Consider the following 57671-nt stretch of genomic DNA (forward strand, 5'->3'; position numbering starts at 1 on the left):
AAAGCTTGACTGATTGGTTAAACCAACGGAACGCTTGGCGCAGAAAAGTTGATATTACCGAAAATGTAGTCCTGGCATACGGCTATGAAGGTTATTATTGGTCACAAGAAAAAGATTGGGAATTTATTCGGTATGATTTTGAAGCGGAAGAGCAAGAAGATGTCGCTACGATGGAAGAAGAGTCAAATGCGATTCGTCAATCGCTTCAACGGCTGTTACCTAGTTACTTTCAAGCAATGATAAGTGCTAAAACTGGTTTGGAAGCAGCGACCGTCTTCTATCACTTTTTACTGCAAAGTGGTGTGGCAACACAATTAAAAATGTGGCGCTTACAAGCTATCGAAGCAGGTCAACTAGAAACAGCTCGTAACCATGAACAGACTTGGGATGCATTGATGTCATTACTAGATGAATACGTCACTGTTTACGGAGAAAGTTCGTTTGATTTTACAACGTTTCAAGAAATATTTGTTAGTGGCTTGGAAGGTTTGCACTATAGTAAAGTGCCGACAGCGATTGACCAAGTACAAGTTCGCGCAATGGATTTAACTCGACCTGGGGCTGCCAAGGTTACTTTTGCTATTGGGATGACGGAAGAAATTTTTCCACAAAAGATTGAAAATAAAACACTATTGTCTGATGAAGAACGTCAGACAATCAATGATACTTTAACGGAAAACCAATATTTACGTGGGACAACCGGACGCAAAATTGCGCAAGAACCTTATGTTGCGTATCTTGTCTTTTCTTCAGCGCGAGAACGGTTATATTTAACCTATCCAAGTGTTAAAGATACCGCTCAAGAAGTCAAACCGTCTCCTTATTTTAAAAATATCCAAAAAGATTTAAACTTGCCCGTTTTTGAAAAAAATGAAACAACCATTTTCGATGATGAAACGACTAGTTTAGCCCATATTAGTACGTATCGGACGTTAATTGGTGAATTAACGCGTTTGAAAAGACAACGGAAAGAAACACAAGAAGGATTGTTGCCTTTCTGGTTAAATATGGAAAAAGCGCTAATGAACCAATCAATTGCGCCGCTAGCCAAGCAAGTTTTCGAAAGTTTAACGCATCAAAATATTCCTGAAAAGATTGATGAGGTCTTAGCAGAACCTTTATATGGTAAAGATATTTATACATCCGTTTCTCGGATGGAGAGTTTTTATCGGTGTCAATATCAATACTTTTCTCGCTATGGCTTACGTTTGAAAGAAAGAGATGTCTTTGGGCTTTCGCCAGCAGCTACAGGGGAATTTTTCCATGAAGCATTGGATCAGTTCTTTAAATTATTGATTATGAATCAACGGAACTTATCTGAATTAACCGATCAGGAAGTCAATTTATTGGCGGAGGAAGTACTAAATAGCATCTTAGGGGATGCGCGTTTTTCTGTATTAACGACCTCTAGTCGCATGAACTATATTCGCTATCAATTGAGTCAAACAATTAAAAAAGTCAGTTGGGCGCTGAAACGCCAAAGCCAACGAAGTGGCATGACGACTGTTCAAACGGAAGTGTTATTTGGCCAAATTGCCGCTAAAAAAGGAATTTCTGGTTTGGAATTACCATTAAAAAATCAAGGGAAGATTCATGTTCGGGGAAAAATCGACCGGATTGATCAATTGGTTACACCCGAATCAACCTATTTAGGTGTGATTGATTATAAATCGAGTCACCGTAAATTTAATATGACAGAAGCGTATTACGGCTTAGCCATGCAAATGCTGACGTACTTGGATGTGGCTTTAATGGATGCTGTACAATTAGTTGGTCAAGAAGCTAAACCTGCTGGCTCACTTTATCTGCATGTACACAATCCTACATTATCTTATGAAGGCAAAGACGACATTGAACAACAAATGCTTAAAAAATATCAGTTTGATGGTCTTTTGATGAAAGACCCAGATTTATTGGATCATTTAGATACGAGTCTGCAAGCTAAACAAAGTTCGTTGCTGTTTCCGATTGAAGAATCAGCCAAAGAACAAATTAAACCTGGTCGTCGCCAAGAAGATAAATTTGTGACAGAACCAGAACTAGGCGCGTTGCTTTCCCATAACCGAAATAAATTTATTGAAGCGGGGAATCAAATTATTGGCGGCGAAGTTCAACTTAATCCCGCTTATCAAGGCAAGGAACGGATTGCTTGTCGCTATTGTCCGTTTCGAAGTGTCTGTGATTTTGATGTGATGTTAAAAGAAAATAATTATCATCGTATTGAGAATTTATCCAAAGAGGAAATCATGGCGCGCTTGTTAAACAAAGATGAGGAAGGAGCAACCGAAGATGAGTAAAACAATTCCACTACGTCCAGCCAATGAGCAATTCACCGACAGTCAATGGCAAGCGGTGTTTGATGGCGATGAAAATATCTTAGTTTCTGCTTCGGCTGGCTCAGGAAAAACCACTGTTTTAGTCCGCCGTGTCATTGAAAAAGTCAAAAGCGGCGTCGATATCGATCGTCTCTTGATTGTGACGTACACTGAAGCCGCCGCCCGTGAGATGAAAGAACGTATCCAAGTGGCTTTACAAAAGGCAATGAATGAAGAACAAGATCCAGAAAGAAGACGGCATTTTTCTCGTCAAATTGCTCTTTTGCCAACAGCCAATATCAGCACGTTACATGCCTTTTGTTTAACTGTTATTCGTCGTTTTTATTATTTAATTGACATAGATCCAGTTTTTCGGATGTTAACAGATGAAACAGAAACATTGTTATTAAAAGAAGATGTTTGGGATGCATTACGTGAACAATTTTATGCGGAAAATCAAGAAGAATTTTACCAATTAACAGCGAATTTTTCCAATGACCGTAGTGATGACGGACTCACTAACTTAATTTTTTCTTTTTATGAATTTGCCAAAGCCAATCCTGATCCAGAGGCGTGGATTAATGGCTTAACACAAGCCTACGAAGTAGGTGATCAGCTAGGCGAATCAACGTTATTTCAGACGTATTTAAAACCGCTAGCTGTTGAGACGTTACAACGAACTCTTCAGCGTTACGAAGAAATGGTGACCTTAACAGAGGGCGAAGAGAAACTTCAAAAGATTTGGTATTTAGCTCAAAATGAAAAGGAACAAACAAAACAATTTTTACAATTTTTAGAGAGAAATGATTTAGAGAGCGCCTATAATTTGACTGAATTGTTGAGCTTTGACCGCTACCCAACGGTTCGTGCCGAAGAGTTGAAACCAACCGCGGAACAAGCCAAACAGTTACGAGAACAAAATAAAAAAGCGTTAAATGATTTGAAAAAGCAACTGTTTACACTTTCTCCAGATGCCATGAAACAAGTCTTGAAAGAGGCCACGCCCATTGTTCAAGAAATGGCTCACGTGGGGAAACAATTTATGGAGGCCTATGGCGCAGAAAAACGGCTTAAAAATTTAGTGGATTTTAACGATTTAGAACATTATACGTTAGCTATTTTAGCGAAAAATCAGGCAGATGGCTGGCATGCATCAGAAGCCTCGGTTTACTATCGCGAAAAATTTGATGAAGTGTTAGTCGATGAATACCAAGATATCAATCAATTACAAGAATCTATTTTGTATTGGTTGCGCCGTCCGCTTAGCACAGAAGGAAACCTTTTTATGGTAGGAGATGTGAAACAGTCTATTTATTCTTTCCGCTTGGCAGATCCTACATTGTTTATTGAAAAATACAATCAGTATGGGCAAGGCAAAGAGGGCAAACGAATTATTCTAGCTGAAAATTTTCGTTCCCGCAAAGACGTTTTAGACTTTACGAATTTAGTATTTAGTCAATTAATGGATGAGCGAGTGGGTCAAATTGCTTACGATGAGTCAGCCGCTTTGGTTCATGGTTTTGATCAATTTTCGGAGGCGGCTGATTATTCAACTGAATTGCTAATTTATGAAAAAAAAGCAACAGAATCAGTTGAATTTCCAGAATTACAATCCCCTGAGTTGTTGATTGAAGATAAGACAGAAGGGGAACTTTACGTTACTGCTTTGAAAATTCGTGAATTAATTGACCAAAATTTCTTAATTTATGATAAAAAGCTGAAAACGGATCGACCGATTACTTATCAAGATATTGTCTTATTAACGCCTACAAAGAAAAATAATTTAACTATTTTAGATGTTTTTAAATCATTAGAAATTCCAGTTCAAGTCAATGATGCTCAAAATTATTTCCAAGCAACGGAAATTCGTACAATGATTGCCTTGCTTCAATTGATTGATAATCCCTATCAAGACATTCCTTTGGCAGCTGTGTTACGTTCACCAATTGTTGAATTAAAAGAAAACGAATTAGTGCTTATTCGTTTGGCTAATAAGGAAGCCAGTTACTACGAAGCATTTTTAACGTTTAATCAAAAGATGGAACCAACCATGGAGGAAGCAGTTGTTCAGGAAAAAACTATACGTTTTGCTGAATCATTAGAAAAATGGCGGGAACAGGCTCGACGCAACCAGATTAGCAACTTGCTGTGGACGATTTATCGGGAAACGGCCTACCTTGATTATGTTGGCGGGTTGCCTGTTGGCAAACAACGCCAAGCCAATTTATATGCGTTGGTTGATCGGGCCGCGGCGTATGAAAAAACAACCTTCCGCGGATTATTTCAATTTGTTCGCTTCATCGAAAAAATGCAAGAAAAAGACAAAGATTTAGCGGAACCAGTCGTTTTAAGTGAAGAGAATGCCGTACGCGTCATGACGATTCACGCTAGTAAAGGGTTAGAATTTCCGGTGGTATTCGTTTTAGATATGACCAAAGAATTTAATGTCAGTGATTTGAATGAACGCTATATCTTTGAAGAAAATTTAGGCGTAGGCATTCGTTATTTACAACCTGAAGAACGAGTTATGTACGACACTTTACCATTTTTGGCGATTAAACAAGTACGATTGAGAAAATTACTATCCGAAGAAATGCGGAAGTTATATGTGGCGTTGACACGTGCAGAACAGAAACTTTTTCTGGTGGGCTCCTATAAAGACCAAGCGGCGATGTGGAAAGAGTGGCTGAAAGTTGGCGATGTAGAAACACTGGTTCTACCAGCTGAAAATCGCTTGCAAAGTAAAAGTAGTTTAATGAATTGGGTTGGGATGACATTGGTACGCCATCAAAAAGCCGATGAATATCAGCAAGAAGTAGTGGTAAGTAACGTTCCGCAAGTCAAAAAGCACCCAGCTAACTTTCATATTCAGTGGTTCAACGAAGAACAACTACGAGCAGCCATTCAGCAATTACAATTGCCAGAAAGACAAGCAGAGGATTTAGCCGAAAAAGCGCAATTATCTGCTGACAAAATCAATCGTGGTCTTGCACGGTTAAGTTTCAATTATCCGTTTGAAGTGGCTACTCGGACCACCAGTTATCAGTCTGTTTCTGAAATCAAGCGAGTATTTGATGACCCCGATAACAAAGAAATTGGTAAAATTGAGGTTCGGGAAGACAATACTATTCAAGCGCAACCGTTGATTGTCAATCGAATGATTGAAGGAGATTTAAGTAAGCCTAAATTTTTAGATACGGTTCAAGCGCCCTCAGCAGCTGAGATTGGGACAGCAACCCATTATTTATTACAACTAATTGATTTAAGTAAGCAACCTTCTTACGAGGAAGTGCGAGCTGTTCAAGAACGCTTAGTGGAAAATAAATTGATTTTACCAGCAATTGCTGAAAAAATGAATCTGGAACAAATCGCGGCCTTCTTTGACACCGCCTTAGGAAAACAATTGATTCAACACCATCAAACCGTTAGAAGGGAACAACCTTTTTCTATGCTGATTGAAGCAGAAGAGCTCATTCAAAATTATCCAGAAACGACACAAGATGATTTATTAATTCATGGGATTATTGATGGCTATATCGAATTAGACAATCAATGCATTTTGTATGACTATAAAACCGATCATGTAAAAAGCACCTCTCCCCAAGCGATTTCTGAAATTGTCGAACGGTATCGCGGACAGATGAATCTTTATCGTAGAGCGCTACAAGAGGCAACGCATAAAGAGGTGTCGCACGTCTATTTAATTTTATTAAATGGAGGAGTAATTATTGACATGCAGACAGGAAATGTTGTAGATTTTATAAAGTAGAAAAAATTAGAAGCAGAAACACTTACATTTTGTAAGGAATGTGCTATACTCATTGAAGAGGTGAGGAAGATGGAAAAAGTAAAAACAGAATCGTTTGTACTTTGTCCCAAATTTGAAAAATCATTTTCAATACTTGGTAAAAAATGGAATGGTTTAATTATTGATGTTTTATTAGAACGAGGTCCTCAACGTTTTGGCGAATTAAAAGAAAAAATTCCAATGTTAAGTGATCGTGTCTTAGTAGAGCGATTGAAGGAACTAGAAGCTGAAGGAATTATCACCAAAGCTGTTCGTTGCGGTGAAGGAAATCGCTTAGAATATTTCCTGACCGAAAAAGGCGAAGACTTGCAATTAGCAATGGAACAAATTCAACATTGGGCAGAAAAATGGGTAAAAGACGAAGAATGCAGTTGACCGCAAGCAAAACTTCTTGTAAACTAAACGTAATTCAATAACTAAAAAAACAGTGATGGAAACAAGTAGTTTGAATTGACGTGTTTTAGGGAGAGTCAGCCAGAGACTGGAAGCTGATTTACACAGTCACCAAGCGAAATTCACTTCCTGAGTTTGTTTGTTTTCAAGAAGAAAGCAAACCGGTAATTGCCGTTAAATGAAATGAGTGCATGACAACAATTTGTTATGAATTAGGATGGTAACACGATAGCTCGTTCCTTTGAAAGGAATGGGTTATCGTTTTTTTTAGTTTAAATAAAAGATAGAGGGGAACGCATAATGACATTACAAGCGCAATTAGAAGCTCTTAGAGACAATACGCTCAAAGAAATCGCACAAGTTGCTACTTTAAAAGAATTAAACCAAATTCGCGTAGAAACATTAGGAAAAAAAGGGCCAATCACCGAAGTATTAAGAGGCATGAAAAACCTTTCGCCAGAAGAACGACCAGTGGTGGGGGGCTTTGCAAATGAAATTCGTGATTTATTAACAGAAGCAATTGAAGCGCGCAAAGTTGTTTTAGAAAACGAAGCGTTAAATGCGGCACTAAAAGAAGAAAGTTTAGATGTAACTTTACCTGGAAAACAAATGCCTCAAGGCACACGTCATATTTTGACACAAGTTATGGAAGAGATTGAAGATATTTTCTTAGGCATGGGTTATCAAGTAGTGGAAGGATACGAAGTAGAATCCGATCATTATAATTTCGAACGCATGAATCTACCAAAAGATCATCCGGCACGCGACATGCAAGATACGTTTTATATTTCAGATGAGATGTTAATTCGTACGCATACTTCACCAGTTCAAGCTCGAACAATGGAAAAACACGATTTTTCAAAAGGTGCATTACGAATGATTTCTCCTGGGAAAGTATTCCGTCGTGATACAGATGATGCGACACATAGTCACCAATTCCATCAGATTGAAGGCCTTGTTGTCGATAAAAATGTCACAATGGGTGATTTAAAAGGGACGTTAGAAGTCATGATGAAAAAAATGTTTGGTGAAGATCGTAAAATTCGTTTACGTCCTAGCTATTTCCCTTTTACAGAACCTTCAGTCGAAGTAGATGTTAGCTGTTTTAAATGTGGCGGTGCAGGTTGTAACGTCTGCAAACATACAGGTTGGATTGAAATTTTAGGTGCGGGGATGGTTCATCCAGATGTGTTACAAATGTCAGGGATTGATCCAACAGAGTACTCAGGCTTTGCCTTTGGCTTAGGACCAGATCGCGTTGCTATGTTACGTTATGGTGTAAATGATATCCGTAATTTTTATCAAAATGATTTACGTTTCTTAAATCAATTCAAGGTAAAGGAGTAGTTGAAAAATGTTAGTTTCTTATAAATGGTTAAATGAATATGTTAATCTTTCAAACGTTACTCCGCAAGAATTAGCGGACAAAATGTCTGTGACAGGTATCGAAGTTGAGGGTGTTGCTGTACCTGAAGAAGGATTAAAGAAAATTGTTGTCGGTGAAGTAAAAGAATGTGTTCCTCATCCAAACTCTGACCACTTATCAATTTGCCAAGTAGACATCGGTGAAGAAGAATTGTCACAAATTGTTTGTGGAGCACCAAATGTAAAAGCAGGAATTAAAGTCATCGTAGCATTACCTGGTTCAAGAATTGCAGGAAATCAAAAAATTAAAAAAGGCAAAATGCGTGGCGAAGTCTCTAACGGAATGATTTGTTCGTTAGAAGAGCTAGGATATTCAGACAATGTCGTACCAAAAGCCTATGCTGAAGGGATTTATTATTTACCTCAAGAAGCAGTGAATGGGACACCTGTTTTCCCTTATTTAGACATGGATGATGCGATTATTGAATTATCAATTACACCAAACCGTGCAGATGCACTAAGTATGAGAGGGGTAGCCTATGAAGTTGGCGCAATTTATCGTCAAACGCCTCAGTTTAATGATCCCGAACTCAAAGAAGATGCTTCAGATAACGTGGGAAATTACGTAACAGTGACTGTTGAAGATTCACAAGATGCGCCAGCGTATCAAATTCGTGTCATTAAAGATGTGACGATTGCAGAAAGTCCTCAGTGGTTGCAAAATCGATTGATGAATGAAGGAATCCGTCCGATTAACAATGTGGTGGACGTGACAAATTATATTTTATTATTATTTGGTCAACCATTGCATGCATTTGATTATCAAAAATTAGATAGCAAAGAAATCTTGGTTCGTCGAGCAACAGCAGCAGAAAAACTAATTACATTAGATGGTGAAACACGTCAATTAACAGAAGAAAATATCGTCATTACGAATGGAAAAACGCCTGTCGGCTTAGCCGGTGTAATGGGTGGGGCTAATTCTGAAATCAGTCAAGAAACAACAACTGTGGCTTTAGAAGCGGCATTGTTCAATCCATTGTCTATTCGCAAAACGTCTAAACAATTCAATTTACGGAGTGAATCTTCAAGTAGATTTGAAAAAGGCATCAACCAAGCGACAGTTGGGCTAGCTTGTGATGTGGCAGCCGCAATGATTGCAGAGTTAGCCAACGGAACAGTGGTCTCAGGCACTGCAGTTGGTTCTGAAGTGGCCGTTAAAGAAGCGCAGGTAGCTGTGACTTTAGAACGAATCAACCAATATTTAGGCACTGCATTAGATGAAGCAACGGTGAATGAAATTTTTGAAGCACTCGGTTTTGCTTATGAAGTAAATCAAGGCGCATATGAAATTACGATTCCACCAAGACGTTGGGATATTGCGATTGAAGCAGATATTATTGAAGAAGTGGCGCGCATTTATGGATATGATTATTTACCTTCAACATTGCCAAGTGGAGAAACAGTTGCTGGAAGTCTAACCAAAGCACAACATGTTACGCGCCAATTAAAGAGCTTACTGGAAGGTCATGGTACGAGTGAAGCCATCAGCTATGCGTTGACAACAGAAGAAAAATCCCGTCAATTTATGATGAAAGAAAGTCAAACAACACGTTTGCAATGGCCAATGAGTGAAGAGCGTTCTGTGTTACGTATGAACTTAATTTCTGGTTTATTAGATGATGTCGCATACAATGTGGCACGTAAAAATAATAATATCGCCTTCTATGAAGTAGGACGCGTTTTCTACCAAACAGAAGATCCAACAAAAAATTTACCTACAGAAGAAAATCACTTAGCACTTGCTTTAACTGGTAATACAATGGTTAAAGATTGGCAAACAAAAGCAACAGCCGTTGATTTTTATACAGTAAAAGGCTTAGTGGAAAGTATTGTAGCTGTTTTAGGATTAACAGAAAAAATCAGTTATCAAGCGACAACGGCGATTCCAGAAATGCATCCAGGCCGGACAGCATGGATTTATTTAGAAGATGAAGTGGTTGGTTTTGTCGGACAAGTTCACCCAACGACAGCAAAAGCGTACGATATTCCTGAAACATATGTTGCTGAATTAAACTTGCAACAATTAGTAGCCACAGAAGCAGGCGGGGTTACTTATGAAGCAGTTTCTAAATTCCCAGCAGTTTCTCGAGATATTGCTTTATTAGTCGATGAAACAGTTACCAATCAAGAACTAGTTAAAACTATTTCAGATAACGCAGGTAAATATTTGAAAGAGATTCATTTATTTGATGTATATCAAGGTGAAAAACTAGGCGCTGGCAAAAAATCAATGGCGTATAGTTTAACTTTCGTTAATGCAGAAGCGACATTAGTGGATGAAGAAATTAACCGTTCAATGGAAAAAGTTGAAAAAGCGTTAATTGAAAAACATCAAGTAGAAGTAAGATAAAATAAAAACAGGAAAGTGGGGCATAAGTCATTTCGACTTATGCCCCACTTTCTAAATCTTAAGATAATCAGCTGAACAAAAGCAGCTCCTTCGGAAATAAGCCGAAATTCTCCAAAAATTAAAGAACAATTTTCGGAAATTCCTTCTTATTTCTTGGAGCTAAACACTTTTGTCTCAGCCTCCTGTTTTTAACTACATTAATAACTTTTCGCCCAATTTCGTGAAAGCCAACGTGAAAATTGTGAGATACTAAAGTTAATAATGAAATAAATTAGGGCGACGATTCCGTAAATAGTGAATACTTGTCCTGTTTGTGCGTAGCGCCCCATTAAGATATAAGATTTGCCAAAGAGTTCTTGCAAAGCAATCACGGAATACAAGAAACTTGTATCCTTGATGACAGTAACAAACTGAGAAACGATCGCTGGTAAAACATTGCGAATGGCTTGAGGCAAAACAATATGATAAAGAATTTGCCAATTTGAAAACCCTTGAGAACGCGCCGCTTCAATTTGTCCTTTATCAACACCATTTAAACCACCACGAATAATTTCCGCTAAAGCAGCGGTGGTAAACACAGTAAAACTCACAATTCCAGCAGGAGTGGATTTGATTTTGAAAATCAAAAAAATAACATAAATCCACAATAAGTTTGGAATATTACGCACCACTTCTACATAAATACTGGCAAGTAACTTCAGTGGTCCATGGGTTTGATTTCGCAAAACGGCTAGAATGGTGCCAAAAATCGTACTCAAAATAATTGAGACGAAGGAAATATAGAGCGTCAATTTTAAGCCGTTAAATAGAAATTGAAAATTATTTGCTGTCAGTAATTGACGCATTTCTTCTGAAAAAGGCATCTGTTTTCCTCCTATCTACTATATGCTTTCTTATTTTTTTCTTCCATTTTTCTAGCCAAATTCGCTAATGGGAAGCAAAGAATGAAATATAAGAAACCAGCAAGCGCAAAGGCGGGAATATAGTTCAAGTTGACAGACGACCAACTATTGGCAGCAAACATTACGTCAGCGCCAGAAATAATGGCAACTGTTGACGTATTTTTAATTAGATTCACGACTTGATTGGTTAAAGGCGGTAACATAATCCGCCATGCTTGTGGTAGAATCACATACCGCATCGTTTGACCATACGTTAATCCTTGGGAGTAAGCCGCTTCAAATTGCCCTCTTGGGACAGCTCCGATTCCTGAGCGAACCACTTCAGAAATGTAGGCGCCATGATAGAGGCCTACACACAGAATGGCAATCGTAGTAATAGAAAATGAAAGCAGCGGGCTTAGCAGAGGAAAGCCATAATAGACTACGATAAATTGAATCAACAAAGGTGTGTTTTGAAAAAATTCTACATAGACACGACTAATTGCGTGTAAAAGTTTACTTTTGGTCGCTGATAAACTGCCAAAGAAAATGCCTAAAGCAAAGGCGACTAAGATTGCTCCTAAAGAAAGCAGAATAGTATAGAGAAAAGCCTGACCAAAAATTCGCCAATCTTGAAATAAAGCTTCCCAACGATATAAGGCAAATGGCCCTTCTTCAAGCCAGGAAATATTGGCTAACAAAAACATAAAAATCCCTCCTAAAATTTTTGATTCTTCAAGTCTTAGGAATGATTAATTTTTTAAGCCCCAGTCTTGATAAATTTTTTCTAGTGTGCCGTCTTTTTCCCATTTTTCAATTAAACCATTTAGATAATCATTTAATTCAGTATTTGCTTTCTTTGTGGTAATTCCATATTCTTGTGGCGAAAAACCATCTTTTAAAATTTCTGTCTTGCCATCCACATAGCCAGATAGGATTGATTTATCCACTGAAAATGCATCAATTCGTTTAGAAGTTAACGCTGTTTTTAATTCAGGATAGGAACCTAATTCTTGATAAGTAAATTTGATTCCTTCCTCTTGCGCTTTTTTCTCTAAGTTTTCTTTTGTCGTAGCAGATTGTGCAACGCCGATTGTTTTTCCGTCTAAATCTTTCATGCTTGAGAAGTTATCCTCTTTGCGCACAAGGAAACCAATCTCATCTGTATAATAAGGAGTTGTAAAATTATAAGTCTTTTTACGTTCATCAGTAATTGTAAATGTAGCAATTACCATATCTAGTTCACCATTGTCTAAAAGGGGACCGCGCGTTTTCGCTGTCACGCCCACAAATTCCACATTCTCTTCGCTGCCGGTAATTTCTTTCGCAATCAAGCGTGCAATATCTGGTTCCATTCCTTCATTTTTGTTTGTATCAGGATTCATATAGCCAAAATTAGGAATGTCTTCTTTGACACCTACTTTAATTTTCCCTGCTTTTTTTAATTGTTCTACTGTGACCGTTTTGTTTGATGAAGCACTTTTGGAAGTTGAGTCATTGTTGCCGCTACCACAGCCCACAATGATGCCTGCTAATACAAGTAGGGAGAGTCCAGCCAGCCATTTATTTTGTTTTTTCATTCCTTCATTCCTCCAATTTTTTGTTTTTTATTCATTACCCGTTATGAATAATTTTACTTAGAAATTCTTTTGCACGAGGGTTTTCAGTGCTTGTAAAGAAATGTTCAGGCGTTCCTTGTTCAATAATCTGTCCTTGGTCCATGAAGATTACACGGTCAGCCACTTGACGAGCAAAGCCCATCTCATGTGTGACACAAACCATGGTAATATTTTGTTTGGAAAGATCGACCATTACATCTAAAACTTCTTGAATCATTTCTGGATCAAGTGCCGAAGTCGGTTCATCAAAAAGGATAATCTCAGGATGCATATTTAAGGCACGAGCAATAGCGACCCGTTGTTGCTGCCCGCCAGAAAGCTGCGAAGGATAAGCAGAAGCTTTATCAGCCAAACCGACTCGTTCTAAATACTCCATGCCAGTACGAACCGCTTCTTCTTTGGAAACGCCCATCACTTTAATCGGTGCTAACGTTAAATTATCAATAATCGTTTTGTGAGCATATAAGTTAAAATTTTGAAAGACCATGGCAACTTTCTGGCGAACCTTTTGAATCGGTGCTTTCGGTTTGGTGATGTCAATGTTATCAATTACGACGGAACCATCATTGACTTTTTCCAATTGGTTCATACACCGAATTAATGTACTTTTGCCAGAGCCAGAGGGTCCGATAATGACAATTTTTTCTCCTTGTTCTACATTCAAAGTAATATCTTTTAAAACGTGATGCTCCCCAAAATACTTATTTACATGTTCTAAAGAAATCATAGGCAGTCTCCTTTGCAATCATTTGGTAGAAAAGATAACAGAGGATTCGGTGAGAAACATGTTATTTAAATTAAATTAACCAAATGTATTTCTAATTGTATTCTCAATGTTAGGAATTATAACATACAAAAAAATGAATTACTAGTTTTTTAATCGAAAAAGATTTCCTTCAAAAAAAGAAATAAATGAGAGCAAAACAGGAAAAATTGACAATAGTCCTTAAAAAGTAGAAAATAAAGGCAGTGAATAAAAGGCAAAGGTAGGATGAGAATGAGCAATCAAGAAGCCATTGGATTAATTGATTCTGGCGTTGGTGGATTAACTGTTTTAAAGGAAGCGCTAAAACAATTACCAAATGAACGATTAATTTATTTAGGAGATACAGCCCGTTGCCCATATGGTCCACGACCAGCCGAACAAGTCGTTCAGTTTACTTGGGAAATGGCCGATTTTTTATTGAAAAAACGAATAAAAATGCTAGTAATCGCGTGTAATACCGCGACGGCTGTCGCATTAGAAGAAATTAAAGCTGCCTTGCCAATTCCAGTTGTCGGTGTTATTTTACCTGGCGCACGAGCAGCCGTTAAAGTCACAAAAAATAACAAAATTGGTGTCATAGGTACCTTAGGGACAATCAAAAGTGCTTCCTATGAAATCGCCATTAAAAGTAAGGCACCAGCAATTGAGGTGACTAGTTTAGCTTGCCCTAAATTTGTCCCCATTGTTGAAAGTAATCAATATCGTTCTTCCGTAGCAAAAAAAATTGTGGCAGAAACACTTCAAGCATTACAATTAAAAGGACTTGATACGTTGATTTTAGGTTGTACCCATTACCCGTTGTTACGTCCGGTGATTCAAAATGTGATGGGAAGTCATGTGACATTAATTGACTCAGGAGCCGAAACAGTTGGCGAAGTCAGCATGCTTCTCGATTATTTTGACATTGCCCACACGCCTGAAGCGCCTACACAGCCCCATGAATTTTATACAACTGGTTCTGCAAAAATGTTTGAAGAGATTGCAAGCAGTTGGCTTGGTATAGAGAACTTAAAAGCACAACAGATTCACTTAGGAGGAAACGAAAATGATTAGACATGATAGTCGTGCACCAAAAGAATTGCGAAAGATCACTATTGAAACCAATGTTTTTAAACATCCAGAAGGTTCGGTGGTTATTTCGTTTGGCGATACAAAAGTAATTTGCTCAGCCACTGTCGAAGAAAAGGTTCCCCCATTTTTACGAGGCGGGGGAACAGGTTGGGTAGCAGCTGAATATAGCATGCTCCCTCGCGCGACGAACACAAGAAATATTCGGGAAAGTGCGAAAGGAAAATTAACAGGGCGAACAATGGAGATTCAACGTTTGATTGGGCGGTCATTGCGAGCTGTTGTTGACTTAGAAAAGTTAGGGGAACGGAGCATTGTTGTCGATTGTGATGTGATTCAAGCAGATGGGGGAACCCGTACAGCTAGTATTACAGGCGCTTTTGTTGCTCTACGCTTAGCAGTCAATCATTTATTGATGACTGGTGCGCTAGCGGAAGACCCAATTAAAGAGCATTTAGCTGCTGTCAGCGTGGGTATTTTACCCGATGGTTATTGTGTGCTGGACTTAGATTACGCAGAGGACTCGAATGCTGCAGTGGACATGAACATCGTGATGACCGAATCTGGTGAATTTGTGGAAATTCAAGGAACGGGTGAAGAAGCTACCTTCTCAGGAGATGAGTTAAATGCCATGCTCTTTTATGGAAAAACAGGGATTGAGGAATTAATTGCGTATCAGAAAGAAGCGCTTTATGCTTTAGCCTCTGAAGAAGTCCCTTCGCAAGATTCAGAAGAGAAAGTGATTGTCATTGCGACTAGAAATCCTGGTAAAGCGAAAGAGTTTAGTTCAATTTTTGGTGAAAAAGGATATACAGTTAAGACGTTATTAGATTATCCGAATTTGCCAGATGTAGAAGAAACTGGTCGAACATTTGAAGAAAATGCTCGTCTAAAAGCTGAAACAATTGCAGAAATTTTACAGAAACCAGTACTAGCAGATGATTCAGGATTAATTGTTGATGCCTTAGGAGGAATGCCAGGGATTTATTCTGCTCGTTTTGCTGGTGAGCCAACTAACGATGCTTCAAATAATGCGAAACTACTACATGAGTTAACGGGCGTGCCAAAAGAAAAAAGACAAGCACGTTTCCATTGTACATTGGTTTTTGCTGAACCAAAGAAAGAAAGTCTGGTGGTCGAAGCTGAATGGCCAGGAGAAGTCGGTACGATTCCTCGTGGTGAAGGAGGCTTTGGGTACGATTCACTTTTCTATGTTCCAGAGCTTGGTAAGACGGCAGCTGAATTGTCTGGAGAAGAGAAAAATAAAGTTAGTCATCGTGGACAAGCAGTGGCAAAATTAAAAGAACAATGGGAAGAATGGCTAAAAAAATAGGAGTTGAAACGTATGAAAATCTTGGTAGTAAGCGATAATCATGGCGACCGTGACTGTTTAGTTGACTTAGTGAATCATTATGAAGGACAAGTCGATGCACTCTTTCACTGTGGTGATTCTGAATTAGAACCGACAGATGAACTTTGGCAAAAATTCATTGTAGTCCAAGGAAATTGTGATTTTTATGATGAATTTCCCAAAACTGTGACTAAAAAAGTGGGAGATCAAGTTATTTATATGACACATGGTCATTTGGCCAATGTTAGAATGGGGCTCACGACACTTGCTTTACAGGCGGAAGAAGCAGGAGCGACAATTGCCTTATTTGGTCACACTCATGTACTCGGTGCAGAGCGACACAATAACATTCTCTTTGTTAATCCGGGAAGTATTCGTTTACCTCGTGGACCAGTTCAAGAGAAAACATATGCCATAATTGAAAGTACACCTGAACAATATCTCGTTCAGTATTATAACAAAGAGCACCAACCGTTGGAACGATTAAAGGCAACGTTTACGAAGTAAGTGAATGTTAAGAAATAAGTGCTACTTTTTTATTTATCAGATTTTGAGCGTAGGACAAAAATCCAAAAGAGATTTTTGTCCTACGCTCTTTTTTTAGTCGACTTGGATAACCTTTAAGCCGGTCTTACGAAGTTCTGTAATTAAAGTTGATGAGCAATGTTTGTCTGTAATCAAACAATCAAAAGCGGTAATATCAGCAATTTTAAATTTAGATGTCAAGCCGATTTTTCGATGGTCCGCGACCAGAATTTTTACTTTTGTTGTTTGTTTTATCATAAGCTCATTAATTTTTGCTTCATTGAAAATTTTTGTAGTGACGCCATGTTCTAAACTGACCCCGCTACAGCCAATTACGCAAACATCGGCATGCGTTGCGGTGATTGTGTTAATGGCAATATCTCCTACCAGAACTTCTTTAGGAAAACGTAATTCGCCTCCGGTCAAAATATAATTGTATTGAGAAACATGAGGCTTGGTGGCAATTTTTAAATTATTCGTTACGATGGTCAGATGATCGGCCTTTAAATAATGGAGAATATTCAAAGCAGTGGAACTTGAATTAATGAAAACGGTATCATAATCGCTTAGATAGCTACAAGCGACACGAGCAATGGCTTGTTTTAATAACTCCGGTCCTGATTGATCAAAGTCTTTCTGATTTTGGTCGTTGTAAATACAATACCCATATTTTCGAATGATGTCATTCTTAGTTTCTAAGACATTTAAATCACGACGAATTGTGCTTAAGGAAACATTTAAAGCATCTGCTAATTTATAGGTAGTCATTTGTTTGTTTTTTTGCAGCAGCGCGAGAATATTTTGTTGCCTTTTTTCAATGGTTTCTAATGAACTTTTCAAGTAATACAACCTCCTTTAGTTATTTCTTTGGACACGGTCCCCCATGAAATAGTATAACTCATAGGAAAACAAAACACGTAAAAGAATCATTAAAAGTGCAAACAATCATATAAAAGGGTTTTCATTGTGATTTTTTGCGGCTATGATTTTCTTATAAAGCATAACACAATCATTTGAGAAGAGGAGTGGTAGCATGAGCAAATCGATTCATGAAATTACAAAAGAAAGTTGGTTGAAGGCGACATTTCCAGAATGGGGCACTTATTTAAACGAAGAAATTAATCAGACAAATGTGCTTCAAGGAACGATTGCACTTTGGTGGCTTGGTTGTACAGGCATTTGGCTGAAAACGCATGAGAACACGAATATTTTATGTGATTTATGGTGTGGAACAGGAAAACAAACGCACGGGAACGGCTTAATGAAAAATGGCCATCAAATGATGCGCATGAGTGGTTGCCAAAAAATGCAACCTAATTTAAGAACACAACCTTTTGTGATTGATCCTTTTGAAATAAAAGAGGTAGATGCTTTAGTTGTCACACATATTCATTCAGACCATTTGGATATTCACACAGCTGCTGCTGTTCATCAAAATTGTCCTAAGGCTCTATTTATTGGTCCAAAAGAAGTAGTGAAAACATGGCAACGTTGGGGTGTTCCGGCAGAAAAAACACGGGTTATAGAGCCTGGTCAAGAAATAAAAGTGAATGATGTGAATGTAGTGGCCTTGGAAGCTTTTGATCGAACCGCGCTAATTACTTCTGATGATCCTGAAAATACATTTAAAGGTAAAATGCCTCAGGACATGAATGAACTAGCTGTCAATTATCTATTTGAAACCTCAGGTGGTACGGTATATCACGCCGGAGACTCTCATTATTCTAACTTGTTTGCGAAACATGGTAATCAATATGCAATTGATGTTTGCTTAGGAGCATATGGCGAAAATCCTCGCGGTATCACAGATAAAATAACTTCTGTTGATATGTTGAGAATGGCAGAATCTTTAAATGCGAAAGTAGTCATTCCTGTTCATTATGATATTTGGTCTAATTTTATGGCGGATCCAAAAGAAATCATGGAAATTTGGAAATTTAAAAAAGATCGTTTACATTATCAATTTAAACCATATATTTGGCAAGTGGGTGGCAAATTTGTTTATCCAGATGACAAAGACAACTTAGAATTTAACTTTGATCGTGGCTTTAATGATGTTTTTGTTAAAGAAAATGATACACCATTTCCTTCATTTTTGTAAGAAAGGCTGGATGTACAATGTTAACTTATTTTTGGGAGCAAGAGCTTATTCATTACTCTGATAAAGAACCGGTTAGTTGGCAAGAGGCGATTCAGGAAAGTTGTTTGATTTTACTCCAAAAACACATTATCGATCAGAGTTACGTCGATGAGATTATCCAGTGTGTCGAAACGTTTGGACCTTATATCATCATTGCTCCTGAAGTAGCCATGCCACATTCATCAGAGGAAAGCGCAGGCGTTTTTGGAACGGCCATTTCTTTTACAAAATTTAAGCAAGCAGTCACTTTTGCTGGCGATCAAGAAGCAAAAACAGCAACATTATTTTTTACATTGGCAGCCCAAAATCCCGCCGAACATCTGGAAAATATCCAGCAATTGATGGATTTATTGATGACGGATGGCGTGATTGCTGACTTGTTAGAAACAAACACGCCAATGGATTTTAAAGAAGTTATGGAGAAATATCAATTATAGGGGGAAAAATCAATGGGGGAGTTCTTGTTAAATAGTTGGACTTATTTTGCTACGAACGTTTTAACACAGCCAGCATATTTGATTGGTTTCATCGTGTTATTAGGTTATCTCTTGTTACGGAGGCCCTTTTATGAATGTTTAGCAGGTTTTCTGAAAGCGACAGTTGGTTATTTTATTTTGAGTGTTGGTTCTGGTGGTTTGGTTAATAATTTTCGCCCTATTCTAGTAGGCTTGAAAGAGCGATTTAATTTACAGGCAATGGTTACCGATCCATACTTCGGGCAAAATGCAGTCGATGCAGGCTTGATGAAAACCTTTGGACGAACCTTTGGTGATGTGATGATTTTGTTATTGATCGCATTTATTATGAATATTTTGTTGGTTCGTTTTCAAAAATATACAAAATTGAGAGCCGTTTTTACAACAGGGAATGTTCAGATTCAACAAGCAGCTACCGCTTTCTGGATTTTACTCTTTTGTTTTCCTAACTTAGGTAGAATCGAAGTACTAATTTTTATGGGCTTAATTCTTGGGTGTTATTGGGCAGTTGCTTCAAATTTAACGGTAGGGATTACGCAGGAATTAACAGAAGGTGCTGGTTTTGCGGTAGCCCATCAACAAATGTTTGGCATATTTATTTTTGCAAAATTAGCAGAATGGTTGAAAAAACGTGATCAAAAGAAACATCGTTCAGAAAAGGTCGATAAAAAATTGGAAGATATTGAATTACCAGGATTTCTATCCATTTTTAATGAAAATATGGTTGCTACGTCCATTTTGATGCTCTTTTTCTTTGGCATTATCTTGCTTGTTTTGGGACAAGATTATTTAATTCAAGCTAAATTTATGCAAGAAGGGCAGAGTTTCTTCTTTTATATCATGACCACTTCATTAAATTTTGCTGTCTATTTAGCTATCTTACAATTAGGCGTTAGAACCTTTGTCGACGAGTTGACGCAGTCATTCCAAGGGATTTCAAATACCATTTTACCAGGCGCTGTTCCTGGGATTGATGTAGCAGCGACTTTCGGGTTTGGCTCGCCCAACGCAGTAACAATTGGGTTTCTCTTTGGCGCATTAGGCCAGTTTTTAATGATTGGCTTACTGATTCTATTAAAGTCTCCGACAATCGTTATTGCAGGTTTTATCCCATTGTTTTTTGATAACGCTGTCATAGCTGTTTATGCAAATAATCGTGGCGGAGTAAAAGCTGCTTGTTTATTCCCCTTCCTTTCAGGTTTAATCCAAGTAGGTGGCTCAGCTTTATTTGCTACATGGATTGGATTATCTCAATATGGCGGTTATTTGGGCATGTTCGATTGGGCAACTGCTTGGCCATTATTTACAATTATTATGAAAGTTCTAGGCTATGTTGGTGTAGCAGTGGTGGTGATTGGGTTACTAATAATTCCGCAACTTCAGTATCGGAAAAATCCAGAAGGTTACTTTATGATTGTCAATGATTATGAACAATATGCTAAAAAATTTCAAGAGAATTAAAGGAGGAATTTGAAATGAGAATACTTGTTTCCTGTGCCAATGGTTCTGGCACGAGTCTAATGATGATGCGGAGTGTTGAAAAAGCAATGAAAGAACTAGGCGTACCGATTACAAAAATTCATCATTGCGCCATTTCAGAAGGAAAAAGCTCTGCTAGCCAATACGACGTTGTTTTTACTCCAGTCAATTTTTTACAAATGTTTCAGCAAGCAGAAAAACGTGGAGTCACAGTGATTGGCATTAAAAATGTAATGTCTGCAAAAGAAATTCAAGAAAAATATATGGCTTCAGATCGTTATCAAAAATCTGAATAAAAGGGTGGGAAAGATGAAAAGACCAAACTTACAAATCGCTTTAGATCATAATAGCTTAGAAGACGCTTTAGCAGATTGTATGAAAGTCGGAGAAATTGTCGATATTATCGAAGTTGGCACTATTTTGTGTTTACAAGAAGGCCAAAAAGCAATTCGTTGTTTAAGACGCATGTTTCCTAATAAGACAATTGTTGCTGATACAAAATGTGCTGATGCGGGCGGTACAGTTGCTCGTAATGTCGCACAAGCAGGCGCTGATTTCATGACGGTCATTTGTTGCGCCACCTTGCCAACGATGGCTGCAGCTCAAAAAGAAGTCCGAGAATTACAAGTAGAACTATATGGAAATTGGACAATGCAACAAGCTCGACAATGGCGAGAATTAGGGATTAATCAGGTGATTTATCATCAAAGTAGAGATGCTCTTTTAGCTGGCGGCAGCTGGGGAGAGAAAGATTTGAATAAAGTTCAAGAACTAATTGACTTAGGCTTTGAAGTGTCCGTCACAGGTGGTTTAACTGTCGAAACGCTTGAATTGTTTCAAGCAATGGCAGTTGCAACATTTATTGCGGGCCGTGGGATTACTGAATCAAAAAATCCTGAACAAGCAGCCAAAGATTTTCAAAAAAAAATCGATCAGATTTGGAAGTGATAAAATGGCACGAATTGGACTATATGAAAAAGCACTCCCGCAAAATTTAACTTGGGCAGAACGATTAACATGGGCCAAAAAGTTAGGGTTTGATTTTTTAGAAATGTCAATTGATGAATCCGATGAACGTTTAGCACGATTGGCTTCGACACCAAGCCAGTTACAAGAACTTTTTCAATTAATGGTGAAAGAAGATTTTTTTATCCATTCTTTGTGTTTAAGTGGTCATCGGCGGTTCCCTTTAGGCTCTTTAAATAAAGAAACACGTGAAAAAGGGCGGAAAATTTTATCTCAAGCGATTCGTTTGGCTCATCAATTAAACATACGGGTAATTCAAATAGCTGGCTATGACGTCTTTTACGAAGAAAAAACTGCCGAAACAAGGGAATTTTTTCTTCAAGGTCTGAAAAAGGGCGTTGAGGAAGCTGCACAATACGGTGTCATTCTGGCTGTTGAGATTATGGATGACCCTTTTATGAATAGCATACAAAAATTTCTAGAAATTAAGGAACAAATTCCGTCCCCTTTTTTGCATGTTTATCCTGATTTAGGTAATTTGTCTGCTTGGCCGGAAAATAATCCGGCGGTTGAGCTTGAAAAGGGAATTGCTGAAATCGCTGCTATTCACTTAAAAGATACCTTCGCTGTAACAGACACCTTTGAAGGGAAGTTTCGGGAAGTTACTTTTGGAGAAGGCTGTGTTGATTTTACAGGCTTATTGAAAACACTCAAGCGGTTAAACTATAGTGGTCCTTTTTTAATTGAAATGTGGAATGAAACGGATTTGAATTTTCAAGAAAAAATTCAAGCCGCGCAGCAGTATCTCTATCCCAAATTAGCAGAGGTGGGTTATTATGAACAATAAAGCGATCATCCAAGCAATGAAACAACGTGTTTATGAAGCGAATCTGGCTTTGCCAAAACTGGGCTTAGTCAAATTAACGTGGGGCAATGTTAGTGAAATCAATCGGTCATTAGGGATTATCGTAATTAAACCAAGCGGCGTCAAGTATCAAGAAATGACCAAGGAACAGATGGTAGTGACTGATTTAAACGGACAACTATTGGAAACCAATGCATTAAAGCCGTCTTCTGATTTACCCACGCATCTTTATCTTTATCAAAAAATGCCAGAAATTGGAGCGATTGCGCACACGCACTCCCTGAATAGTGTTACATGGGCTCAAGCAGGGCGAGCCTTACCTCCTTACGGTACCACCCATGCGGATGCTTTTTATGGCGCTGTACCTTGCACAAGAGCGCTCTCTGAAAGTGAAATTAAAGAAAACTATGAAGAAGAGACTGGCAAAGTCATTGTTGAAACATTTCATGAACAAGAACTAGATCCTTTAGCAATTCCAGGAGTGCTAGTTTATGGACATGGCCCATTTACTTGGGGAATGACTCCGGAAAAAGCAGTTGAAAACAGCTTGATTTTAGATGAAATCTGTTCAATGGCACGTTTGACGGAAATAATTAACCCAGCTGTTGAACCAATTGATCATTTTTTATTGGATAAACACTATCTTAGAAAACATGGGATTTACGCTTATTATGGTCAGTGATGGCTGTGATGAAACGTGTGAAAAAGAAGGATAATTGACTGATTAATTGGTCTTTTATAAAAACTTAGTTGTCTGTTATGGGACAACTAAGTTTTTGTTTTTTTAAGAAAGCGTTCTCTTATTTTGGGGGAGAATAGAACAAAACGTTAATTTTCGTTTGTTAAGTTATGAAGAATTTGCGAATTCCAAGACTTTTTCCGCAGAATTAGGTACAATAAGTTACGTGTTAAAGAATTAGAAATGGAGGCAACCCAATCATGATAGGGACTGCTGTAAAAGAATTATTATTAGAAAAACAAGAAACGTTTTTAGTACCTGCCGAAAATGTCGCCAATGTAATGTGTTTAAATCCTTTAAGTCACGCGGCATTAGTCTTATCGAAAGTTCGCTATTCCAAGATTCCTGTGTTAGATAAGGGAGATCGCTTTGTTGGCTTAATCGGCTTGACAGACGTTGTAGATAAAATGTTTGATTTGACTTCAGTGGATTTTGAAAAATTGAATGAATTTACTGTGGCCGATGTAATGGAAGTCAATGTTCCTGTAATTGGTGAATCGTGGGATTTAGAAGAAGTGTTACATTTATTAGTAGATGCTTCTTTTTTACCAGTGGTTGATGATAATCAACGCTTTAAAGGTATCATTACACGCAAAGAAATTTTAAAAGCGGTCAATCATATGGCGCATGAATTAGAAAAACATCATCTTGTTCTGCCTAAATCAGAAGAAGAAATGAAAGTAATTTAAATAAAACGCAAGAAACTCTTTACTTTTTTCTCATAAATGCGTTATTCTGTATGATAACACGAAGTAAAGGAGTGCTGTGATTGGACGCATATGAGATTATTCAGTATATTGGCGATGCCAAAAAGCAAACACCTGTTAAAGTAACACTGAAAGGGCAATTAAAAGAAGTCACGTTTCCGGAAACAATTAAGGTCTTTAATAATTGTAAAACTGGGACATTGTTTGGCGATTGGGCTGACGTAAAACCTTTTTTAGAAGCAAACAAAGAAAAAATTGAGGATTATGTTGTAGAAAACGATGCACGTAACTCAGCAATTCCTTTTCTTGATCTGAAAGACATTAATGCTCGGATTGAACCAGGTGCTTTGATTCGCGAAAAAGTTGAAATTGGCGATCAAGCGGTGATTATGATGGGGGCTATTCTAAATATTGGCGCCGTCGTTGGTGCAGGGACTATGATTGATATGGGCGCTGTTTTAGGCGGTCGTGCAACTGTAGGGAAGCATTGTCATATTGGCGCAGGAACGGTTTTAGCTGGTGTCATTGAACCACCAAGTGCCGCACCTGTGGTTATTGAAAACGAGGTTGTCATTGGAGCGAATGCGGTCGTACTAGAAGGGGTTCGTGTTGGTGAAGGTGCCGTTGTGGCTGCTGGGGCAGTAGTTGTGGAAGACGTTCCAGCGCATACCGTTGTCGCAGGAGTGCCAGCAAAAGTAATTAAACAAATTGATGATAAAACCAAGAGTAAAACAGAGATTTTAGAAGAATTACGTAAACTCTAAAAATAAATTAGTCAGTCGCGATGAAGAAACTTCTTCATGGCGGCTTTCGATTACCCCAAAAATGAAGGAGTGGCTTTTGTGGAGCAAGAAGAATTAATTGCGATTAGACGGCAACTACATCAAATACCTGAAATCGGTTTAGAAGAAAAGGAAACACAAGCCTTTTTACTTAATGAAATTGATAAAATGAAGCAACCTTATCTGCAAGTTCGAACATGGCAAACGGGGATTTTAGTCTTCATAGAAGGCAAAAATCCTCAGAAAACCATCGGCTGGCGTGCTGATATTGATGGTTTGCCTATTCAAGAGGAAGTGGTTTCTGCTTTTCAATCAAAACGACCAGGGTTTATGCATGCCTGTGGGCACGATTTTCACATGACAATCGGCTTAGGGGTTTTGAAAGAATTAAGTCAACAGCAACCAGACAATAACTTTTTATTTTTGTTTCAACCTGCTGAAGAAAATGAAGCAGGGGGGATGTTGATGTATGAAGACCACGCGTTTGGTGAGTGGTTACCTGATGAATTTTATGCGCTTCATGTTAATCCTGATTTGCCAGTCGGAACTATTAGTACCAGAGTAGGGACATTGTTTGCTGCCACTTGTGAAGTGAACATTACCTTAAAAGGAAAAGGTGGACATGCGGCTTTTCCGCATCAAGCAAATGATATGGTCTTGGCGGCCACCAATTTAATTCAGCAAGCGCAAACGATCGTTAGTCGAAATGTTGATCCTGTGGTCGGAGCAGTCGTTACCTTTGGGACTTTTCATGCAGGGACTGCCTGTAATGTGATTGCCGAAGAAGCAACTTTATCTGGTACAATTCGCACATTGACAGCAGAAACTAATGAACAAACGCAGCGAAGAATTCGCGAAATTAGTGAAGGTATTGCGCAATCTTTTCAATGTGAAGTAACTGTTCATCTTGATCAGAAAGGGTATTTACCTGTAGTGAATGAGCCAGCATGTACCACGAATTTGATTGAATACATGAGCAAACAAGCAACAGTTCAATTTCAACAAGCACCGGTTGCAATGACAGGTGAAGATTTTGGCTATCTATTGTCTAAAGTCCCAGGCACGATGTTTTGGTTAGGCGTGGCAAGTCCTTATAGCCTTCATTCTGCCAAGTTTGAACCGAACGAAGAGGCGTTATTGTTTGGAGTGGAGGCAGTTAGTGGCTTTTTAAAATCATTGGACAATTAGAAAAACAGCCACCAGATAACTAATAAGTATCTGGTGGCTGTTTTTTATTTTGCAATAATGGGCGTATTGGGAATCGTAAAGCCGGCCTCTGTTAATGCTTTGATATATTGAGCTAGAAATTCTTCTTTGACCGCAAATTGTTTGCCGTTTAGTACATACATGGTCGTTCGCACCGCAAAGTTGCCATTGCCTAAATCGACCATACCAAAAATATCTGGCCCAGTTTGAATACTTTCGATATACTTTTCTTTTAACGTTTCATTGACTTCTGTAATCACTTCACAAATTTTTTCATAACCTTCTTCAGGATTGATGCGGACATCAATTAACACTTGCATATTGGCACGAGACAGGTTACTGATTGTGGTGATGTTTCGGTTTGGAATAAAATGAACAGTTCCATCAACCGCTTTAATTTGAGTGGTTCGTAATCCGACAGAAGTAACTGTTCCTTCAATATTTAACGCTAATAAGCGAATATAATCGCCTACATCCATTTGTTGTTCCAAAATAATGAAAAATCCGGTAATTAAGTCATTCATGAATCCTTGAGCCCCTAAACCAATGGCAACACCGGCAATTCCCGCTCCGGCTAATAATGAGCCAACAGGCACTCCGACAATGGTCAAAAGAGAATAGATGAAGAAAAAGAACAGCGTATATTGAAATGCATTAATAATTAAAGTGTGTAACGTTTTTAAACGGCTTTCACTAAAATGTTGCTTTTTACTATAATTTGCATAGGTGCGATCAATTAAATATTTCCCGATTCGCTGAATAATAAAAAATAGAAAAATCAAAAATAAAATTGATAAACTTTTTTCAATTAAGGTAGCGACAATGGCATCCCAATTAATATTGTTCCAAAAGCGTTGTAGCGCGCTCACTTTTTTTACGGTCGCTTCTGCTAAATCAGGAGCAGAAGAATCGACTGTTTCAGTACTGGCTAAACCAAGTATCAACATAAAAATCCAACTTTCTCTAAAATTTCTTCTTTTAGTATACTAAATCTCTCGGCGAAAGGGGAAGAAAATAGAAAGTTTTTTTAAAGACTTAACATGTTTTTTTAGGAATGTTATAATTTTGTAAATAAATAATATATTTTATAATTTTGTTAAAGGTTGTGAGTGCTGCGTGAAAGTTTCAATTGAATGGGCAAAAAATGATTTACTTTCTAAATTACCTGTAACAATTTTTATTGATGAACGATGTGCCACTCGCTTGACGGCTGACAAGCGACGAACATTCATCTTCCATAATCCAGTCGCTTTACGATTAGGGAGTCGTTTTTTTAGTAGTCAGATAATCGAAATTGCGGAATCATGTACATTGAAAGTTTCCTTTAATTGGTCCTGTGTTTATCTCTTTTGTATCTGGTTACTTGCAGTTAAACTGTGGATTGGAAGCGTTAGCGGTCGAACAATTGTAGTTGTGGCACTAATCGGAGTGCTGACCTATTGGCGTCGTTATTTATTGAAAATAAAGAAAATGACCTGACGAGTCGTGATTGTTTCGTGAAAGAAGAATGCGTAGTATACTAAAAGTAATGAAAATGAAGGGACTGAAGAAACACATGACTTTGGATAAAACAAAAAAATTAGCAAACGGCAATGAAATGCCACGCCTAGGTTTAGGTGTTTGGCGTGTAGAAGATGGCTCAGAAGCAACAAATTCAGTAAAATGGGCTTTAGAAGCGGGTTATCGCTTGATTGATACGGCAGCCGTTTATAAAAACGAAGTAGGGGTGGGCGAAGGCATTCGTCAATCGGGTATTCCCCGCGAAGAAATTTTCGTGACGACGAAATTATGGAATGAAGATCAAGGCTATGAAAATGCGATTAAAGCGTTTGATAAAAGCTTAGAAAAATTAGGGTTAGACTATGTTGATTTATATTTAATTCACTGGCCTGTTGCTGGTAAATATAAAGAATCATGGAAAGCATTAGAAGAAATTTACGCAAGTGGTCGTGCCAAAGCAATTGGCGTTTCCAATTTTCATCAACATCATTTGGAAGATTTATTAACAGAAGCAAATGTTGTGCCAATGGTGGATCAAATTGAATTACATCCTACGTTAACACAAGAACCGCTACGAAAATATTTAGCCGAAAATAAGATTGCCGTGGAGGCTTGGTCTCCTCTAGGACAAGGTAATTTATTATCTGAACCAGTACTAGTGAAAATTGGTGAAAAATATGGTAAATCAGCGGCCCAAGTGATTATTCGTTGGCACTTACAAAATGATATTATCGTGATTCCCAAATCTGTTCACGAAAAAAGAATTCAGGAAAATTTTGCTGTCTTTGATTTTGAATTAACGCCAGAAGAAATAACCGCAATTAATCAGTTAAATAAGGATCATCGTTTTGGTGCAGATCCAGATAATTTTGATTTTTAAGTATGATAGCAAGTAAAAACGGAGGGACGAAAGACGTCCCTCCGTTTTTACTATAATTTTTGAACAAAGTAGTTAAAGAGTGCTTGGGATTTGGCATCACGTGCGTACATTAGTTCAGGATGCCATTGAACAGCTAATAAAGGCTGCTGTTCATTTGTTGATTCCACTGCTTCTGCAAGGCCATCAGAGGACCAAGCAGTAACGCGTAAATCTTTTCCTAAAGTATGTAGTGCTTGGTGATGGTACGAGTTGACTTGACCAGTTGTACCATATATGTTTGATAATTGACTGTCTGGTTCAACATCAATACGATGCGTCGCAAAGATTGGTTGAGTGGGTTGTTGTCCGTGCTTAACTGACCATTGAGGATACATCGATAAATCTTGATATAATGTGCCACCTAAAGCAACATTGACTAATTGCATTCCACGGCAAACCGCAAAAATAGGTTTGTTTTGTTTTAAGGCTTCTTCAATTAGGGCTAACTCAAACTCGTCACGATCACGATTCGTTTCTTCTAATTTTATATGGGGTTCTTGTCCGTAAAATTCAGGGGCAACATCTTGACCGCCTGCTAAAAGTAGTTTATCAATTTGTTGTATATACGTAGCGGCTAATTCTTTGGGGCCAATTGGCAAAACGAGAGGAACGCCACCTGCGGCTTGAACAGCGCTGACAAAACCTTGTGGGGTGTACGTCACTTGGTTACCGTGAAACACTTCAGCTGCCTGCAAAAGTTGATTGCCAGCGATTCCAATAATTTTTTTGTCATAATAACATCACATCCTCAATAAATTCATACGTTCTATTGTAGCACTTTTTTTGAAAAAAGTGTTTGAGAAGAAGTCGAGACAAGTTTTGTCTCGGACAGCTCTCAAACACAAAAAGCTCAGTAAGTGAACAAGTGAAACTTTTTAACGTTCACGAATGACTTCGATTTTATAACCATCTGGGTCGACAACAAAGTAATAAGATGGTGCAGTTCCAGGTAAGCCTTTTAAGTCAGTGACAGTAAAGCCAGCCGCTTGATGTTTTTCGTGTAATCCTTCTAAATCATCTGTACTGATGGCGATATGACCATAACCGTTTCCTAAATCGTATGCTTCATGATCATAATTATAAGTTAGTTCTAGTTCGTAGTCGTCTCCTGGTAAAATTAAATAAACCAAAGTAAATTTATTTTCTGGAAAATCACGACGGCGACTTTCTTCAAAATTGAAGGCTTTTTGATAGAAATCTAATGATGCCTCTAAATCTTTTACACGCACACATGTATGAGCCATTTTCATAGTTAAAAACTCCCTTTCAAACTTAATTATATTTCCAACGTTAATAGTAGCATAGATAAACGTGAAATGTAGAGAAAAACGCTTGGTTTCTGACTTGTTCTAAAGGAATTTCTCAGGTAAAATAGATGAAAAGAGAAGAGGTGCGCCAATGAAAACGCCAACGTTTGGAAAAAGAGAAGAGACATTGACCTATCAAACAAGATATGCTGCATACATTATTGTTTCAAAGCCAGAAAATAACACAATGGTTCTGGTACAAGCGCCAAATGGAGCTTATTTTTTACCAGGAGGCGAAATTGAAGGCACCGAAACGAAAGAAGAAGCGATCCACCGAGAAGTGCTAGAAGAATTAGGAATTAGTGTAGAAATTGGCTGTTATTTAGGGGAAGCTGATGAATATTTTTATTCGAACCATCGCCAAACTGCCTATTATAATCCTGGATATTTTTATGTAGCGAATACTTGGCGGCAACTTAGCGAACCCTTAGAAAGGACCAATACTTTACACTGGGTTGCACCAGAAGAAGCAGTCCGTTTATTAAAAAGAGGAAGCCACCGTTGGGCCGTTGAAAAATGGCTAGCGGCAGCATCATAAAATAACGAATAACCCTCAATCTATGTTGATTAGATTGAGGGTTATTGTTATTGAAAAGAATGTTTAAATTAAAACCATTTTTTCAATAATTTGAGCGACACCATCTTCGTCATTACTAGTGGTATGCACATCGGCAATTGTTTTAACATTTTCTGTCGCATTGCCCATCGCAACACCAATCCCAGCGTAATCAATCATGGATAAGTCATTTTCATTGTCACCAATGGCCATCACTTCGTCTTTATTTAAGCCTAAATGGTCTGCCAATTTTGCTAGAGCATTGCCTTTGCTAGCATTTTTATTCATGATTTCATAGTAAAAAGGTGTACTTTTAACAGTCGTATATTTTTCGGTAAAATGTAATGGTAATTTTGCAATGGCAGGATCTAAAACTTCCGGCTCATCAATCATCATCATTTTAATAATGTTCATCTCTGGTGTCATTTCATCCACCGTACGATATTTCAAAGGCATGTTCACTAAAGATGCTTCGTGAATCGTATATTTACCAATATTGCGATTGGCAGTGTAAATAGCGGAATCATCAATTGTATGCAAGTGAGCGCCGACTTTACGAGAATACATTTCAATTTCTAAAAAATCCTCATAACTTAAGGTATAGCGTGAAATAATCGCATTATCTTTGGTTGCTTGGACAAGCGAACCGTTGTAGGTAATCACGAAATCATTTTCACCATATAAGGCTAATTCATCCAATTGTTCTTTCACGCCTGGCAAAGGACGGCCTGTACATAAAACAATACGAACGCCTTGATCATTTGCTTTTTGGAGCGCTTCTTTGACCCGTGGGGTAATCTTGTGTTGTGAATTTAGCAATGTTCCGTCGATATCAATAGCAACTAACTTAATTGACATAGAATCCTCCTAGAAAACCTATTTTTTTAAAACTAACGCACCATTATGAATGTAACTTGAAAACTCACGATACGTCTCATCAAATAAATCGTAATGTTTTTTATTTCCTTGGTCAAGCATTTCTTTAGGGAAATAGAAACGTTCATCTCCTTGACTTTGACCAGCAAGTGCTGCAACTAGGGGACTGACCGTTGCCAATTCCACTAATGAGCCATCTTTTTGCATCAATTCAATTTGTGTACGATGACGGTCTTTATTTGGACGATAAAAATCGTAAGGTAAATCATAGCTTGAATTAATGGCAGTATAATATTTAGGGTTGAAACCAACTTTTTCAATCAATTCCCTTAAATAAGCAATCGTTGCTGCGCTCTCTTTTTCGTTCGTAAAGGTGGCTGACTTCAGAGGCTTACGCATAAGGAAACGTTTGGCTAAATCACCTAGAATTGAATCAGGCACATCCATCCATTGTGTAAAGTACGTAGAGAGGACGCCATCATCCAATTTTAAATATTCTTGTAAGGTGAAGTCCCCTTTAAAGAATGGTACAAGCAGAGAGGCTTGTAAATCATAGTCAAATTCAGGGTTTTCAAATAATTCTTTCGCCCGATGCAATAAATGATCAAGAATCACTTCCATCCCACGAGAAACAGGGTGGAAATAGACTTGGACATACATTTGGTAACGACTAACGATATAGTCTTCCACCGCATGCATCCCATTCATAGCAAAGGCAATGCCTCCTTTGTAGGGTCGAATCACACGTAAAATTCTAGTTAAATCGAAAGTTCCGTATTCTGTCCCTGTAAAGTATGCATCACGTAACAGATAGTCCATGCGATCGGCATCAATTTGACTAGAAATCATTTGCACCACTTGAGGATTTGGGTATTGTTTAGTAATAACGCTGGCGACTTTTTCAGGAAAATCTGCCGAAACACGGTTTAAAATTTGATAGACTTCCGTTTCTGGTGAGGTGATGATTTGGACCGTGATTGCTTCATGGTTTGTATCAAAAATATGCTCGAATGTATGTGAATAAGGACCATGACCGACATCATGTAATAAAGCTGCGCAAAGTGTAATCAGGCGCTCGTCGTCATTCCAGCCGTTTTCACCTAATCGTTCCACAGAATAGTTACGTTGGAAAATCTCACAAATCCGACGTGTAATTTCGTAAACACCCAAAGAATGGGAAAAACGACTATGTTCGGCACCGTGAAACGTAAAAGAAGAAGTACCTAGTTGCTTAATGCGACGTAATCGTTGCACTTCAGCAGAATTAATAAGGTCTAAAATCACTTGATGTTGGACATGAATATAATTATGGACGGGATCACGAAAAACTTTTTCGATTGGTAATCGTTGCTCTTTATACGGAATCGTCATACGATCTCTCCTTTAATTAAGGCGTTTCGTTGCGCCATTTTTTCCAGCTGGACAGTTAAATTTGTTTGGAACCATTCTGAGGTTATAATTGGTTCGGTTAAGTTTGGATCAATAGATTTTTCAAATTGTTGAGGTAATGCTTCGATTAAACGGGTTTTTACGGCGTCTATTGTTAATGGAGTCTCAATCAGGGTTTCTAAATTTGCCATCACTGCTGGATCAACGGGTGGATAGCCATTTTCACCAAATTGTTCTTGTAACCCAGCAAGGTAAAAGTCTCGAACCACTTCTCCACGAGCAAGTTGATTGCCGTTAACGCTGATGTAAATCATGACAGCAATACCGTCTTTGACGCGTCGTTGGGCAATCCCAGAAAACTTTTGACCGCCAATACTTAAATCATAAGTACCGGGACAATAGGATGTAGTAATTTCAAAGGCGTCAATCTCTTTCTCCGGAAAACTCTGACGGAGCCAAGCCCACATTAATTCATAAGCCGCATCGATACTTAATTTGTGTTCAGAATTATTTGGTAAAATAAGTGAAACATTTAAAATACCCGAATCGGCAATCACCCCTAAACCGCCGGCATTGCGAACGACTACAGAATAATTGTTTTCTTGCAGAGAAGCGATGCCTTCTTTTAGATGTGGTACACGGGTATCTTTCATGCCAAGAATCATTGCTTGATCCAATTGCCAGAAATGAATGATTGGTTGGTGCTGCATTCCTGAAAAAGTGGTTAAAACATCGGTCAAGGCAAAAGGTAAAAAATAGTCACTGTTTGTTAAACAACCTGAATCAAGGAGCATAAAGGATTCAGTGTGAAGGGGAAAAGTTGTGCTCATAAAAAACGTCCTGTCTATTTATAATTACGTCATTTAATACGTTTATTTTCTTACTCTCTCTTATATTATATACAAAAAACGCAAAAAAGCATGTTATATAAACGAATTCTGAAGGAATTCTCTAAAATAGTAAACGGTTTTCTTATTAAATAGATGAAACAAATGCTTGCAACCCGTGAAAAGAGCTTATACAATAAGAAAAGGTACATAAGCAAGGAAAAATTGACTTTAGTTGACAAATACATTGAAAAAGTCAACAATAAGAAAGTTATATTTTGGAAAAGGAGTGACCATTATGGATTTATCAACAGGCGTTCCTGTATCGATTCAACTAAAAACGATTGTCCAACAAGGCAACGAACAAAAAGATTTTTTCTTTGACTTAGAAGGTCAATTAGTAAAAATGGGTGATACATTATACATTCGTTACAAAGAAGAATTATTAGAGGATACAGAGCCAACCCCCGTAACCATTAAAATTGAACCAGACGGGCATGTTCAGTTGATTCGTGCCGGTGAATTACGGATGCGTTTAAGATTTGGCTATCAGGAAAAATTAGATACAAGTTATCGAACCCCTTATGGCTTGCTGCAGATTAGTACGTTTACACATAATTTGCGTGTTAGTTTAAAAGATCAACCAATGTCTGGTAAGATTTTAGTTGATTATGATTTATACTCTCAAACAGAGCGAATCGGAGAATATCATTTAGAATTAGAATTTACTGCATAAATATTGCAGAATAGAATTGATTTTTTTTCAATGTTTTTGTATGATAAGGAGTAGACTGTGAAAGGACGTGTACCTCTTGGAAATTAATGTATTTGAAGGGTTAAACAAAAAAGAATTATCCATGATTGAAGTAGCACACGCTATTTTAGAACAACATGCAGATGTAATGGATTTTTCTGATTTAGTTAACCAAATCCAAAATTATCTTGGCAAGTCTGATAGTGAAATTCGTGACCAATTAGCACAATTTTATACAGATTTAAACATCGACGGTAGCTTTATCTCATTGGGAGACAATCGTTGGGGCTTACGTTCATGGTATCCAATCGATTCAATCGATGAAGAAGTTACACATGGCTTGGAAGAAGACGAAGAAGATGCACCACGTCGTAGAAAACGTAAAAAAGTAAATGCCTTCATCACTAATCCAAACGATGAAGATGTAATTGACTATAACGATGACGATCCAGAAGATGCTGAATTAACAAATGATGATGAAGAAGACATCTTGTACGATGATGAAGAAGATGAAGATGAAGAAATCAAAGCATACAACTCTGACTTACAAGAGATTGGTGCAGATTCAGACGATGATGAAGAAGATATTCCGCAAATCGAAGAAGATTTAACGATCATTGATGACGATGATGTTGAAGATGAAGACGATTTTGATGACGAATATTCTGAAGAGTAAGAAACCAAAAAGCTTGATTCCTAAGAAGGAGTCAAGCTTTTTAGTTGAATGCTTAAGAAAAATGAGAAAATAGAAAAAATTATTTTCTTGAATAGAAGTACTTGACCTGATGTTCGTTTGCTTGTATTATACTACTTGGGCACCTTTAAGAAGGTCAGAAGTTTGAACGAACTTACAAGCTCCCTATTCGTAATGGATAGGGAGCTTTTCTATTTTTGTTTCTTTTTTATTTGGAGAAACGTAAGAGTCTCAAAGTTGTTTTACTTCTCTCTACAAAATATTATCAAAGAAAGGGTTTTTAACTATTATGACAAAATACATCTTTGTTACAGGTGGCGTGGTTTCTTCTATCGGAAAAGGGATTGTCGCAGCATCTTTAGGACGATTATTAAAAAATCGTGGATTAAAAGTAACGATTCAAAAATTCGATCCATATATTAATGTGGATCCGGGGACAATGAGTCCTTACCAACATGGAGAGGTTTTTGTCACAGATGATGGTGCCGAAACAGATTTGGACTTAGGTCACTATGAACGTTTTATTGATATTAACTTAAATAAATACTCAAACGTAACCACTGGGAAAATTTATTCAGAAGTCTTACGTAAAGAACGTAAAGGGGAATACTTAGGTGCAACAGTGCAAGTTATTCCACACATTACCAATGAAATCAAAGAAAAAATCATGCGTGCAGCGAAAATGACGGATGCCGATGTGATTATCACAGAAGTAGGTGGTACTGTCGGCGACATCGAATCATTACCTTTCCTAGAAGCATTGCGTCAAATGAAAGCTGATATGGGTAGTGACAACGTAATGTACATCCATACAACCTTGATTCCTTACTTAAAAGCGGCTGGCGAAATGAAAACTAAACCAACACAACATAGTGTCAAAGAATTAAGAAGTTTAGGGATTCAACCAAATATTTTAGTGGTCCGTACGGAATTACCTGTTTCTCAAAACACTAAAAACAAATTAGCACAATTCTGTGATGTTAATCCGGAAGCGGTAATTGAATCTCGTGATGTTGAAACGTTATACTCCATTCCATTAGCACTTCAAGCACAAAACATGGATCAAATTGTTTGTGATCATTTAAAATTGGATGCACCGGCTGCAGACATGACTGAGTGGCGTGCATTAGAAGAAAAAGTTCTTAACTTGAAAAAGAAAACAAAAATTGCGCTGGTTGGTAAATATGTTGAATTACCAGATGCTTATATTTCTGTTGTAGAAGCATTAAAACATGCTGGGTTTGATTTTGATTCAGATATCGAAATTGATTGGGTTGATTCACAAGAATTAACTGCTGAAAATGTCGCTGAAAGAATTGGTTCAGCAGATGGTATTTTGGTTCCTGGTGGTTTTGGTGATCGTGGAATTGAAGGAAAAATTGAAGCGATTCGTTTTGCTCGCGAAAATGACGTACCATTCCTTGGCATTTGCTTAGGTATGCAAATGGCCTGTGTAGAATTTGGTCGTAACGTTGTGGGCTTAGAAGATGCTGGTTCTGCAGAAACTAATCCTGACGTGACAAATAACATTATTGATTTAATGGCAGATCAAGAAAATATCGAGAATTTAGGTGGCACACTACGTTTAGGTTTATATCCATGTAAATTGAAAAAAGGAACGAAAACTACGGCAGCATACGGAAATGAAGATGTTGTCCAAGAACGTCACCGTCATCGTTATGAATTTAACAACAAATATCGTCAATTATTTGAAGAAAATGGCTTAGTTTTCTCTGGAGTTTCACCAGATAATCGTTTAGTTGAGATTGTTGAAATTCCTGAAAAACAATTTTTTGTGGCTTGTCAATTCCACCCAGAATTAATTTCTCGTCCAAATCGCCCACAACGCTTAATCAAAGGATTTGTTGGTGCAGCTTTGGCAAATAAAGAAAGTAAATAAGCAAAAATGGACGAAGTGATTCAGTTCACTTCGTCCATTTTTAATCTAAAAAAGTACGGGGCTCATCATGAGCCCCGTACTTTTTATGCTGCTTTATTTTCATCTGGTTTAGAACTACTTTCAGGTGGTTGCGGCGGTTCTTGTGAACTAGAACTTGAAGGTTCAGGTGGTTGTTCTGATGTTGCCGGTTGCTCTGCTGAGGAAGAGCTTGCCGGTTGTTCGGTTGATGGTGGCGCTTCAGAGGAAGAAGGCGCACTTTCTGAACTAGAACTTGATGAACTTTCCGCTTCTTTTGTGGAAGAGGATTCCACCGTACTGCTAGATTCCGGCTGTGGTGCTGAAGAGGTAGTACTTGGTAAAACTTGTACATTTGGTACCTCATAGGCATCTTTCACGTATAATTCATTACCTACCCGCACAACACTGTCTGGCTGCACCCAGTCATCGTTTGAAACATTTTGAGACAAGTAACTCATTATTTCACGATAAACATCCGAGGCAATCCCATAGTATTCTTGATAGATTGGTGTATTTCGATCATTGTATCCAGTCCAAACAGAAACGGCATAGTGTGTTGTATAACCAACAAAGGTACTATCCGGGGCAATTCCTTTTTCTGTTGTGCCCATTCGCGCTAAATCTTCATCAGTATAGTTAGAAGTCCCTGTTTTGGCCGCTTGGATTAAGCCTGGAATGGCGCCGTTAAATCCTGTTCCGCCGTTTAAAACATCTTTTAACATATCCGTCATCATATAGGCGGTAGAGTCTTTCATTGCACGTTTGCCATCAGGTTGATAATCAACGCTAGTTCCATCATTGAAAACGACTTTGTTTACGTAATACGGTTTGTTATAAATCCCATTATTGGCGAAAGCCGCATAAGCTGCTGCTAACTTCAATGAGGAAATTCCATATTTATCGCCATCTACATCGCTTGTGTTACTTGAAATGGCATTTGACGCTTCTAAGTTTTTATAGTCAATTCCTAGTCCTTTAATGAAAGGCATGATGTTTTCTTTACCAACTTCATCAAACGTCTGGACCGCGGTTGTGTTACGAGAACCCATAATCGCACGGCGCATAGTAATGACGCCTTGATATGTTAAATCAGAGTTGAAGACATCAATGTCGGTACCAGGATATTTCGTTGGTTTATCCACCATGAGGCGACCTGTCGAATAATTTAAATTCTCAATTGCGGGACCATAATCCATGATTGGTTTCACGGTTGAACCAACATCACGTTGGGTGTTAACAGCTAAATTGTTTCCTAATTGCACATCATCAGGAATGTGACGACCACCAATTTGTGCTCGGACTTGTCCAGAGGCAACATCAATAACGGTTGAAGCCACTTGCATTTTATCATCTGGAAACGCAACGTATTGATCACTGTTGACAATATCGTAAAGTTGTTTTTGGGCATTCATATCTAAGTTTGTGTAGATATCTAGTCCGTCTGTGTAAACATTTTTACCAGTTTTTGCTTTCACTTCATTGATTACTTCTTTGACGTAATTATCTACGACTTTTCGATTGTCATCACTGGCTTTTAATGGCACTAAGCCTTCATCGATTGGGGTAGCTTTGGCTTTTTCGTACTCTGCTTTCGAGATTTTTTTATTGTCGTACATTGTGTAGAGTACAACATCCCGGCGTTCTTTAGCAGTATCTGGTTTTGTATAGGGATCGTATGAGTTTGGCGCTTGTGGCATTCCTGCCAGTAGGGCCGTTTGTGGTAAATCAAGTTCAGATAAATGTTTACCATAATAATTTTCAGCCGCTGTTTCCATTCCATAAAAACCATTCGCCATGTAGACTTTGTTAATGTAGTAAGTTAAAATTTCTTCTTTTGATTTTTCACGTTCTAAACGAACAGCCATCCATGCTTCTTGTGCTTTCCGTTTCAAGGTTTGGTCAGATTCTTTTGTAGAGAAGTAGGACAATTTAATTAATTGTTGGGTTAAGGTACTTCCGCCTTGTAATCCACCATTTTTGACATTTGAAAGGGCAGAACCGATAATCCGAATCGGATCCACACCAATGTGTTTATAGAAACGACGGTCTTCGACAGAAACAATGGCATCTTTTAATAATTGAGGCACATCATTTGGTTGAATTAATTCACGCTTTTCTGCGCCTAAATCCTCAAAAATTTCATTATTAATATCGTAAAGCTTCGATGAAACTGTCGCATTCAGTTTGTCATCTTCTAATTTTGGGGCTTGTCGTGCATAGAACCAAAAAAGACCAACGCCTGCTAAAAAAGCGACCATCCCAGCGATAAGTAAGCCAAGAAAGATTTTTAAAACAAGCCGTTTTTTCTTTTTCGGCGGTTGTGTCTTTTTCTTGTAACTCGACTTCGATGAGGTGTTGGATGCATGTCTAGCAGCTCGCGAGCCTGAATTTGAGGTTGGCATAAATAGCAACTCCTTTGTTATACTTTCAAAACTTTATGAATCTAGTGTGTCTGAATATATTGTTCCACTGCGTCGAGATAAGGGATTCGCGGTGCGATTCCAAAAGATAATTCAATTCCTTCTTTCTCGATGAGTGCAAGCGGCATAGATTTTTTTCCAGTAACTGCTTGGTTTTTCCAATGCGTTATTAGATTTTCACCACTAAAAAAGAAGCAGCGTTTTAAGCTTGAAAACCATAATAGCACAAAACAAATCCCTTGTTGTGCTATACATTGTTCCATATGATCAATTTGATGTTGATGAAAATTTTTAAAGGGAAAGGACGTGGTGTTTTTCGTTTCTTTCGCTTCAAAATCTATGTAACGGCCTTGATATACACCGTTATAATCAGTCGTTGAAGCTTGTCTAAAGTAGGCCTCCTTAATAACAGCCGCACTTCGTTTGGGATAATCTACTTTAACAATTTGAACAGGAGTGGGTTTCTTATGAACGACTGCTTGCTTATTCAATAGATAATATTGATTGCTTTGATTGATCGCTTCTTCGAAATCCATCCCACGATTACCAAATTCAACGGGGCGTTTCTTTTTTACTTGTTTTTTTGGTGATTGTGCTTCATGATGATTATAAGGTATTCCGTTAGGATAATGGAACGTCACGTTTATCACACTCCTAGCCTGTATTATACCAAAAAAAAGACCTGAAAGAAAAGGGATGACTTATGGAAATGATAAAAACCCTCTATGTCACCGGTTATCGCAGCTTTGAATTGGGGATATTTCAAGGAAAAGACCCGAAAATCACAGTTATTAAAAATGTCTTAAAAAAAGAGTTAGCCAGTTATATTGAAACGGGAGTAGAATGGATTTTGATTTCTGGCAATTTAGGTGTTGAACTTTGGACAGCTGAAGTAGTTGGGGAATTAAAAACGGAATATCCAGAAGTTCAGCTAGGTTTACTTTATCCGTTTAAAGACTTTGGCAATAATTGGAATGAACAAAATCGAGAACTGTTAACGAAAGCGGAAAGTTTGGCAGATTATATCAACTCAGTAAGTCACCAGCCCTATCAATCGCCAGCACAATTAAAAATGCATACAAAATTTCTTTTGGAACATTCTGGGGGCAGCTTACTTATTTATGACAAAGAGTACCCTGGCAAAACGGAGTATTTTTTAAAGGATGCACAACATTTTTCGGAACGAGAACCCTATGATATTCGCTTAATTACAATGGATGATTTACAAAACTCGGTGATTGATTAGAGAATCTGTTTGATTTTCTAGCTATTTTTCGTTACAATAGTATTTGTGGAACTATGAAATTTTCTATCGTAAATAAACAAATGAGGTGTAAACATGGCAAATTTAGTATATAGTCCTAAAGACATTTTACAAAAAGAATTTAAAACGAAAATGATGAACGGGTATGACCCAATTGAAGTAGACGAATTTTTAGACAATGTTATTAAAGACTACGAAGCTTATAATAAAGAATTATTAAGCTTGCAAGAAGAAAACAGCCGCTTAATGGCAAAATTAGACCAATTATCAAAAGCCCAACCAACGCCTCGTGTTGCTCAAGAAGTACCAAAAAGTGCAGCAGTGACCAACTTTGATATTTTAAAACGTTTATCAAACTTAGAGCGTGAAGTTTTTGGTAAAAAGTTAGATGAAACACCTTCAACACCTGTAACGCCTTCTGCACCGTCAATGACTGCAGAACCAGCGAACCATGATGTTGATAATGCACAAACACGTCAATTTTAACAAGACAATTTAAGTCAAGTTTTCACGAGGAACAAAAAGCATTTGTTAGAATAGCGGACACTTGTTGTAGTGTGTAAATTTTTGCTGTTCGTCTAAACAGATTTGTAATTTTCGGGTGATCGCGGTTTGCTTTTGCAAGCTGAGGAAAGTCCATGCTCGCACAAGCTGAGATGCTTGTAGTGTTCGTGCTTAGCGAAATCATAAGCTAAGGTACTCTTTTAGAGTAACGGCAGGAAAAATGACTAAGGTTTCGACTATGTCAAAGTATCCTTGAAAGTGCCACAGTGACGAAGCGATGTGGGAAACTCCATCGGTGGAACGCGGTAAACCCCTCGAGCGAGCAACCCAAACAATGGTAGGGGCGCTCTTCTAAAGGAAATGAACGAGTAGAAGAGGCAGAGTTTACTCTGCAGATAGATGATGACCGTCACCATTTTTTCCTGAAGAATTGGTGATACAGAACATGGCTTATAGAAAATTACAAGTAATTCAGGAAGACCTTCCAACGTAGTTGTGAAGGCTTTTTTTACGAAAAGAATAAAAAAATGTTAAAATAAAGAAACTGAGATAAAAGTAGTAAGCTGTCTGTTCTAAAGAGGCCGGAACAGGACCGTTTAGTTCAGAGAAAGCGGACAATTATAAAAAACAAGCGGAGCAGTAGTCGGCAGGACTGTTAGCTCCAGACAATAAAAAGAGTCAAGAAGGAGTTTTTATGACGAAAGAAAAAACATTCAAACTTGTTGCAACGGCTGCTAGTGGCTTAGAAGCATTAGTTGGAAAAGAATTGCGTGATTTAGGGATTCCCTGTGAAGTAGAAAATGGCCGGGCCGTCTTTGAAGGAACAGTTGAAACAATTGCTACTGCCAATTTATGGCTACGAACAGCAGATCGGATTAAAATCGTCGTTGGCGAATTTAACGCCTATAGTTTTGATGAATTATTTGAAAAAGTTAAAGCACTTCCTTGGGAAGATTATTTGCCTTTAGATGCAGAATTTCCAGTTGCAGGTAAATCAATTAAGTCAAAATTGTATAGTGTTCCTGATTGCCAAGCCATCACCAAAAAAGCCATTGTTAACCGTTTAAGAGAAGTTTACCATCGTCCAGCGACGGTGCCTTTAACCGAAACAGGAGCTTTTTTTAAATTAGAAGTGGCTCTTCTAAAAGATAAAGTGACGTTGACGTTGGACACGACTGGGCCAAGTTTATTTAAACGGGGCTATCGCATTGAAAAGGGGGGCGCACCTCTTAAGGAAAACATGGCAGCTGCTTTAGTGATGTTGACCAATTGGCGCAAAGATCGTCCTTTTTATGATCCAGTTTGTGGTTCTGGAACAATTTGTATTGAAGCAGCATTAATTGGCCATAACATTGCCCCTGGCTTTAATCGTAGTTTCACTTGTGAAACATGGGATTGGGTTGATCCAGCAATTTTTGAAAAAGTACGTAACGAAGCCGAGGCAAAGGCAGACTACGATGTTGAATTAGATATCTGTGGTTCAGATGTTGATGGGCGAATGATTGAAGTCGCACGAGCGAATGCTGAGGAAGTTGGTTTAGGTGATTCAATTACTTTTAAACAATTGGCCTTAAAAGATTTTACAACCGAGAAGGAATATGGTGTAATGGTAGCTAACCCGCCTTATGGTGAGCGTTTAGGAGAAGAGGAAAGTGTTCGTCGTTTGTATAAAGAAATGGGCCATGTTTTCCGTCCGTTAACTACTTGGAGCAAGTATATACTGACGAGTGATCTTGCTTTTGAAGAATATTATGGTGCCAAAGCTACTAAAAAACGGAAGCTTTACAACGGAGCCTTACGAACAGATTTATTCCAATACTGGGGAACACGTCCACCAAGAAAACCACGGGAAGACTAAGAAAGCTGGTGTAAAAAAATGAAGGAAGCTGTATTTTTACAAGAAGTGAAAGAAATTCAATTACTAAAAAATGCCTTGACATTATTAGACTGGGATTCATCAACTGGGATGCCAGAAAAAAGTAGTCCTTTTCGAGGAGAAGTAGAAGGGTATTTAACCGGATTATATTTTGAACGAAGTATTGGCGCAGTTATTCAAGAAGCATTGGCCTATTTTGAGACACGCCCTGAAGAATTATCTGAATTAGGGAAACTGGTTTTTGAAAAAGTAAAAGAAGAATATGCTTTGAATAAAAATGTTCCAGCTGAACGTATGCAAGAATATGTTAAAGTATTAAACCAAGCACATACAGATTGGCTAAAAGCACGCGCTGCACAAGATTTCGGCTTGTTAGAAGAAACCTTAACGAAGGTCGTTGCGTTCCAAAAAGAGTTCATTCCTTATTGGCAAAAAGAAGAAAAAACTCCGTACGATGTGTTATTAAATCAATTTGAACCAGGGATGACGGTTGAGAAACTAGACCAAGTATTCGACCAAGTAAAACAAGGGATTCAAGAGATTCGGACCGTTTTGGCAGAAAAAGGTACGCCGCCTAGAACTGACTTTTTATCTAGAAAAATGACCAAAGAACAACAACGTCGTTTTGTGATTGGTGTGGTTGAGCAATTAGGCTATGATTTTTCAAAAGGCCGATTAGATGATACAGTTCATCCATTTATGACAGCTCTAAATCGAAATGATGCGCGGATTACTACGCGCTGGGAAGAAAATAATTTCTCAATGGCAACATTTGGTGTGATTCATGAAGCGGGTCATGGGATGTACGAACAAAATTTTGATCCTAAATTTGACTTTACGCCGCTAAGCGAAGGTGCCTCTATGGGGATTCACGAATCACAATCGCTCTTTAATGAAATTATCATTGGTAGCAACCGGGCTTTTTGGCAAAAACAATACCCGTTTTTCCAAGAATGCGCAGAAGGCACTTTTGATGATATTGCTTTTGAAGATTTCTATGCTTCTTTAAAAGAAACGAAAGCAAGTTTGATTCGGATTGATTCCGATAGTCTCACCTATCCTTTGCATATCATTATTCGTTATGAAATTGAGAAAATGTTGTTTAATGGTTCTTTGGAAGTCGCTGATTTGCCAAAAGTGTGGAACGAAAAATACCAAGAGTACTTAGGCGTATCACCTGAAAATGATTTAGAAGGCGTCCTTCAAGATGTTCATTGGTCTGGAGGTAGCTTTGGTTATTTCCCATCTTATGCCTTGGGTTATTTGTACGCCGCACAACTATTTCACGCAATGAAACAAGAATTATCTGTTGATGAAATTTTAGCTTCGGAGGATTATTCTGATATCCGTAAATGGTTAACACAACATATTCATCAGTACGGCGCTTCACGTAAACCAAATCAATTAATTTATGATGCAACGGGAGAAGAATTGAATCCTAGTTATTTAATTGATTATATGAAAGCTATTTATTTTGATGTTTATCATGTGCAATAAGTGAAACAAGCAAGGGGAAGTGGACAACAACAATGTTATCAATTCGTGAATATTTAGAAGCTGGTGAAACAACAATCTCAAACTTACTATTTGATCATTACCAAAAAATTGGTTTGAAAGATGATGAATTTCTCTTTTTACTGCAACTTTTTCGTTCGCAAAATGCAGGCGATTTATTTCCAGACTTAATGGCGATTGCAGAGACGATGTGCAAAACGCCAGATACGATTTATAAGTTATTAAATCAATTGGTTTCTCGCGGATTTATTCGAATTGAAACACAACAAAACCAAAAAGGTCAAATGATGGATACGTATGATTTACTACCTGTTTTTCAAAAGATTCAATTATTTTTACAAACGAGCAAAGAAAAACAAGTTGTCGCAAACCACGAAGATGAAATTAAACAGCTTTACCAAGGCTTTGAAAAAGAATTCGGACGTCCACTTTCACCCATTGAATTAGAAATGATTGGTCAGTGGTTGAACACGGACCATTATTCCCCTGAATTAATCCGGTTAGCGTTGCGAGAAGCCGTTTTAAATCAGGCGTATAGTTTGAAATATATTGATCGTATTTTACTTGCGTGGGAGCGTAAAAATATTACCACCAAAGAACAAGTGGCTGCTGATCAGAAAAAACGAAAAGATTCTATGATTCAAAATGAGATTGAACAACAAGGTCAGACACAAGAATCGTTACCAAAGGTTACATTACACAATTGGTTAAATCCAGAAGACAGTGAATAAAAAGGAGGTGGGCCATGCTATCAAAAGAGAAAACAATGGAAGCTATTGAAATTATGTATGAGATGTTTCCAAATGCAGAATGTGAATTAAAACATAAGAATCCTTTTGAATTATTAATTGCTGTGATTTTAAGTGCGCAAGCAACCGATGTATCGGTAAATAAAGCTACTCCTGGTTTATTCGCAGCTTTTCCAACTCCAGAAGCTTTAGCAGCTGCGCCGGTGGAGGAGATTATTGCTAAAATAAAAACCATTGGCTTATATCGCAATAAAGCAAAAAATATTAAAGCGTGCGCACAACAACTTTTAGAACGTTTCAATGGAGAAGTTCCGCAAACCAGAGATGAACTGGTCAGTTTACCTGGCGTGGGGAGAAAAACAGCCAATGTAGTAATGGGAGATGCTTTCGGCGAACCGGCTTTTGCAGTAGATACACATGTGGAACGAGTGTCCAAGCGCCTTAGAATTTGTAAGCTAAATGCGAATGTTACTGAAGTTGAGCAAACCTTAATGCGTAAAGTTCCGAAAGAACTCTGGGTGAAAACGCACCATACCATGATTTTCTTTGGGCGTTATCACTGCCTAGCAAGAGCGCCTAAATGTGAAGCCTGTCCGCTACTCTATATGTGTCAAGAAGGCAAAGAACGGATGAAAGGGAAATAACATATTTTTTCCTAAAAAAGCGAGCCACAAGTCCAACCGACTTGTGGCTCGCTTTCTTTTTTGATTTTTAAGAAACGCAACAAATGATTGCGGTTTCTTAAAAATTGATTTAGTATAGACAGTGTGGTATATACTAGAAAATTTATTTTTTTGAAGAAAGATAGGCGATGAAATGACAGAAAATGCACCCAAATTTAAGCAAATTTCTGCAGAAATTGAAAAGAAGATTAGAGACGGTCTGTATGTAAGTGCACAAAAATTACCTTCAGAATATGATTTAGCTAAAGAATATAACTGCAGTCGCTTGACCATCCGTAAAGCGATTGATGATTTGATCCGCAAAAATATTTTGGTAAAACGACATGGTAAAGGTAGTTATGTGATGTCGCAAGCGAAAATTCAAAGTGGTCGCGCTGGCTTACAAGGTTTTACTGAGGCAGCCAAAGCTTACGGGAAAAAAAGCCAGACAGAAGTCATTTCCTTTGAAGAAGTAGTACATCCCGCTGAGAAAATTCGGGAGGCGCTCCAAGTAGGCAAAAATGAGGCGATTTATGAACTGATTCGCCGCCGAATGTTAGACGGCGAGCCAATGACAGTTGAAAAAATTTATTTGCCACAAGCATACGTACAAGGCCATACGAAGCAAGACTTCGAGGGCTCTCTTTTCTGCTTAATTGAGAAGAACGTCGAGATTGCTTATTCGCATCAAGAAATTGAAGCAATCTTAGTTGAAGCGGAAATTTCAGAATTATTGAATGTTCCTGTGGGCCAACCACTTTTACAAGTCCACTCTATCACCTATGCGCTTGATGCAACTCCTATTTTATATGATGTCTCTTTATATCGAGCAGATCGGTACACGTTTAAAAACACACTGACCCGCTATAGCCCGTCTGAAAACAACCAAGTGGAGCTAGGAGGTTCTTGGAACGAATGAAGATCAAAGAAGAAATAGCCGCTCAAAAAGATTTATTTTATGAAGACTTAAACAAAATTATCGCGATTCGAAGTGTGAAAGGGTCGCCTAAAAAAGAGGTACCTTTTGGCGAAGGACCGAAAAGAGCCTTGGAAGAAACGCTGAAACTGGCAGAGCGTTATGGCTTTCAAACTGGGATTGTCAATGACGCAGTTGGCTATGCGCAATGGGGAACAGCGGAAGAATATCTGGGAATTATTGGTCATTTAGACGTAGTACCAGAAGGTTCTGGTTGGTCAGTGCCGCCCTTTCAATTAACGAAAAAAAATCAACGTTTGTATGGTAGAGGAATTCTAGATAATAAAGGTCCTATCTTGGCTTGCCTGTATGGAATGAAATTACTGAAAGAACTTGGTTACCAACCAAAGAAAACCATTCGCTTAATGTTTGGCACGGATGAAGAAAGTGGGAGTGGAGATATCCCCTTATATTTAGAGAAGGAAAACGCACCCGTTTTTGGATTTACTCCAGATTGTAAATATCCAGTAGTTTATGGGGAGCGAGGGATTGTTAATTATGAGATCACAACGACCATCCCAGATGATTCAAGTGAACAAATTGGTCAGATTATAGGTGATCAAGCAAAAGACCACGTACCTGATCAATTAAGTGTGGTGATTGCGGGAAAAACAACAGCAATCACGGGAAAACGTGCTCCTTCCAATGCGCCAGAACTAGGCAAGAACGCGATTACTTTATTGGCACAGAAAATTAGCGAGGAACAGTTAGTCAAAGGAAATTTATTACAGTATTTCGACTGGTTAACCGCTAGTTTTCACGAAAAGCACTATGGCGAAGGAGTAGCTCTGGACTTTAAGGATCAGGATAGTGGGCAATTGATTTTAACGCCCTATGCGTTGGAAAAACGAGGACAGCAATTGGTGTTATCATTGGCCGTGCGTTATCCTGTTTCTATTACAGAAAACGAAGTAACCACGCAGCTAACGAAGGCACTATTTCCAGAAAGTGAAGTGACCGTCATCCGCCGCCTCCCTAGTACGCTGTTTCCAAAAGATGAGCGCAATGTTCAAAAATTAACCAAGGTTTATGAACAAATTACTGGCTTAGATGGGACGCCAGTCACAACTACAGGTGCTACGTATGCTCGCTTTATGCCGAATATCGTTGCTTTTGGTCCATCATTTCCTGGTCAAAAAGGCATTGCGCATAACCAAGATGAATATATGGATGAAAAAGATTTACTGCTTAATCTGGAAATCTATATGCAAGCGATGATTGCATTAACAGAAGCATAAAACCAATAGAAGATACACGTATGAGAAGAAGCCAATGTGTTTCGTAGAGGTCGCATACGTGTATCTTCTATTTTTCTGTATAAAATTTCATTTTCAGTATATACAAAACAGTATATACTGGTTTATAATGGTGGAGAAATGTAAGCGTTAACGAAAGGGCGGATGGAAAATGACTTGGGGTGCAATTGCGACATGGCGGATGGCACATGATGGGTTACTAAAAGCTACAGAAGAATTACAACAAGGAGGTGCTGCAGGCACGGCCGTGGAACAATTAATTAAAGAAGTAGAAGACTATCCTTTTTATAAGTCAGTGGGCTACGGCGGTTTACCTAATGAGGAAGGGATTTTAGAAATGGATGCTGCCTATATGGATGGAGACACATTTGCAATTGGTGCTGTGGCAGGAATTACAGATGTTAAAAATCCGATTTCAGTGGCTAAAGCATTAAGTAAAGAGAAGTTTAATAGTTTTCGTGTTGGCGCAGGTGCAACGAAATATTCAATGTTGCACGGTTTTGAAAGAAAGAATATGTTGACAGAACGCGCTAATCAATGGTGGCAAAAGCGTTTAAAAGAAATTCAGGAAAATCAGTTGAACCCCTATGATGGGCATGATACTGTCGGCGCTATTACGTTAGACCAAACAGGATCAATGGCAGCTGGCACTTCCAGTTCGGGACTTTTTATGAAAAAAGCAGGACGTGTCGGCGATTCACCACTGTCAGGTTCTGGTTTTTATGTTGATAGCGAAATTGGTGGTGCTGCGGCTACAGGATTAGGTGAAGATTTAATGAAAGGCTGTCTTTCTTATGAAATCGTCCGTTTAATGGGGGAAGGGCGCTCGCCACAACAAGCATGTGATCAAGCGGTCTATGCTTTTCACGAAAAATTGACCCAACGTTATGGGAAAGCAGGAGCTTTTTCACTAGTGGCCATGAACAAACAGGGAGACTGGGGCGTAGCTACGAATGTGGAATTTACTTTTACGGTTGGTACTGATATGCAGCAACCAGAAATCTATATTGCAAATCCAAGCAAGAATCATACCACAGAGATTCAGCCGATTTCACAAGAATGGTTAGCGGCCTATGAAAAAAGAATTAAAGCACCAATTGAATAGATGAGGAGAGTGAAGGAACATGAGTAAAAAACAAATTTATCTTTTTTGTGATGCAGGGATGTCTACAAGTATTATGGTGAATAAAATGATGGAAGTGGTTGAAAAACATCAAATGCCTTTAATGATTACTGCTTTTCCTATTGCAAGAGCACAAGAAGTGGTTGAAGCAGAGAAGCCTGTTGCTATTTTATTAGGACCACAAGTCCGTTTTTTATTAGAAAAAACAAAAGAACAATTTGCTCCGCAAGGGATTCCTGTCGCTGCAATTACGCCAGAAATTTATGGCATGATGGATGGCGAAAAAGCATTGAAAGAAGCACTGCGGTTAATTAAGCAAAATAAAAAATAATAGATAGGAGTGACGACCGTGCAAAAATTTTTGGATTGGTTAGAGCGCGTATTGACCCCTTTGGCAAAAGTGATAGGAGAAAATAAGTATTTAGTAGCGATTCGTGATGGCTTCCTTTTATCAACGCCCTTGTTGATTGTTGGTTCGGTCTTCTTATTAATTGCTAATTTTCCTTTGCCGCAATGGGATACTTGGATGTCTCATTTGCTTGGTAAAGACTGGGCGACAATGATGTCTGTTCCAGCTAGTGCTAGTTTTGATGTAATGACCATTCTGGCCGTTGTCGGTATTGCCTATAGTTTAGGGAAACAATTCAATGTGGATGCAATGCAAGCAGGAATTATCGCATTGGTTTCATTTTTTATTGTAACGCCTTATCAAACATTATTTACACCGGAAAATAGTTCAAAGGTTTATGAAGTTACTAGTTTACCTTTAAAATGGATGGGTTCCAGTGGTTTGTTTTTAGGAATGATTGTCGCATTAATTGCGACTCGTTTATTTGTGGCCATTGTTCGTAAAGGGTGGACAATAAAAATGCCAGAAGGAGTGCCACCAACAGTGGTTAAGTCTTTTGAGGCCCTGATCCCGAGCTTTTTAGTTGTTACTCTCATGTTTTTAGTCAATTGGCTGGCTGCTTTAACTCCTTATGGTAATTTACAAGATGTTATTTTTGAATTTCTACAAACGCCCTTATTGAGTCTTGGTAATACCTTAGGTGCGATGAGCATTGCTTATTTATTTTTACACTTCTTTTGGTTCTTTGGCATTAACGGAGGTAGCGTGGTTGGCGCAGTCTTTAATCCTGTTTTGCGGGCATTGTCTGTTGAAAATTTACAAGCATTTAAAGACGGCCATGAAATTCCCAACATCATCACTGGACAATTTCAAGATATGTTTGCAACATTTGGTGGCGCCGGTTCCACACTCTCATTAATCATTGTGATGGTCTTATTCTGTAAAAGTCAACGAATTAAAAAGCTTTCGCAACTTTCACTAATTCCTGGTGTTTTTGGGATTAACGAACCAATCATTTTTGGGTTGCCAATTGTTTTAAATCCAATCCTTTTAATTCCATTTGTCTTAGTACCCGCAATTAATATTATTATTGCCTATTTTGCTATGGATTGGGGCTTAGTTCCATTGACGAATGGTATCCAATTGCCGTGGACGACCCCACCAATTATCTCAGGATTTTTAGTCAGCGGTTGGCAAGGATCAATTCTGCAAGCTCTCTTATTGGTACTAGGAATGTTCATTTATTATCCTTTTATTCGAGTTATGGATGACCAATATTTACGTGAAGAATGGAAAGCACAAGAAGAAGAGAGTGAAGAAATTGATTTTGATTCCTTTGACTTCGATGATTTATAAATAAGGAGGAAATAGGCATGAAAAAAATCCTTTTAGTCTTAAACCACAGTTTAGCAGGATTTGGCAGTGATGAACAAGCTCAGCTGAAACCAAGTGGTAAAAAAGCTCCCTTAGGCCCAGGGGTAACATTGCTACCATTTTTACAGAAGCAAGGAGCGGAAATTGTTGCGACACTTTATTGTGGAGACCAATATTATTTGGAAAACGAGGAAGAGGTAGCAAAGAAATTTATTGGCTTTGCAAAAAAGTTTCATGCCGATGCGGTTCTTTGCGGACCTGCCATGCATTATCCTAATTTTGGAGAAATGGCCGCTCGTCTAGCTTGTAAGTTTAATGCTGCGGGCATTCCTGCAATTGCAGCAATGGCAGAAGAAAATCCAGCAGTTAGTCACTATTATCAGCAAGTACCGATTGTGAAGATGCCCAAAAAGGGCGGCATTGGTTTAAATAATTCGTTTAAACAAATGGCGCAATTGGTCGTGGCAAAAGCAAATGGAAAAGAAACCAAACAGTTAGAAGAAACAAGTTGTTTTTAATTGTTGATAATCTAAAGAGAAATCCAGAATGAACGCATGATTGTGTTCGTTTTGGATTTTTTGCTTTTGTTTAGCGAATGTATGTTCTATAATAGGGAGGCAGATAGGTGGGATTACGTGAAATCAACGAGAAAAATTGCGGTTCGTCAAGTGGTCGAATTTATTTTAAGGCGGGGAAGTATTGATTCTCGCCATGTAAGTGAACATACACCACAAGAAGGTAGTCGCCTTCATCGAATGCTGCAAAAGGAAGCGGGGAGCCTTTATCAAAAGGAAGTATCTTTAAAAATTGAGGTGCCTTTAAATGGACATAATTATTGTGTAGAAGGTCGTGCAGACGGCATTTTTGTGAAAGAAACTGGGCAAGTGGTCATTGATGAAATTAAAACATCCGAGCCAGCGTTTGAAGAATTGCCGCCAGAAAAGGTCGAATTGTTTTGGTATCAAGCGATGTGTTATGGTCACATGTATTGCCAACAAGAACAACTTTCTGAAATAACGCTGCAACTCACTTATTATCAGACCACCACAAAACAAATCACACGACAAGAACGCCATTTTACAGAAGCTGCATTAGCGGAGTTTTTTACTGATTTGATGAAGCGCTATGAACAGTGGGTAATTTTTAAAGAAGAGTGGCGTATTTTGAGAAATAAATCATTAAAAAATCTTAGTTTTCCTTACGGGGAGTATCGCAAAGGGCAACGAGAATTGGCGGTAGCCGTCTATAAAACAATTCTTAGTAAACAGCGGCTCTTCGTGGAAGCACCAACTGGAACAGGCAAGACAATGTCCACTCTTTTTCCAGCGATGAAAGCAATTGGTGAAGAAGAAGGTGAACGGATTTTTTATTTAACAGCTAAGACCATTACGCGTCAAGTGGCTGAAGATGCCGTCAAAGCGCTGTCCGAAAAACAAGCGCAAACTAAGAGTATTACGTTAACAGCAAAAGATAAAATTTGTTTTTTAACTGAACGAAATTGTACACCAGAACATTGCCCGTTTGCTGACGGCTATTATGATCGTTTAAATGAGGGACTGTGGGATTTATTGCAACATGAAAATTATTTAACGAGAGAGGTTATTGAACGGTATGCACAAAAGCACCATTTGTGTCCATTCGAGTTGTCGCTAGATGCAAGTCTTTGGTGTGATTTAATTATTGGCGATTACAATTATCTATTTGATCCAACGGTTTATTTACGGCGCTTCTTTGAAGAACCCCAAAGTGCAGAAGAGAATATTTTTTTAGTTGATGAAACCCATAATTTGGTTAATCGTTCACGGGAGATGTATTCGGCCGCTATTTCTAGGAATGCGGTTTCGCAAATTCAAAAAAGATTGCAAAAAGAATCTGTTCAATTAAAAAGAGCTTGTCAAAAAGTCTTAACTACGTTTGATGATATTGAAGCAATCTGTGAAGAAAAAGACACGGATTTTTTTGCCCAACGTGCGCCAATTGATTCATTAGTTAAACAGATACATCGATTAACAGAAGTAATTGCAGAATGGTTGTCAGAAAATCAACACATTGAGGAATTGGCGTCGATTCTCAGTTTTTATTTTGATTGTTTAAGTTATCTTCGAATCAGCGAGTATTACGACAACGGCTTTTATACGTCTATTTCTTTGCGAAACTATGACTGTGTTGTGAAACAATTTTGTGTCGATCCGGCTTATTTATTGTCACAACGATTAGATAAAGGGAAAGCGAGTATCTTATTTTCGGCAAGTTTAACACCTCTGAATTATTATCAAGAAGTGCTTGGTGGAGGTGAAGAAAGCCTACGTTATCGGATTCCGTATCCTTTTCCAGAAGAAAATCAATTGTTGATGATTGGTAGTCATCTTCAAACAACCTATAAAAACCGTGAAAAAAGTTATCCACAGATTAGTGAACTTTTAGGGAAGTTAAGTGAAACAAAAACAGGTAATTATTTAATTTTCTTTCCTTCCTACGCCTATATGGATGATGTCTATCAAGTATTTAGCCAACGTTACCCGCAAGTAAAAACTCAAATTCAGGGAACGGACTTAAACGAAAAAGAGCGAGAAGCATTTTTAGCTGAATTTAAAGAGAATCCTCAAGAAACTTTCATCGGTTTTTGTGTTTTAGGTGGTATATTTTCAGAAGGAATTGACTTGAAAGGTACCCGATTGATTGGTACGATAATTGTTAGTGTCGGGCTACCACAAATGAATCCGGAGCAAGAACTGATTCGCACTTTTTATCAAGAAGAGCGAGGGCAAGGGTTTCAATTTGCGTATCAAATTCCAGGTATGAATAAAGTCTTGCAAGCGGCTGGACGTGTCATTCGAGATGCGCAAGATAAAGGCTTTGTGTTGTTATTAGACGAACGATTTGAATTACCAAGTGTCCAGCGTTTCTTTCCGCCGCATTGGTTGGCGCATCGAAAGGCAAACACCAATGAACAACTCATTCAACAAGTGAAACAATTTTGGTTAAAAAATAAAGAAAACAAAGGAGGAAACAAATGAAGACCATTTTAGTCCTTCATACAGGTGGGACCATTTCCATGTCGAAAGTAGCAGGAGGAAGTGTTGCCCCGAATGAAAAAAATCCGTTGATGGAACAAGAAGCATTATTTTCTGGCAAGGTTCATTTAGTTGTCGAAGATATTTTTAATATTCCCTCACCACACATGACCTTAGAACGGATGTTTCAATTAAAAGAACGGATTCAAAAAGCTTATTCTGAACCAATTGATGGCGTGGTTATTACGCATGGAACAGATACATTAGAAGAAACAGCTTATTTTTTAGATATAACCTTAGAGAAAAAAATCCCCATTGTTTTAACAGGAGCAATGCGGTCAAGTAACGAAATCGGTAGTGATGGCTTGTATAATTTCATCAGTGCTATTTGGACTGCTTGTTCAGACGAATCGTACGATAAAGGTGTTTTAGTCGTGATGAATGATGAAATTCATACGGCGCGTTATGTGACAAAAACACATACAACGAACGTAGCAACGTTTCGGACGCCAACTTTTGGACCAATTGGAACCATTGCGAAAGAACGTGCTTTTTTTGCGAAAGAGGTCTTACCGCAAGAAGTTTGCGATGTTTCTTCTGTGAAAGGAAATGTTCACGTAGTGAAGGCCTATGCGGGGATGGGTGAACGAATGTTTGAATTATTAAACACCCCAGAAACGGATGGGTTAGTAATTGAAGCGCTAGGCGCGGGTAATTTACCGCCAGAAACGCTCCCAGCATTACAAAAAATGCTAGACAACGGGATTCCAGTCGTTTTAGTTTCTCGTTGTTCCAATGGCATTGCTGAAGATATCTATGATTATGCTGGTGGTGGCGTTGGCTTGAAAAAAATGGGGGTCGTTTTTGCCCGTGGTTTAAACGGACCGAAAGCGCGGATTCGTTTAATTGTTGGTTTAAACAGCGAAAAAAATCCTACAGAGTTAAAAGAATTTTTGGAACAGTAACTAATTTTAAGGAGAAAATAAATGAAGCTGTTTGAACGCATTCATCAAGATACTGAAATTCAACAAATTTATGATGCAATTGGTCAAATGGAAGATGAAGAAGCTGGGTGGGCATACCACAATTGGTTTCATGTAACCAATGTCGTGGCCATGACGGAAATGATTTTGAAACAACTTGCTGTTTCAGAGGAGTATTTAGAAGCGGCAAAAATTGCGGCACCGCTCCATGATGTGGGTGCGCTACAAGGAAAAGCAGGACATGCGCTTCGGGGGAAACAATTTGCAGAAGCATATTTTCGTAAGCAAAAGATTTGTTTGCCTTATCAAGAAGAAATTTTATCTTCTATAGAAAATCATAGTAATGGCTTTGATTCGGAAGAGTTAATGACGCTAGCGCTAATCATTAGTGATAAATTAGATATTACAACCTCTCGTGTTGCAAAGGCTGGTTATTTCGTACCAGGAATGCGGCAATTTCAATTTTTAAAGAAAATTGAAATTATGCTTTCAGAACAAGAGGTTTGTGTCTCATTTACGGCAGAAGAAGAACTGGATTTAGAAGAATTAAATGCGTTTTATTTTATGCCAAAGGTTTTCAAAGCAATTGCCGCTTTTTCAGAAAAAATCCAACGCCGACCAATCGTTTTATTGAATAATCAAGAATGGCCAGTACCAAAACAAAAAAATCCTTCAACTATTCATTAACAGTTGAAGGATTTTTTTAGCGATAATTGTTAAACTCAAGAGCCATTGGTAAATCTAATTCTCGTAAAAGAGCCATGACTTTTTGTAAATCATCCCGACTTTTTCCAGTTACCCGAATTTTGTCTTCTTGGATTTGTGACTTAACTTTAATCCCAGAGTTTTTGATAGCTGTGTTGATTTTTTTCGCATTTTCTTTATCAATACCACTGATTAAATCACCATATTGGCGAGCGGTACCGCCTAAGGCTTTTTCACTTTCTGAGAAATGAATATTTTTAATCGGAACATTGCGTTTGACTAATTTTCCAAATAAAATATCCTTCACTTGCTCGACTTTATAATCATCTTCAGCTACGACTACTAGTTTATCGTTTTCCAATTTAATATCAGCAATTGACCCTTTAAAGTCAAAACGATTTTTCAATTCTTTCAAGGCAATTTGAATTGCGTTTTTGACTTCCTCCATATTGACCTCTGAAACTACATCAAAACTTGCTTCTTTTACAGCCATGTAAAAACCTCCTAAAATATTCTTTGCTTCATCATATCATGAAATAGTAAAAAAGGTTAGGCTAGAATCATTTTGAATAGAGAAATAAGAAGATCAATTTTTAGGGATATCTTCTCGCATTCTTTCATGGAAACGTTGCAAAAAAAATTTTAATGTTCGCTTTTAGCCCCTTTTCTTTTAGGATAGAACCTGTTATTCTAAGTCAGAAGAATAGCGAAGGAGCGAAGAAAAATGAGTCGATTGGTTAGTACTTACCAAAGGAATGAATCGATAAAAAAAATAGCAGTGATGGCGATAACCGCTTTGACTTCTGCGGTCGGTTTGAATTTCTTTTTGATTCCGGCAAAAGTTTTTTCGGCAGGGATGAACGGAATTGCGCAAATCATTGCTACATTATTATATACAAATTTAGGAATCCATATTAATACAGGGATCTTCATTTTATTTTTAAACATTCCCGTCTTCATTCTAGGGTTTGTAAAATTAGGGAAACAATCAACGATTCTTAGTTTCATCAATGTTATTGGTATTTCCGTTGTCACTATGTTTGTGCCAATCGTAACAGTCACAACGAATCCTTTGATGAACGCAATTATGGGTGGTGTCTTAGTCGGCGTTGGCGCAGGGCTTTCATTGAAAATGGGCTTTAACACTGGCGGCATGGATATTATTTCACTGATTCTTTCAAAAACAACAGGGAAAACCGTTGGTAATTTTATGTTCTTATTAAATGGTATTATTGTGCTGTTGGCTGGTTTTGTATTTAACTGGGAAAGTGCGTTGTATACTATTATTTCCATTTACTGTTTGAGTCAGGTGGTCGACATGATTCATACCAGTCACCAAAAAGTCACAGCAATGATTGTCACCACGAGACCAGAAGCCGTTGCCTTAGAAGTTTCTCAACAAATCGCTCGTGGCATGACCTTGTTGCCTTCAATCGGCGGCTATTCAGGTGCAGAAGGTCGGATGATTATGATGGTCATTACTCGCTACGAACTCTATGATTTAGAACAAGCAGTTTACAGTATCGATGAGAATGCCTTTGTAAATATTTTACCAACACAATCGGTTTTAGGGCGTTTTGCCAATGAAGATGAACAACGGATTTTTCATAGTACAGGAACATTTCCTGAGCTTCAATCTTACAAGGTGAAACGTTATCCGCCAAAGAAAAAATTAAAATAGCAAGTCGGCCTTCAGGTCCCAAAGTCTTAACGGGAAAACTGGAGGTTTTTTTATAAAAATGAAGGTTATGTGAAAGAATAGACAAAAATTTTCTGAAAAAGGGAATTTTACTAGAAAAGTGTCAGGAATTCTGCTAAAATAGAACCGTTGGTTAGGGAACACCTAACAAATAAAGTTTTTAAAAACTTAGGAGGAATTTTTTATGCCAGTAGTATCAGGAGCAGAATTCTTAAAAGCAGCACGTAAAGGCGGCTATGCAGTAGGTGGCTATAACACAAATAACTTAGAATGGACACAAGCGATTTTAGAAGCAGCAGAAGCTAAAAAAGCACCAGTTCTAATCCAAACATCAATGGGCGCTGCTAAATACATGGGCGGCTACAAAGTAGCTAAAGACATGATTACTAATTTAGTAGACTCAATGAATATCACAGTTCCAGTAGCAATTCACTTAGACCACGGTGACTACGAAGCTGCTTTAGAATGTATCGAAGTTGGCTATACTTCAATCATGTTTGATGGTTCTCACTTACCATTCGAAGAAAACTTAAAATTAGCGAAAGATGTAGTTGAAAAAGCGCACGCTAAAGGTATTTCTGTCGAATGTGAAGTTGGT

General features: G+C 38.1%; 55 protein-coding genes, 1 other RNA gene and 1 other annotated feature (2 of these 57 cut by a window edge). Of the genes, 42 read left to right on the forward strand and 14 right to left on the reverse strand.

The annotated features are described in order from the left end of the window. From IGJ20_RS04995 to pheT, 5 genes are all read left to right on the forward strand, one after another. Positions 1 to 2297, forward strand: partial view of a PD-(D/E)XK nuclease family protein gene (locus IGJ20_RS04995; RefSeq protein ID WP_202522437.1) — the 3' portion only. 1294 nt of this gene lie to the left of the window's left edge; the window shows 2297 of its 3591 coding nt (coding positions 1295-3591); its start codon lies off the left edge, out of view; it ends in the stop codon at positions 2295 to 2297. Then, a complete protein-coding gene (gene addA, locus IGJ20_RS05000; protein WP_202522438.1) occupies positions 2290 to 6084 on the forward strand; it encodes a helicase-exonuclease AddAB subunit AddA in 3795 nt (1264 codons plus the stop codon). Before IGJ20_RS04995 ends, addA begins: the two co-directional genes overlap by 8 nt. Before the next feature lie 69 nt (positions 6085 to 6153). Further along, on the forward strand, positions 6154 to 6498 hold the full coding sequence (locus tag IGJ20_RS05005; RefSeq protein ID WP_002358035.1) for a winged helix-turn-helix transcriptional regulator: 345 nt from the start codon (positions 6154 to 6156) through the stop codon (positions 6496 to 6498). Positions 6499 to 6541: 43 nt separating this feature from the next. Then, positions 6542 to 6760: a binding site (T-box leader), on the forward strand. A gap of 56 nt (positions 6761 to 6816) precedes the next feature. Beyond that, complete coding sequence (gene pheS, locus IGJ20_RS05010; RefSeq protein ID WP_002358034.1) at positions 6817 to 7863, forward strand: phenylalanine--tRNA ligase subunit alpha; 1047 nt, start codon at positions 6817 to 6819, stop codon at positions 7861 to 7863. A gap of 7 nt (positions 7864 to 7870) precedes the next feature. Then, positions 7871 to 10294, forward strand: a complete 2424-nt coding sequence (gene pheT / locus IGJ20_RS05015) for a phenylalanine--tRNA ligase subunit beta (RefSeq protein WP_202522439.1) — start codon at positions 7871 to 7873, stop codon at positions 10292 to 10294. 197 nt (positions 10295 to 10491) lie between these two features. Here pheT and IGJ20_RS05020 read toward each other — a convergent pair whose 3' ends face one another. The 4 genes from IGJ20_RS05020 to IGJ20_RS05035 are packed head-to-tail and all read right to left on the reverse strand — an operon-like array spanning position 10492 to position 13521. Continuing rightward, positions 10492 to 11157: an amino acid ABC transporter permease gene (locus tag IGJ20_RS05020; protein WP_002382114.1), complete on the reverse strand. Its 666-nt coding sequence runs from the start codon at positions 11155 to 11157 to the stop codon at positions 10492 to 10494. A gap of 11 nt (positions 11158 to 11168) precedes the next feature. Next, positions 11169 to 11882 carry an amino acid ABC transporter permease gene (locus IGJ20_RS05025; protein WP_002363695.1) on the reverse strand — a complete coding sequence of 238 codons (714 nt, stop codon included), beginning with the start codon at positions 11880 to 11882 and terminating at the stop codon, positions 11169 to 11171. Between the two features lie 45 nt (positions 11883 to 11927). Then, positions 11928 to 12755, reverse strand: coding sequence for a transporter substrate-binding domain-containing protein (locus tag IGJ20_RS05030; RefSeq protein WP_002360586.1), 828 nt, complete (start codon positions 12753 to 12755; stop codon positions 11928 to 11930). A gap of 34 nt (positions 12756 to 12789) precedes the next feature. Continuing rightward, positions 12790 to 13521, reverse strand: coding sequence for an amino acid ABC transporter ATP-binding protein (locus IGJ20_RS05035; RefSeq protein WP_002361604.1), 732 nt, complete (start codon positions 13519 to 13521; stop codon positions 12790 to 12792). 264 nt (positions 13522 to 13785) lie between these two features. Between IGJ20_RS05035 and racE the strand changes: the two genes are divergently transcribed. From racE to IGJ20_RS05050, 3 genes are read left to right on the forward strand one after another with little or no spacing between them, the layout of a single operon-like run. After that, on the forward strand, positions 13786 to 14613 hold the full coding sequence (gene racE, locus IGJ20_RS05040) for a glutamate racemase (RefSeq protein WP_002358027.1): 828 nt from the start codon (positions 13786 to 13788) through the stop codon (positions 14611 to 14613). Beyond that, positions 14606 to 15961 (forward strand): ribonuclease PH, encoded by a 1356-nt coding sequence (gene rph / locus IGJ20_RS05045; RefSeq protein ID WP_002369622.1) that lies wholly within the window; start codon positions 14606 to 14608, stop codon positions 15959 to 15961. Before racE ends, rph begins: the two co-directional genes overlap by 8 nt. A 12-nt stretch (positions 15962 to 15973) precedes the next feature. Continuing rightward, positions 15974 to 16486 (forward strand): metallophosphoesterase, encoded by a 513-nt coding sequence (locus tag IGJ20_RS05050; RefSeq protein WP_002386618.1) that lies wholly within the window; start codon positions 15974 to 15976, stop codon positions 16484 to 16486. A gap of 93 nt (positions 16487 to 16579) precedes the next feature. Here the strand turns inward: IGJ20_RS05050 and IGJ20_RS05055 are convergent, their stop codons facing one another. Then, positions 16580 to 17344, reverse strand: a complete 765-nt coding sequence (locus tag IGJ20_RS05055; RefSeq protein WP_002382117.1) for a DeoR/GlpR family DNA-binding transcription regulator — start codon at positions 17342 to 17344, stop codon at positions 16580 to 16582. Between the two features lie 193 nt (positions 17345 to 17537). Between IGJ20_RS05055 and ulaG the strand changes: the two genes are divergently transcribed. The 10 genes from ulaG to IGJ20_RS05105 all read left to right on the forward strand — a co-directional run bounded on the left by ulaG (position 17538) and on the right by IGJ20_RS05105 (position 25846). Further along, positions 17538 to 18605, forward strand: coding sequence for an L-ascorbate 6-phosphate lactonase (gene ulaG / locus IGJ20_RS05060; protein WP_202522442.1), 1068 nt, complete (start codon positions 17538 to 17540; stop codon positions 18603 to 18605). Between the two features lie 17 nt (positions 18606 to 18622). Further along, positions 18623 to 19081 carry a PTS sugar transporter subunit IIA gene (locus tag IGJ20_RS05065; RefSeq protein WP_002365501.1) on the forward strand — a complete coding sequence of 153 codons (459 nt, stop codon included), beginning with the start codon at positions 18623 to 18625 and terminating at the stop codon, positions 19079 to 19081. 12 nt (positions 19082 to 19093) lie between these two features. Further along, a complete protein-coding gene (locus IGJ20_RS05070; RefSeq protein ID WP_002366460.1) occupies positions 19094 to 20581 on the forward strand; it encodes a PTS ascorbate transporter subunit IIC in 1488 nt (495 codons plus the stop codon). A 14-nt stretch (positions 20582 to 20595) separates the two neighbouring features. Next, the gene (locus IGJ20_RS05075; protein ID WP_002358018.1) at positions 20596 to 20895 is read left to right on the forward strand and encodes a PTS sugar transporter subunit IIB; all 300 of its coding nucleotides are present in this window, start codon (positions 20596 to 20598) and stop codon (positions 20893 to 20895) included. 13 nt (positions 20896 to 20908) lie between these two features. Continuing rightward, positions 20909 to 21547, forward strand: coding sequence for a 3-keto-L-gulonate-6-phosphate decarboxylase UlaD (locus IGJ20_RS05080; RefSeq protein WP_202522443.1), 639 nt, complete (start codon positions 20909 to 20911; stop codon positions 21545 to 21547). 4 nt (positions 21548 to 21551) lie between these two features. Continuing rightward, a complete protein-coding gene (locus IGJ20_RS05085) occupies positions 21552 to 22412 on the forward strand; it encodes an L-ribulose-5-phosphate 3-epimerase (protein WP_430605259.1) in 861 nt (286 codons plus the stop codon). Then, positions 22402 to 23112 (forward strand): L-ribulose-5-phosphate 4-epimerase, encoded by a 711-nt coding sequence (locus tag IGJ20_RS05090; RefSeq protein WP_202522445.1) that lies wholly within the window; start codon positions 22402 to 22404, stop codon positions 23110 to 23112. Before IGJ20_RS05085 ends, IGJ20_RS05090 begins: the two co-directional genes overlap by 11 nt. Before the next feature lie 257 nt (positions 23113 to 23369). Then, positions 23370 to 23858 (forward strand): cyclic-di-AMP-binding protein CbpB, encoded by a 489-nt coding sequence (cbpB, locus tag IGJ20_RS05095; RefSeq protein ID WP_002382126.1) that lies wholly within the window; start codon positions 23370 to 23372, stop codon positions 23856 to 23858. An 80-nt stretch (positions 23859 to 23938) separates the two neighbouring features. Then, a complete protein-coding gene (gene dapD, locus IGJ20_RS05100; protein WP_002358012.1) occupies positions 23939 to 24640 on the forward strand; it encodes a 2,3,4,5-tetrahydropyridine-2,6-dicarboxylate N-acetyltransferase in 702 nt (233 codons plus the stop codon). Positions 24641 to 24676: 36 nt separating this feature from the next. Beyond that, on the forward strand, positions 24677 to 25846 hold the full coding sequence (locus IGJ20_RS05105; protein ID WP_002388919.1) for an N-acetyldiaminopimelate deacetylase: 1170 nt from the start codon (positions 24677 to 24679) through the stop codon (positions 25844 to 25846). A 44-nt stretch (positions 25847 to 25890) separates the two neighbouring features. Here IGJ20_RS05105 and IGJ20_RS05110 read toward each other — a convergent pair whose 3' ends face one another. Next, positions 25891 to 26811: a mechanosensitive ion channel family protein gene (locus IGJ20_RS05110; RefSeq protein WP_002382128.1), complete on the reverse strand. Its 921-nt coding sequence runs from the start codon at positions 26809 to 26811 to the stop codon at positions 25891 to 25893. Between the two features lie 169 nt (positions 26812 to 26980). On the opposite strand from IGJ20_RS05110, the gene IGJ20_RS05115 reads away from it, so the two are divergent. Both IGJ20_RS05115 and IGJ20_RS05120 read left to right on the forward strand, forming a co-directional pair. Continuing rightward, entirely contained in the window at positions 26981 to 27343 is a 363-nt protein-coding gene (locus IGJ20_RS05115) for a hypothetical protein (RefSeq protein WP_002358008.1), read from the forward strand. A 28-nt stretch (positions 27344 to 27371) separates the two neighbouring features. Next, positions 27372 to 28244 (forward strand): aldo/keto reductase, encoded by an 873-nt coding sequence (locus tag IGJ20_RS05120; protein WP_002393437.1) that lies wholly within the window; start codon positions 27372 to 27374, stop codon positions 28242 to 28244. A 50-nt stretch (positions 28245 to 28294) separates the two neighbouring features. Here IGJ20_RS05120 and IGJ20_RS05125 read toward each other — a convergent pair whose 3' ends face one another. Both IGJ20_RS05125 and gloA read right to left on the reverse strand, forming a co-directional pair. Beyond that, the gene (locus IGJ20_RS05125; protein WP_023894540.1) at positions 28295 to 29005 is read right to left on the reverse strand and encodes a gamma-glutamyl-gamma-aminobutyrate hydrolase family protein; all 711 of its coding nucleotides are present in this window, start codon (positions 29003 to 29005) and stop codon (positions 28295 to 28297) included. A gap of 153 nt (positions 29006 to 29158) precedes the next feature. Continuing rightward, positions 29159 to 29533 (reverse strand): lactoylglutathione lyase, encoded by a 375-nt coding sequence (gene gloA / locus IGJ20_RS05130; protein WP_202522446.1) that lies wholly within the window; start codon positions 29531 to 29533, stop codon positions 29159 to 29161. A gap of 148 nt (positions 29534 to 29681) precedes the next feature. Between gloA and IGJ20_RS05135 the strand changes: the two genes are divergently transcribed. Then, positions 29682 to 30128: an NUDIX hydrolase gene (locus tag IGJ20_RS05135; protein ID WP_002358001.1), complete on the forward strand. Its 447-nt coding sequence runs from the start codon at positions 29682 to 29684 to the stop codon at positions 30126 to 30128. A gap of 63 nt (positions 30129 to 30191) precedes the next feature. Here IGJ20_RS05135 and yidA read toward each other — a convergent pair whose 3' ends face one another. The 3 genes from yidA to IGJ20_RS05150 are packed head-to-tail and all read right to left on the reverse strand — an operon-like array spanning position 30192 to position 33205. Beyond that, complete coding sequence (yidA, locus tag IGJ20_RS05140) at positions 30192 to 31004, reverse strand: sugar-phosphatase (RefSeq protein ID WP_002360571.1); 813 nt, start codon at positions 31002 to 31004, stop codon at positions 30192 to 30194. An 18-nt stretch (positions 31005 to 31022) separates the two neighbouring features. Beyond that, on the reverse strand, positions 31023 to 32393 hold the full coding sequence (locus tag IGJ20_RS05145) for a dNTPase (protein ID WP_002357999.1): 1371 nt from the start codon (positions 32391 to 32393) through the stop codon (positions 31023 to 31025). After that, positions 32390 to 33205 (reverse strand): lipoate--protein ligase family protein, encoded by an 816-nt coding sequence (locus IGJ20_RS05150; RefSeq protein ID WP_202522626.1) that lies wholly within the window; start codon positions 33203 to 33205, stop codon positions 32390 to 32392. Before IGJ20_RS05150 ends, IGJ20_RS05145 begins: the two co-directional genes overlap by 4 nt. 331 nt (positions 33206 to 33536) lie before the next feature. Between IGJ20_RS05150 and IGJ20_RS05155 the strand changes: the two genes are divergently transcribed. The 3 genes from IGJ20_RS05155 (at position 33537) to IGJ20_RS05165 (ending at position 36586) form a co-directional block, all read left to right on the forward strand. Then, a complete protein-coding gene (locus IGJ20_RS05155; protein WP_002382132.1) occupies positions 33537 to 33974 on the forward strand; it encodes a DUF1934 domain-containing protein in 438 nt (145 codons plus the stop codon). Between the two features lie 76 nt (positions 33975 to 34050). After that, positions 34051 to 34668, forward strand: coding sequence for a DNA-directed RNA polymerase subunit delta (gene rpoE / locus IGJ20_RS05160; RefSeq protein ID WP_002357996.1), 618 nt, complete (start codon positions 34051 to 34053; stop codon positions 34666 to 34668). A 307-nt stretch (positions 34669 to 34975) separates the two neighbouring features. Continuing rightward, the gene (locus IGJ20_RS05165; RefSeq protein ID WP_202522447.1) at positions 34976 to 36586 is read left to right on the forward strand and encodes a CTP synthase; all 1611 of its coding nucleotides are present in this window, start codon (positions 34976 to 34978) and stop codon (positions 36584 to 36586) included. Between the two features lie 83 nt (positions 36587 to 36669). Here IGJ20_RS05165 and IGJ20_RS05170 read toward each other — a convergent pair whose 3' ends face one another. Continuing rightward, the gene (locus IGJ20_RS05170) at positions 36670 to 39006 is read right to left on the reverse strand and encodes a PBP1A family penicillin-binding protein (protein WP_010825146.1); all 2337 of its coding nucleotides are present in this window, start codon (positions 39004 to 39006) and stop codon (positions 36670 to 36672) included. A 41-nt stretch (positions 39007 to 39047) separates the two neighbouring features. Then, entirely contained in the window at positions 39048 to 39665 is a 618-nt protein-coding gene (recU, locus tag IGJ20_RS05175; protein ID WP_002388848.1) for a Holliday junction resolvase RecU, read from the reverse strand. A gap of 62 nt (positions 39666 to 39727) precedes the next feature. Between recU and IGJ20_RS05180 the strand changes: the two genes are divergently transcribed. From IGJ20_RS05180 to IGJ20_RS05255, 16 genes are all read left to right on the forward strand, one after another. Continuing rightward, positions 39728 to 40270 (forward strand): DUF1273 domain-containing protein, encoded by a 543-nt coding sequence (locus IGJ20_RS05180; protein WP_002369608.1) that lies wholly within the window; start codon positions 39728 to 39730, stop codon positions 40268 to 40270. 93 nt (positions 40271 to 40363) lie between these two features. Next, positions 40364 to 40774 (forward strand): cell division regulator GpsB, encoded by a 411-nt coding sequence (gene gpsB / locus IGJ20_RS05185; RefSeq protein ID WP_002357990.1) that lies wholly within the window; start codon positions 40364 to 40366, stop codon positions 40772 to 40774. A gap of 107 nt (positions 40775 to 40881) precedes the next feature. Further along, positions 40882 to 41250, forward strand: an RNA gene (gene rnpB, locus IGJ20_RS05190) — RNase P RNA component class B. Positions 41251 to 41486: 236 nt separating this feature from the next. Beyond that, complete coding sequence (locus tag IGJ20_RS05195) at positions 41487 to 42650, forward strand: THUMP domain-containing class I SAM-dependent RNA methyltransferase (RefSeq protein WP_202522448.1); 1164 nt, start codon at positions 41487 to 41489, stop codon at positions 42648 to 42650. Between the two features lie 18 nt (positions 42651 to 42668). After that, positions 42669 to 44165, forward strand: a complete 1497-nt coding sequence (locus IGJ20_RS05200) for a carboxypeptidase M32 (RefSeq protein WP_202522449.1) — start codon at positions 42669 to 42671, stop codon at positions 44163 to 44165. Between the two features lie 32 nt (positions 44166 to 44197). After that, a complete protein-coding gene (locus tag IGJ20_RS05205) occupies positions 44198 to 44914 on the forward strand; it encodes a DnaD domain protein (RefSeq protein ID WP_202522450.1) in 717 nt (238 codons plus the stop codon). A gap of 14 nt (positions 44915 to 44928) precedes the next feature. Beyond that, positions 44929 to 45576, forward strand: coding sequence for an endonuclease III (gene nth, locus IGJ20_RS05210; protein WP_002357985.1), 648 nt, complete (start codon positions 44929 to 44931; stop codon positions 45574 to 45576). Between the two features lie 172 nt (positions 45577 to 45748). After that, on the forward strand, positions 45749 to 46513 hold the full coding sequence (locus IGJ20_RS05215; RefSeq protein ID WP_002357984.1) for a GntR family transcriptional regulator, LSA1692 subfamily: 765 nt from the start codon (positions 45749 to 45751) through the stop codon (positions 46511 to 46513). Continuing rightward, positions 46510 to 47808, forward strand: coding sequence for a Sapep family Mn(2+)-dependent dipeptidase (locus tag IGJ20_RS05220; RefSeq protein ID WP_202522451.1), 1299 nt, complete (start codon positions 46510 to 46512; stop codon positions 47806 to 47808). Before IGJ20_RS05215 ends, IGJ20_RS05220 begins: the two co-directional genes overlap by 4 nt. A gap of 169 nt (positions 47809 to 47977) precedes the next feature. Continuing rightward, the gene (locus tag IGJ20_RS05225; RefSeq protein WP_192190164.1) at positions 47978 to 48931 is read left to right on the forward strand and encodes a N(4)-(beta-N-acetylglucosaminyl)-L-asparaginase; all 954 of its coding nucleotides are present in this window, start codon (positions 47978 to 47980) and stop codon (positions 48929 to 48931) included. A gap of 19 nt (positions 48932 to 48950) precedes the next feature. Beyond that, positions 48951 to 49280 (forward strand): PTS sugar transporter subunit IIB, encoded by a 330-nt coding sequence (locus IGJ20_RS05230; RefSeq protein WP_002408283.1) that lies wholly within the window; start codon positions 48951 to 48953, stop codon positions 49278 to 49280. A gap of 18 nt (positions 49281 to 49298) precedes the next feature. Further along, a complete protein-coding gene (gene celB, locus IGJ20_RS05235; protein ID WP_002384702.1) occupies positions 49299 to 50654 on the forward strand; it encodes a PTS cellobiose transporter subunit IIC in 1356 nt (451 codons plus the stop codon). 17 nt (positions 50655 to 50671) lie between these two features. After that, on the forward strand, positions 50672 to 51190 hold the full coding sequence (locus tag IGJ20_RS05240; RefSeq protein WP_002361637.1) for a GrdB-related putative oxidoreductase: 519 nt from the start codon (positions 50672 to 50674) through the stop codon (positions 51188 to 51190). A 36-nt stretch (positions 51191 to 51226) separates the two neighbouring features. After that, on the forward strand, positions 51227 to 53689 hold the full coding sequence (locus tag IGJ20_RS05245; RefSeq protein WP_430605261.1) for a helicase C-terminal domain-containing protein: 2463 nt from the start codon (positions 51227 to 51229) through the stop codon (positions 53687 to 53689). Next, entirely contained in the window at positions 53686 to 54651 is a 966-nt protein-coding gene (locus IGJ20_RS05250; RefSeq protein WP_002382144.1) for an asparaginase, read from the forward strand. The genes IGJ20_RS05245 and IGJ20_RS05250 overlap by 4 nt, the downstream gene beginning before the upstream one ends. Before the next feature lie 21 nt (positions 54652 to 54672). Continuing rightward, positions 54673 to 55356 (forward strand): HD domain-containing protein, encoded by a 684-nt coding sequence (locus IGJ20_RS05255; protein WP_202522453.1) that lies wholly within the window; start codon positions 54673 to 54675, stop codon positions 55354 to 55356. Between the two features lie 16 nt (positions 55357 to 55372). Here IGJ20_RS05255 and IGJ20_RS05260 read toward each other — a convergent pair whose 3' ends face one another. Then, positions 55373 to 55867 carry a YajQ family cyclic di-GMP-binding protein gene (locus IGJ20_RS05260; protein ID WP_202522454.1) on the reverse strand — a complete coding sequence of 165 codons (495 nt, stop codon included), beginning with the start codon at positions 55865 to 55867 and terminating at the stop codon, positions 55373 to 55375. Positions 55868 to 56098: 231 nt separating this feature from the next. On the opposite strand from IGJ20_RS05260, the gene IGJ20_RS05265 reads away from it, so the two are divergent. Together IGJ20_RS05265 and IGJ20_RS05270 are read left to right on the forward strand one after the other, a co-directional pair. Then, positions 56099 to 57055: a YitT family protein gene (locus IGJ20_RS05265; protein WP_002381974.1), complete on the forward strand. Its 957-nt coding sequence runs from the start codon at positions 56099 to 56101 to the stop codon at positions 57053 to 57055. Between the two features lie 202 nt (positions 57056 to 57257). Continuing rightward, on the forward strand, positions 57258 to 57671 hold the start of the coding sequence (locus tag IGJ20_RS05270; protein ID WP_002357972.1) for a class II fructose-bisphosphate aldolase. 456 nt of this gene lie beyond the right edge of the window; the window shows 414 of its 870 coding nt (coding positions 1-414); it begins with the start codon at positions 57258 to 57260; its stop codon lies beyond the right edge, outside the window.

Source organism: Enterococcus sp. DIV0294 (genome assembly GCF_050558155.1).
In the GTDB taxonomy this organism is placed as follows: domain Bacteria; phylum Bacillota; class Bacilli; order Lactobacillales; family Enterococcaceae; genus Enterococcus; species Enterococcus faecalis.

Coding starts and splice junctions, on each gene's coding strand:
- yidA (WP_002360571.1), bottom strand. CDS start 31,004: ATGTCAATTAAGTTAGTTGCTATTGATATCGACGGAACATTGCTAAAT.
- nth (WP_002357985.1), top strand. CDS start 44,929: ATGCTATCAAAAGAGAAAACAATGGAAGCTATTGAAATTATGTATGAG.
- IGJ20_RS05170 (WP_010825146.1), bottom strand. CDS start 39,006: ATGCCAACCTCAAATTCAGGCTCGCGAGCTGCTAGACATGCATCCAAC.
- IGJ20_RS05165 (WP_202522447.1), top strand. CDS start 34,976: ATGACAAAATACATCTTTGTTACAGGTGGCGTGGTTTCTTCTATCGGA.
- IGJ20_RS05080 (WP_202522443.1), top strand. CDS start 20,909: ATGAAAAGACCAAACTTACAAATCGCTTTAGATCATAATAGCTTAGAA.
- IGJ20_RS05250 (WP_002382144.1), top strand. CDS start 53,686: ATGAAGACCATTTTAGTCCTTCATACAGGTGGGACCATTTCCATGTCG.
- IGJ20_RS05005 (WP_002358035.1), top strand. CDS start 6,154: ATGGAAAAAGTAAAAACAGAATCGTTTGTACTTTGTCCCAAATTTGAA.
- IGJ20_RS05265 (WP_002381974.1), top strand. CDS start 56,099: ATGAGTCGATTGGTTAGTACTTACCAAAGGAATGAATCGATAAAAAAA.
- gloA (WP_202522446.1), bottom strand. CDS start 29,533: ATGAAAATGGCTCATACATGTGTGCGTGTAAAAGATTTAGAGGCATCA.
- rph (WP_002369622.1), top strand. CDS start 14,606: ATGATTAGACATGATAGTCGTGCACCAAAAGAATTGCGAAAGATCACT.
- IGJ20_RS05240 (WP_002361637.1), top strand. CDS start 50,672: ATGAAAAAAATCCTTTTAGTCTTAAACCACAGTTTAGCAGGATTTGGC.
- IGJ20_RS05090 (WP_202522445.1), top strand. CDS start 22,402: ATGAACAATAAAGCGATCATCCAAGCAATGAAACAACGTGTTTATGAA.
- addA (WP_202522438.1), top strand. CDS start 2,290: ATGAGTAAAACAATTCCACTACGTCCAGCCAATGAGCAATTCACCGAC.
- IGJ20_RS05110 (WP_002382128.1), bottom strand. CDS start 26,811: ATGTTGATACTTGGTTTAGCCAGTACTGAAACAGTCGATTCTTCTGCT.
- IGJ20_RS05225 (WP_192190164.1), top strand. CDS start 47,978: ATGACTTGGGGTGCAATTGCGACATGGCGGATGGCACATGATGGGTTA.
- IGJ20_RS05205 (WP_202522450.1), top strand. CDS start 44,198: ATGTTATCAATTCGTGAATATTTAGAAGCTGGTGAAACAACAATCTCA.
- IGJ20_RS05155 (WP_002382132.1), top strand. CDS start 33,537: ATGGATTTATCAACAGGCGTTCCTGTATCGATTCAACTAAAAACGATT.
- pheT (WP_202522439.1), top strand. CDS start 7,871: ATGTTAGTTTCTTATAAATGGTTAAATGAATATGTTAATCTTTCAAAC.
- IGJ20_RS05070 (WP_002366460.1), top strand. CDS start 19,094: ATGGGGGAGTTCTTGTTAAATAGTTGGACTTATTTTGCTACGAACGTT.
- gpsB (WP_002357990.1), top strand. CDS start 40,364: ATGGCAAATTTAGTATATAGTCCTAAAGACATTTTACAAAAAGAATTT.
- IGJ20_RS05260 (WP_202522454.1), bottom strand. CDS start 55,867: ATGGCTGTAAAAGAAGCAAGTTTTGATGTAGTTTCAGAGGTCAATATG.
- IGJ20_RS05255 (WP_202522453.1), top strand. CDS start 54,673: ATGAAGCTGTTTGAACGCATTCATCAAGATACTGAAATTCAACAAATT.
- IGJ20_RS05035 (WP_002361604.1), bottom strand. CDS start 13,521: ATGATTTCTTTAGAACATGTAAATAAGTATTTTGGGGAGCATCACGTT.
- IGJ20_RS05050 (WP_002386618.1), top strand. CDS start 15,974: ATGAAAATCTTGGTAGTAAGCGATAATCATGGCGACCGTGACTGTTTA.
- IGJ20_RS05220 (WP_202522451.1), top strand. CDS start 46,510: ATGAAGATCAAAGAAGAAATAGCCGCTCAAAAAGATTTATTTTATGAA.
- IGJ20_RS05120 (WP_002393437.1), top strand. CDS start 27,372: ATGCGTAGTATACTAAAAGTAATGAAAATGAAGGGACTGAAGAAACAC.
- pheS (WP_002358034.1), top strand. CDS start 6,817: ATGACATTACAAGCGCAATTAGAAGCTCTTAGAGACAATACGCTCAAA.
- ulaG (WP_202522442.1), top strand. CDS start 17,538: ATGAGCAAATCGATTCATGAAATTACAAAAGAAAGTTGGTTGAAGGCG.
- IGJ20_RS05075 (WP_002358018.1), top strand. CDS start 20,596: ATGAGAATACTTGTTTCCTGTGCCAATGGTTCTGGCACGAGTCTAATG.
- racE (WP_002358027.1), top strand. CDS start 13,786: ATGAGAATGAGCAATCAAGAAGCCATTGGATTAATTGATTCTGGCGTT.
- IGJ20_RS05200 (WP_202522449.1), top strand. CDS start 42,669: ATGAAGGAAGCTGTATTTTTACAAGAAGTGAAAGAAATTCAATTACTA.
- IGJ20_RS05025 (WP_002363695.1), bottom strand. CDS start 11,882: ATGTTTTTGTTAGCCAATATTTCCTGGCTTGAAGAAGGGCCATTTGCC.
- IGJ20_RS05180 (WP_002369608.1), top strand. CDS start 39,728: ATGGAAATGATAAAAACCCTCTATGTCACCGGTTATCGCAGCTTTGAA.
- IGJ20_RS05145 (WP_002357999.1), bottom strand. CDS start 32,393: ATGACGATTCCGTATAAAGAGCAACGATTACCAATCGAAAAAGTTTTT.
- IGJ20_RS05085 (WP_430605259.1), top strand. CDS start 21,552: ATGGCACGAATTGGACTATATGAAAAAGCACTCCCGCAAAATTTAACT.
- IGJ20_RS05105 (WP_002388919.1), top strand. CDS start 24,677: ATGGCGGCTTTCGATTACCCCAAAAATGAAGGAGTGGCTTTTGTGGAG.
- IGJ20_RS05245 (WP_430605261.1), top strand. CDS start 51,227: ATGATTGTGTTCGTTTTGGATTTTTTGCTTTTGTTTAGCGAATGTATG.
- IGJ20_RS05215 (WP_002357984.1), top strand. CDS start 45,749: ATGACAGAAAATGCACCCAAATTTAAGCAAATTTCTGCAGAAATTGAA.
- cbpB (WP_002382126.1), top strand. CDS start 23,370: ATGATAGGGACTGCTGTAAAAGAATTATTATTAGAAAAACAAGAAACG.
- IGJ20_RS05135 (WP_002358001.1), top strand. CDS start 29,682: ATGAAAACGCCAACGTTTGGAAAAAGAGAAGAGACATTGACCTATCAA.
- IGJ20_RS05065 (WP_002365501.1), top strand. CDS start 18,623: ATGTTAACTTATTTTTGGGAGCAAGAGCTTATTCATTACTCTGATAAA.
- IGJ20_RS05230 (WP_002408283.1), top strand. CDS start 48,951: ATGAGTAAAAAACAAATTTATCTTTTTTGTGATGCAGGGATGTCTACA.
- IGJ20_RS05150 (WP_202522626.1), bottom strand. CDS start 33,205: ATGCTCCTTGATTCAGGTTGTTTAACAAACAGTGACTATTTTTTACCT.
- IGJ20_RS05195 (WP_202522448.1), top strand. CDS start 41,487: ATGACGAAAGAAAAAACATTCAAACTTGTTGCAACGGCTGCTAGTGGC.
- IGJ20_RS05030 (WP_002360586.1), bottom strand. CDS start 12,755: ATGAAAAAACAAAATAAATGGCTGGCTGGACTCTCCCTACTTGTATTA.
- IGJ20_RS05020 (WP_002382114.1), bottom strand. CDS start 11,157: ATGCCTTTTTCAGAAGAAATGCGTCAATTACTGACAGCAAATAATTTT.